General features: G+C 66.6%; 48 protein-coding genes, 1 tRNA gene and 2 pseudogenes. 25 read left to right on the plus strand and 26 right to left on the minus strand.

Annotated elements, in window-relative coordinates; genetic code table 11:
• A partial coding sequence (locus ACK4S9_RS17790; protein ID WP_409728498.1) for an IS3 family transposase occupies positions 1 to 88 on the plus strand: 88 nt, incomplete at its 5' end.
• 460 nt (positions 89 to 548) lie between these two features.
• On the opposite strand, the pseudogene ACK4S9_RS17795 reads toward ACK4S9_RS17790, so the two are convergent.
• Positions 549 to 662, minus strand: a pseudogene (locus ACK4S9_RS17795) (IS5/IS1182 family transposase); the annotation flags it as partial.
• 150 nt (positions 663 to 812) lie between these two features.
• Here ACK4S9_RS17795 and ACK4S9_RS17800 point away from each other — a divergent pair.
• Entirely contained in the window at positions 813 to 1,523 is a 711-nt protein-coding gene (locus ACK4S9_RS17800) for a carboxypeptidase-like regulatory domain-containing protein (protein ID WP_409728368.1), read from the plus strand.
• Between the two features lie 148 nt (positions 1,524 to 1,671).
• On the opposite strand, the pseudogene ACK4S9_RS17805 reads toward ACK4S9_RS17800, so the two are convergent.
• Positions 1,672 to 2,510, minus strand: a pseudogene (locus ACK4S9_RS17805) (IS5 family transposase); the annotation flags it as partial.
• A 111-nt stretch (positions 2,511 to 2,621) separates the two neighbouring features.
• Between ACK4S9_RS17805 and ACK4S9_RS17810 the strand changes: the two are divergent.
• The 7 genes from ACK4S9_RS17810 (at position 2,622) to ACK4S9_RS17840 (ending at position 10,238) form a co-directional block, all read left to right on the plus strand.
• Positions 2,622 to 2,732: transfer RNA gene (locus tag ACK4S9_RS17810), tRNA-OTHER, on the plus strand.
• 497 nt (positions 2,733 to 3,229) lie between these two features.
• Positions 3,230 to 3,964, plus strand: coding sequence for a hypothetical protein (locus ACK4S9_RS17815; protein WP_409728370.1), 735 nt, complete (start codon positions 3,230 to 3,232; stop codon positions 3,962 to 3,964).
• Positions 3,965 to 4,425: 461 nt separating this feature from the next.
• Complete coding sequence (locus ACK4S9_RS17820; RefSeq protein ID WP_409728372.1) at positions 4,426 to 5,001, plus strand: J domain-containing protein; 576 nt, start codon at positions 4,426 to 4,428, stop codon at positions 4,999 to 5,001.
• A gap of 243 nt (positions 5,002 to 5,244) precedes the next feature.
• The gene (locus tag ACK4S9_RS17825; RefSeq protein WP_409728374.1) at positions 5,245 to 6,858 is read left to right on the plus strand and encodes an ABC-F family ATP-binding cassette domain-containing protein; all 1,614 of its coding nucleotides are present in this window, start codon (positions 5,245 to 5,247) and stop codon (positions 6,856 to 6,858) included.
• 33 nt (positions 6,859 to 6,891) lie between these two features.
• Positions 6,892 to 7,911 carry a lipopolysaccharide heptosyltransferase II gene (gene waaF, locus ACK4S9_RS17830; protein WP_409728377.1) on the plus strand — a complete coding sequence of 340 codons (1,020 nt, stop codon included), beginning with the start codon at positions 6,892 to 6,894 and terminating at the stop codon, positions 7,909 to 7,911.
• A 24-nt stretch (positions 7,912 to 7,935) separates the two neighbouring features.
• Entirely contained in the window at positions 7,936 to 8,937 is a 1,002-nt protein-coding gene (rfaD, locus tag ACK4S9_RS17835) for an ADP-glyceromanno-heptose 6-epimerase (RefSeq protein WP_409728380.1), read from the plus strand.
• Positions 8,938 to 9,080: 143 nt separating this feature from the next.
• A complete protein-coding gene (locus ACK4S9_RS17840; protein ID WP_409728383.1) occupies positions 9,081 to 10,238 on the plus strand; it encodes a sensor histidine kinase in 1,158 nt (385 codons plus the stop codon).
• A gap of 4 nt (positions 10,239 to 10,242) precedes the next feature.
• On the opposite strand, the gene ACK4S9_RS17845 is transcribed toward ACK4S9_RS17840, so the two are convergent.
• On the minus strand, positions 10,243 to 10,656 hold the full coding sequence (locus ACK4S9_RS17845) for a putative quinol monooxygenase (RefSeq protein ID WP_409728386.1): 414 nt from the start codon (positions 10,654 to 10,656) through the stop codon (positions 10,243 to 10,245).
• A gap of 80 nt (positions 10,657 to 10,736) precedes the next feature.
• Positions 10,737 to 13,325, minus strand: coding sequence for an ATP-binding protein (locus tag ACK4S9_RS17850; protein ID WP_409728388.1), 2,589 nt, complete (start codon positions 13,323 to 13,325; stop codon positions 10,737 to 10,739).
• A 373-nt stretch (positions 13,326 to 13,698) separates the two neighbouring features.
• Between ACK4S9_RS17850 and ACK4S9_RS17855 the strand changes: the two genes are divergently transcribed.
• Both ACK4S9_RS17855 and ACK4S9_RS17860 read left to right on the plus strand, forming a co-directional pair.
• A complete protein-coding gene (locus tag ACK4S9_RS17855) occupies positions 13,699 to 14,178 on the plus strand; it encodes a chemotaxis protein CheW (protein WP_409728391.1) in 480 nt (159 codons plus the stop codon).
• A gap of 47 nt (positions 14,179 to 14,225) precedes the next feature.
• Positions 14,226 to 15,833, plus strand: coding sequence for a methyl-accepting chemotaxis protein (locus ACK4S9_RS17860; RefSeq protein ID WP_409728394.1), 1,608 nt, complete (start codon positions 14,226 to 14,228; stop codon positions 15,831 to 15,833).
• Positions 15,834 to 16,001: 168 nt separating this feature from the next.
• Here ACK4S9_RS17860 and ACK4S9_RS17865 read toward each other — a convergent pair whose 3' ends face one another.
• Entirely contained in the window at positions 16,002 to 17,024 is a 1,023-nt protein-coding gene (locus ACK4S9_RS17865) for a porin (protein WP_409728397.1), read from the minus strand.
• 337 nt (positions 17,025 to 17,361) lie between these two features.
• Between ACK4S9_RS17865 and ACK4S9_RS17870 the strand changes: the two genes are divergently transcribed.
• Positions 17,362 to 18,426, plus strand: a complete 1,065-nt coding sequence (locus ACK4S9_RS17870) for an aldose epimerase family protein (protein WP_409728399.1) — start codon at positions 17,362 to 17,364, stop codon at positions 18,424 to 18,426.
• A 7-nt stretch (positions 18,427 to 18,433) separates the two neighbouring features.
• Here ACK4S9_RS17870 and ACK4S9_RS17875 read toward each other — a convergent pair whose 3' ends face one another.
• Entirely contained in the window at positions 18,434 to 19,807 is a 1,374-nt protein-coding gene (locus ACK4S9_RS17875; protein WP_409728402.1) for a serine hydrolase domain-containing protein, read from the minus strand.
• 91 nt (positions 19,808 to 19,898) lie between these two features.
• Here ACK4S9_RS17875 and ACK4S9_RS17880 point away from each other — a divergent pair, with 91 nt between their 5' ends.
• The 3 genes from ACK4S9_RS17880 to ACK4S9_RS17890 all read left to right on the plus strand — a co-directional run bounded on the left by ACK4S9_RS17880 (position 19,899) and on the right by ACK4S9_RS17890 (position 24,534).
• Positions 19,899 to 20,906, plus strand: a complete 1,008-nt coding sequence (locus ACK4S9_RS17880; RefSeq protein WP_409728405.1) for a GlxA family transcriptional regulator — start codon at positions 19,899 to 19,901, stop codon at positions 20,904 to 20,906.
• A gap of 263 nt (positions 20,907 to 21,169) precedes the next feature.
• Positions 21,170 to 23,782 (plus strand): GAF domain-containing protein, encoded by a 2,613-nt coding sequence (locus tag ACK4S9_RS17885; RefSeq protein WP_409728408.1) that lies wholly within the window; start codon positions 21,170 to 21,172, stop codon positions 23,780 to 23,782.
• 62 nt (positions 23,783 to 23,844) lie between these two features.
• A complete protein-coding gene (locus tag ACK4S9_RS17890; RefSeq protein WP_409728411.1) occupies positions 23,845 to 24,534 on the plus strand; it encodes a fumarylacetoacetate hydrolase family protein in 690 nt (229 codons plus the stop codon).
• Between the two features lie 104 nt (positions 24,535 to 24,638).
• Here ACK4S9_RS17890 and ACK4S9_RS17895 read toward each other — a convergent pair whose 3' ends face one another.
• Positions 24,639 to 25,433, minus strand: a complete 795-nt coding sequence (locus ACK4S9_RS17895) for a hypothetical protein (RefSeq protein WP_409728414.1) — start codon at positions 25,431 to 25,433, stop codon at positions 24,639 to 24,641.
• A gap of 150 nt (positions 25,434 to 25,583) precedes the next feature.
• Here ACK4S9_RS17895 and ACK4S9_RS17900 point away from each other — a divergent pair, with 150 nt between their 5' ends.
• A complete protein-coding gene (locus ACK4S9_RS17900; RefSeq protein ID WP_409728417.1) occupies positions 25,584 to 26,441 on the plus strand; it encodes a hypothetical protein in 858 nt (285 codons plus the stop codon).
• A gap of 7 nt (positions 26,442 to 26,448) precedes the next feature.
• Here ACK4S9_RS17900 and ACK4S9_RS17905 read toward each other — a convergent pair whose 3' ends face one another.
• Entirely contained in the window at positions 26,449 to 27,504 is a 1,056-nt protein-coding gene (locus ACK4S9_RS17905) for an SDR family NAD(P)-dependent oxidoreductase (protein WP_409728420.1), read from the minus strand.
• An 86-nt stretch (positions 27,505 to 27,590) separates the two neighbouring features.
• Positions 27,591 to 28,628: an asparaginase gene (locus ACK4S9_RS17910; RefSeq protein WP_409728424.1), complete on the minus strand. Its 1,038-nt coding sequence runs from the start codon at positions 28,626 to 28,628 to the stop codon at positions 27,591 to 27,593.
• 398 nt (positions 28,629 to 29,026) lie between these two features.
• Between ACK4S9_RS17910 and ACK4S9_RS17915 the strand changes: the two genes are divergently transcribed.
• Positions 29,027 to 29,425: a hypothetical protein gene (locus ACK4S9_RS17915; RefSeq protein WP_409728427.1), complete on the plus strand. Its 399-nt coding sequence runs from the start codon at positions 29,027 to 29,029 to the stop codon at positions 29,423 to 29,425.
• Here ACK4S9_RS17915 and ACK4S9_RS17920 read toward each other — a convergent pair.
• The gene (locus ACK4S9_RS17920; protein ID WP_409728430.1) at positions 29,411 to 30,277 is read right to left on the minus strand and encodes a pirin family protein; all 867 of its coding nucleotides are present in this window, start codon (positions 30,275 to 30,277) and stop codon (positions 29,411 to 29,413) included. The genes ACK4S9_RS17915 and ACK4S9_RS17920 overlap by 15 nt on opposite strands.
• Before the next feature lie 123 nt (positions 30,278 to 30,400).
• Between ACK4S9_RS17920 and ACK4S9_RS17925 the strand changes: the two genes are divergently transcribed.
• From ACK4S9_RS17925 to ACK4S9_RS17945, 5 genes are all read left to right on the plus strand, one after another.
• Positions 30,401 to 31,924: a dipeptidase gene (locus ACK4S9_RS17925; protein ID WP_409728433.1), complete on the plus strand. Its 1,524-nt coding sequence runs from the start codon at positions 30,401 to 30,403 to the stop codon at positions 31,922 to 31,924.
• A gap of 406 nt (positions 31,925 to 32,330) precedes the next feature.
• Positions 32,331 to 33,455 (plus strand): galactose-1-phosphate uridylyltransferase, encoded by a 1,125-nt coding sequence (gene galT, locus ACK4S9_RS17930; RefSeq protein ID WP_409728436.1) that lies wholly within the window; start codon positions 32,331 to 32,333, stop codon positions 33,453 to 33,455.
• Positions 33,452 to 34,555: a M24 family metallopeptidase gene (locus tag ACK4S9_RS17935; protein WP_409728439.1), complete on the plus strand. Its 1,104-nt coding sequence runs from the start codon at positions 33,452 to 33,454 to the stop codon at positions 34,553 to 34,555. The genes galT and ACK4S9_RS17935 overlap by 4 nt, the downstream gene beginning before the upstream one ends.
• A complete protein-coding gene (galK, locus tag ACK4S9_RS17940) occupies positions 34,552 to 35,640 on the plus strand; it encodes a galactokinase (RefSeq protein WP_409728442.1) in 1,089 nt (362 codons plus the stop codon). The genes ACK4S9_RS17935 and galK overlap by 4 nt, the downstream gene beginning before the upstream one ends.
• A complete protein-coding gene (locus ACK4S9_RS17945) occupies positions 35,637 to 37,463 on the plus strand; it encodes a glycoside hydrolase family 2 protein (RefSeq protein WP_409728444.1) in 1,827 nt (608 codons plus the stop codon). The genes galK and ACK4S9_RS17945 overlap by 4 nt, the downstream gene beginning before the upstream one ends.
• 134 nt (positions 37,464 to 37,597) lie before the next feature.
• On the opposite strand, the gene ACK4S9_RS17950 is transcribed toward ACK4S9_RS17945, so the two are convergent.
• From ACK4S9_RS17950 to ACK4S9_RS17985, 8 genes are all read right to left on the minus strand, one after another.
• Entirely contained in the window at positions 37,598 to 38,248 is a 651-nt protein-coding gene (locus tag ACK4S9_RS17950) for a hypothetical protein (protein WP_409728446.1), read from the minus strand.
• Between the two features lie 161 nt (positions 38,249 to 38,409).
• A complete protein-coding gene (locus ACK4S9_RS17955; RefSeq protein WP_409728448.1) occupies positions 38,410 to 38,811 on the minus strand; it encodes a VanZ family protein in 402 nt (133 codons plus the stop codon).
• Between the two features lie 102 nt (positions 38,812 to 38,913).
• Positions 38,914 to 39,228, minus strand: a complete 315-nt coding sequence (locus tag ACK4S9_RS17960; RefSeq protein WP_409728451.1) for a hypothetical protein — start codon at positions 39,226 to 39,228, stop codon at positions 38,914 to 38,916.
• A 523-nt stretch (positions 39,229 to 39,751) separates the two neighbouring features.
• On the minus strand, positions 39,752 to 40,516 hold the full coding sequence (locus tag ACK4S9_RS17965; RefSeq protein ID WP_409728454.1) for an SDR family NAD(P)-dependent oxidoreductase: 765 nt from the start codon (positions 40,514 to 40,516) through the stop codon (positions 39,752 to 39,754).
• Between the two features lie 53 nt (positions 40,517 to 40,569).
• A complete protein-coding gene (locus ACK4S9_RS17970) occupies positions 40,570 to 41,169 on the minus strand; it encodes a type II CAAX prenyl endopeptidase Rce1 family protein (protein ID WP_409728457.1) in 600 nt (199 codons plus the stop codon).
• Positions 41,170 to 41,192: 23 nt separating this feature from the next.
• Complete coding sequence (locus ACK4S9_RS17975) at positions 41,193 to 41,702, minus strand: TPM domain-containing protein (protein ID WP_409728460.1); 510 nt, start codon at positions 41,700 to 41,702, stop codon at positions 41,193 to 41,195.
• Positions 41,702 to 42,553 carry a TPM domain-containing protein gene (locus tag ACK4S9_RS17980; protein ID WP_409728463.1) on the minus strand — a complete coding sequence of 284 codons (852 nt, stop codon included), beginning with the start codon at positions 42,551 to 42,553 and terminating at the stop codon, positions 41,702 to 41,704. Before ACK4S9_RS17980 ends, ACK4S9_RS17975 begins: the two co-directional genes overlap by 1 nt.
• Before the next feature lie 3 nt (positions 42,554 to 42,556).
• Positions 42,557 to 43,168 carry a LemA family protein gene (locus tag ACK4S9_RS17985; protein ID WP_027866839.1) on the minus strand — a complete coding sequence of 204 codons (612 nt, stop codon included), beginning with the start codon at positions 43,166 to 43,168 and terminating at the stop codon, positions 42,557 to 42,559.
• A 153-nt stretch (positions 43,169 to 43,321) separates the two neighbouring features.
• On the opposite strand from ACK4S9_RS17985, the gene pyrF reads away from it, so the two are divergent.
• On the plus strand, positions 43,322 to 44,143 hold the full coding sequence (pyrF, locus tag ACK4S9_RS17990) for an orotidine-5'-phosphate decarboxylase (RefSeq protein ID WP_409728466.1): 822 nt from the start codon (positions 43,322 to 43,324) through the stop codon (positions 44,141 to 44,143).
• 192 nt (positions 44,144 to 44,335) lie between these two features.
• On the opposite strand, the gene sbcB is transcribed toward pyrF, so the two are convergent.
• Positions 44,336 to 45,784, minus strand: coding sequence for an exodeoxyribonuclease I (gene sbcB, locus ACK4S9_RS17995; protein ID WP_409728470.1), 1,449 nt, complete (start codon positions 45,782 to 45,784; stop codon positions 44,336 to 44,338).
• 91 nt (positions 45,785 to 45,875) lie between these two features.
• Entirely contained in the window at positions 45,876 to 46,853 is a 978-nt protein-coding gene (locus ACK4S9_RS18000) for a GGDEF domain-containing protein (RefSeq protein WP_409728473.1), read from the minus strand.
• A 116-nt stretch (positions 46,854 to 46,969) separates the two neighbouring features.
• On the opposite strand from ACK4S9_RS18000, the gene ACK4S9_RS18005 reads away from it, so the two are divergent.
• Positions 46,970 to 47,776, plus strand: coding sequence for a helical backbone metal receptor (locus ACK4S9_RS18005; protein WP_409728476.1), 807 nt, complete (start codon positions 46,970 to 46,972; stop codon positions 47,774 to 47,776).
• A gap of 48 nt (positions 47,777 to 47,824) precedes the next feature.
• Here ACK4S9_RS18005 and ACK4S9_RS18010 read toward each other — a convergent pair whose 3' ends face one another.
• From ACK4S9_RS18010 to ACK4S9_RS18035, 6 genes are all read right to left on the minus strand, one after another.
• Positions 47,825 to 48,202: an HPF/RaiA family ribosome-associated protein gene (locus ACK4S9_RS18010; protein WP_409728479.1), complete on the minus strand. Its 378-nt coding sequence runs from the start codon at positions 48,200 to 48,202 to the stop codon at positions 47,825 to 47,827.
• 116 nt (positions 48,203 to 48,318) lie between these two features.
• Positions 48,319 to 49,194 (minus strand): alpha/beta hydrolase family esterase, encoded by an 876-nt coding sequence (locus tag ACK4S9_RS18015; protein ID WP_409728481.1) that lies wholly within the window; start codon positions 49,192 to 49,194, stop codon positions 48,319 to 48,321.
• A gap of 31 nt (positions 49,195 to 49,225) precedes the next feature.
• A complete protein-coding gene (locus ACK4S9_RS18020) occupies positions 49,226 to 50,497 on the minus strand; it encodes a HAMP domain-containing protein (protein ID WP_409728484.1) in 1,272 nt (423 codons plus the stop codon).
• On the minus strand, positions 50,490 to 51,191 hold the full coding sequence (locus tag ACK4S9_RS18025) for a response regulator transcription factor (RefSeq protein ID WP_409728487.1): 702 nt from the start codon (positions 51,189 to 51,191) through the stop codon (positions 50,490 to 50,492). Before ACK4S9_RS18025 ends, ACK4S9_RS18020 begins: the two co-directional genes overlap by 8 nt.
• On the minus strand, positions 51,188 to 52,438 hold the full coding sequence (locus ACK4S9_RS18030; protein WP_409728490.1) for an MFS transporter: 1,251 nt from the start codon (positions 52,436 to 52,438) through the stop codon (positions 51,188 to 51,190). Before ACK4S9_RS18030 ends, ACK4S9_RS18025 begins: the two co-directional genes overlap by 4 nt.
• 69 nt (positions 52,439 to 52,507) lie before the next feature.
• A complete protein-coding gene (locus ACK4S9_RS18035) occupies positions 52,508 to 53,533 on the minus strand; it encodes a CDP-6-deoxy-delta-3,4-glucoseen reductase (protein WP_409728493.1) in 1,026 nt (341 codons plus the stop codon).
• A gap of 147 nt (positions 53,534 to 53,680) precedes the next feature.
• Between ACK4S9_RS18035 and ACK4S9_RS18040 the strand changes: the two genes are divergently transcribed.
• The coding region (locus ACK4S9_RS18040; RefSeq protein ID WP_409728495.1) for an NAD-binding protein at positions 53,681 to 54,097 on the plus strand (417 nt) is incomplete at its 3' end.

Consider the following 54,097-nt stretch of genomic DNA (forward strand, 5'->3'; position numbering starts at 1 on the left):
CATAGAGAGGTTCTACAATCCACGCCGGCGTCATTCCACTATCGGCTACATCAGCCCGGTACAGTTTGAAAATCTAAAATGCGCCTAACGGAGGTGTCCGTATCGATGGGGGAAGGCCATTGTATGAGCTAGTGCTTGAGGTGCAAGCTGATTCATTTGACCCAGCTAGGGCCGATGCACATTGCTGGTAGACGGTTGTATGCTTATAGCCTGGGTATCTTTGACCCCATCGGATGTCGTTCGTGGAAGTCCGCTCTGGGTTGGTTTCACCCCTTGTGACAGTCTGCGATTTTCCTCCCAGCTGGCCTAGTATGCTGAGCTCAACGGCCGCCTTCGGCCGAGGCTGTGTAAAAACGCGTGATTCGCATGTTTTCAGGGGTCTGTTTACTATTCTCAACCTCGAGAAAACGGTGTAGCGGGCGTTCTGACAGGTCGGGAGTCGCCGGCATGCGGTCCGATCCGCGTTTTCCACAGCCTGCGCCAAAAGCGGACCTCTGACTCAGTCGAAATGGCTCAGCCAGCAAGGCGGCGCACCAGAATAGTAGCGCCTAACAAAAGCGTCCAACATACTGCCAATAGATGAGTGAGCAAGCGAGCGAAAGCAATACCTGACCGATGTCTGCTCGTCGCTCATACCGGATGCGCAACCTGCGAAATCGATGTGGCACTCCAAGGAGCGCGTGGTTGAGCATGTTCACCTCAATGATAGCAGCCAAAACTTAAGCCAAGGCTGCGGATCATGACCTATCCAGTCACATGGTGCAAATTGCTTTCATCAAACATATCGTGTAACACTCACAAGCCGGCGGGAGATGCTCGTCGCAAATGAAAACCATAATTTGGGAAAACGTACAATGTTTGCAAAAACAACAAAGAAATTTTTTTTGGCATTTCTTCTGGCAGGTTACTTTAGTGCGGCTTACGCTGCGGGATCAGGGAAAAACGAGCAGAGTATTGTCATCGACGGAACAATTACTAAGCTTAAAGCCCAGAAGTCCGGACAGCGAGTGCTAGTTGACTTAAAGGATTTGGCCCGAGAATTGAACTGGAAGGTACAGACATCGCAATCAGTTACGAGCATTCAGCGTCAAGAAAAAATTGCAGAAATCACCCCTGTGACAATTCCCGCGAAGATCAGTGGAGCGCTCGTCTATTACTTCAATCGAAACTTTGGATCAAAGCCCGACACAGGCTCGACAGTGCTTCTGGTGGAGCAGAGCGAAGAGTTCCAGCCTGAGGATGATGACTTCGTGCTTCCTTCCTCAAGTAGCATAGTATGGAAAAAGAAAGGTGCGGCTACCAGTGTAGACGTACCGGTGAAGTACGCGACAGCCGCTGATGGCAATGGGCGCTATGAGTTTTCCGCTGTCTCCCCTGGTACTTATACGCTTGTGATGAAGTCGGCACATTCTAAAGGAATGGGAATGCGAAATATAATGGGAAAATGGTACATCGTAACTCTCACCGTTAAAAATGGTGACGTCGTCGACAGGTCGCACGATTTTGGAATGTCCGACCATTGAGCAAATAATCTCTTACGATAGCAGGCGTTCTTACGCATCAGGATTAAACGGACGGGTGGAGCGCTTCTATCCGTGGCCCTTCTATATGCTCCTTGGTTCTGGAACCAGAATCTGCGTTCAAAGCTTTGTAGAGGTGTTTCAGGGGGGCGAAGTCACGCGCCATGACGCGTTCACCAAGCAGCTCGGAGCAACGCATTTAGTCTCGACAAGGCTGCGCCGATGATATCCGCTCCACTTTTTCCAGATCTTTCAGCCAAGCCTGCGGGTGGCCGCCAGAATGGTATTGCGCGCTTTGGCACCGGGACGCTGGTCCTTCCATGGCTTGGCGTTCTTGCGCGTCGGGATGAGTGCCCGTGTGCCACGTTGTGCAATCGCTTCGTGAAAGCCTTTTGTGTCGTAGGCACCGTCGCCACTGACGCTCGCGACAACTTCCTCGGCGGGTATCTGGTCGAGCAGGCACGGCAGCATCGGGGCATCGTCGGTGGTATTGTCGGTCACCTCTATCGCTCAGATTTCCGGTGTGGCCGCGTCAATGCCAAGGTGAATCTTGCGCCATTGGCTCTGGTAGTCGGCACCGTCCTTCTTCGTTTTCCACTCGCCTTCGCCCAGCATCTTGATGCCCGTACTGTCGACCAGCAAGTGCAGTCCCGTCGTCGTCGGCTGCGCCCCGATCGTCACCGAAAGATGCTTCTGGCGCCGGCTGACCGTGCTGAAGTTGGGCACTTGCCAGTCCTGTCCGGCCAGCGCGAGTAGGCTCTGCCTCATGCCCATTGCCTGGCGCAAGGGCAGAGTGAACAGGCCCTTCACAGTCAGGCAGAACTGAACCGCTGCCTCGCTGTACTTCGGATTGCGGCCCCGCCTGCCGCTTGCACTGCCGTGCCAACACATATCCTTGTCCAGCCAGATCAGCAGCGAGCCACGGACTTTCGATGCCGCGTCGTAGTCTTCTCACGTGGTCGTTCGGTACTTAGGTTTTGTATGGGCCATTATGGCGTCAGTTTACCCTGGGTGCCACCTTGGCCGCTGAAGGCCAATTTGTACAACAAAGCCGTTTGGGATAGGTTTTTGGGTTAACGTTGGGTCTTGGGGGGTAATTGAGGGGAGCTAGAATAACTTAAGTGTTTGATTTCATTCCCCTTGGCGTCCCCTGGTAACCGTCATCAATGAGTTCATAGCCTACCGGGGGTTCGAATCCCCCTCTCTCCGCCAGGAAACAAAAGAAAGGCCACCCATCGGGTGGCCTTTTTTTGTTGCCTGGGGGAGAGAAGCAAGGCGCCTGCGCGCCTTGCGTGGTCGCCAAGGCGGCAGGTTCGAAGCCTTGCGCGTACTTGCGCAAGGGCGGCCCGCGGAACGTGGGCGAATCCCTGCTTGCTCTGCCATGAACGGATCGAAGCCGGCCACCCTTGGGTAGCCATTTTTGGGTGTTTCGTGGCGTAGAGGAGCGAGCCTGCTGCTGGGCTCGCACGGGGCTCCGACGCGGCTATACGCATTCTGTGCGTTATGCGAGCTGTAGCACTCGTCAATTAAGTGGTGGCAGTTTCTACTGTGGTGGTTGGGGATTCACCACTAGTAAGTAATACTTCCATGCATTTCGGTTTCTTGCTTTTGTTCAATACTGTAGACTAGGTGTTACTCGGCTTCCTGTTGGCTCAACCATCCGGGAACAGTTCATCTATTCCCTTTCATATCCAATTCATTGAACTCCCATGCGCATCACCTTCAAGCTCATCGAAAAGGCGGTCGATCTGGCCACTCGCGTGTTTGTTACCGTCCGCGAGACGAATGCCAACGCTACCCCGGCTGATCAGTCGAACCTCATTTCCCTCATTGATGATGTGTCGCGGCGAATTGATTCTCTCGCGAGCGACATCGCAGGCCAAGTGAGCTATCAGCTCGAAAAGCAGCAGCTCGAGAAGTTGGCAGCGCAAACCAAGGTTGTCAAACTGGCGCTTGAGTTCGGGAACGAGTCGATGCTTGGTCCCGCCGTGGCCTCGATCTCCGAGCAGATCGAATATTCACGCTTGCGGCTGAGCGAGGGGAAGCATGAATGGTTTGCGCCATGGATGATTGCAGAATCCGTGCGCATCGAAGCGCTACGGATGATGGCACACAGCCAACGCGCACTGGATGTCGTCCAGCGAGAAACCCTGAACTTTCGGATCAGCATTCTCGACCATGCCGGCAAGTTAATCGTTAGCAGTGTGGATAACCCCTGGCTCGGGATCGCGGATTTCGTGGACGGCCGGAACGAAGACGTATTGCTCGGCCTGGGTGAAATCGAAGAATTCCAGGCATTTGAGGTAGAGCCTGAAGAAGACGCGTCACGGAAAGCCAAACCTCGCTCACCAGCGAAAACAACGGCTATTGCTGCTCCAGCAGAAGAGAAGGCGGCGCTCGCCCCGGCATCGGGCTGGCCTTTTCCGACGAGTTCACGCCCGTAATGGCATGGCATGCGTACCCGAGTTCGAAACCAGGTGCGCACATATTCAAGAAGGTCCCAAGCGGGACCTTTTTGCATATTGCGAGCACAAGCACGTTTGAGATTTCTTTGAAGGGACTTGGCCCTCGATCGACCTTGGAGCCTTGGGTTGGCCTGCATCAGCGTAGAGGGAGACAGGGTTCTTTCGGGTCGCGCTGGGCAAGCGTTGGGAAATTCGTAGCGTGCGCTGCGCAGTCGCTGCTGCAGAGTGTTGGTGTCGATCGAACGCGCGTCGTGCGGGGCCTGGCGCGGCATGCCGTTAGGTGGGTAGGGGCTGGATATACGGGCGGTCGGTGATTATTGGTGTATTTCATTTGGGCACTATTCATTTAAAATCTGAATGTGCGAGCGCTGGATATGTCACAAGGGCTCGAGAAACTTCCACAACAAGCATGGTTTTAGCCTGCTGTATCTGAACCGTCCATGAAATCCTTATCCCATATCGAGCAGCGCATCTTCGAAGTCGACGGCATCCGTGCCGAACTCACGGGCCCGGTGAACGGTCATCCGGATTACTGGACGAACCGCTTTAGCGGAGACAAGACTCTCAAGGAATTCAGGGACAGGTTCAGCAAGCGCTATCCCGGCGTGTCCATCAAAGTGTACGACGGGATTGGTCACGTCGCCAGCGGCAAGTACTTGCTTAAGAACCTGCGCGCTACCCATACGTTCGACTGGGTCCGGGAAAAGCTTGCCCTCTACAGCGATGCCATCAACTATCTGGCAGAGCAGGTCGAGGCGTTGGAGCATGCGGCTAACGCCGCGGCGACGACCCCACCCGAACCGGATCCGTACGAGGTCCTCGGTATTGCCCCTGGCTGCACGGATGGGGAAATCAAGATCGCTTATCAAAGGAAAATCTCGCGCTTCCACCCGGACAAGCTCAGCGGTCTGGACGAAGCTATCGTCGCGTTCGGCAACCAGCAGGCCCAGGCGATCAATCACGCGCGCGACCGCATCCTGCAAGAGCGCGATGGTGATGAGCGTGAAGCGGCCTGAACAGCGCGCACAGGATTCAAGCGAACAGCGCCGTATAACTGTCGCGCGTCGCAACTGATCTCAAGGGTGATTCGGGTGTCCAGGCGGCGCAGGTCTCTGCCGCTGCTGCCGGAACTGCTATCATTCCCGCACATTCATGTCGGAGTGTCGTCCAATGCGCCATTGATGCCGCCGTCTGCTTGACGGCCAGTTCTTCCCACCTTCCCGCAACAGCAGGGGAGTTCCGGCATCCATGGAGGTTCAATGACGCACCCTTACCTGGCGCTCGACAGCGCATCTTTCATTCTTCCCGACGGTCGCCCCCTGCTGTCCGGGCTCACCGAACAATTTGATATGCGCCACACCGGCCTGGTGGGCCGCAACGGCATCGGCAAGAGCGTGCTGGCGCAGCTGCTGGCGGGCATACTGGCGCCGTCGTCCGGGCGCTGCATCCGCGAGGGCAGGGTGCACTACATCTCGCAGCAGGTCGACCAGGAGCGCGAAGGCACGGTGGCCACATTGGCCGGCGTGCAGGACGTCCTCGACGCCCTGGCGCGCATCGACGCCGGCAGCATCGAGGAAGCCGACTTCGAACGGGTCGGCGAACGCTGGGACTTGCCGGCGCGCCTGCGCCACGCCCTCGACCAGGCCGGCCTGGGCCACCTCGACGCGAGCACGCCCGCCAACCGGATCAGCGGCGGCGAAGCGATGCGCGTGGCGCTGCTGGGCGCGATGTTGTCCGATGCGGACTTCCTCATCCTCGACGAGCCCACCAACCACCTCGACGGGCCGAGCCGCCGGCTTCTTGCGGCGCAGCTGCGCGCCTGGCGCCGCGGGCTCATCGTGGTCAGTCACGACCGTGCGCTGCTGGGCCAGATGGAACGCATCGTCGAGCTCTCCTCCCAGGGCCTGCGCAGCTACGGCGGCAACGTCGATTTCCATACCGAGGCCCGCGCCGCCGAACAGGAAAGCGCCCAGCGCGATCTGGAACACGCGCGCCAGGCATTGCTGCGCGGGGAGCGCGCCATGCGCGAGCAGCGCGAACGCCAGCAGCGCCGCCAGGCGAAAGGAGCCAGCGAGGGCAAGGCCGCCAACCAGGCCAGGATACTATTGGGGCGGCAGAAGGAGCGCAGCGAGAACAGCGCCGGCCGCCTGCTCCAGCAGCACGAGGGAGCGCGCCGGCAGCACCAGGAACGCGTGCGCGAAGCGGCGCAGGGCCTGCTCGACGAGGGCGCCGTGCGCCTGCACGCCACCCAGGTGGACGCCGCCGCCCAGCGCCGCGTGGTCGAGTTGGACGAGGTCGAGCTCCCGTTCGCCGTTCCGGCACTGCGCATGCTCAGCCTGGTCGTCACCGGCCAGCAGCGCATCGGCATCACCGGGCCGAACGGCAGCGGCAAATCGACCCTGCTGAAGGTGATCGCCAGCGAGCTGGCGCCACTCAAGGGGCGCGTCGTGCGCGACGATGCCTGCGCCTGGCTCGACCAGCGTCTGGGCACGCTCGACCCGGGCCGCAGCACGATCGCGCAGCTGCTGGACGTGAACCGGAGCACCGGCCAGGACCGGCTGCGCACTTACCTGGCTCAGATCGGCCTCGATGCCGGCAAGGTGGCCCAGCCGGCCGGCCAGCTGAGCGGCGGCGAGCGCCTGAAGGCCGCGCTGGCCTGCGCCCTGTATGCCGACCCGCCGGCCCGCCTGCTCCTGCTGGACGAGCCGGGCAACCATCTCGACCTGGCGTCCCTGGCGGCGCTGGAAGCGATGCTGCGCCAGTACGCCGGAGCGCTGCTGGTGGTTTCGCACGACGAGGTCTTCCTGGAGCGCATCGGCCTGACCCACAGGCTGGAGGCCAGCCCCGCCGGCTGGCGGCTGCGGTTGATATAATCGCGAATCACATTGCAGGAAGACGAAAGACCCATGTTGCGCACGCTTGTCATTTCCCCCAACTGGATCGGCGACGCCGTCATGGCGCAGCCGCTGCTGCGCCGCCTGCGCGAAAAGCATCCCGAGCGGCCGATCGACGTGCTGGCGCCGACCTGGGTCGCGCCGGTGTGGCGCGCGATGCGCGAGGTCGACGAGGTCATCGAATCGCCCTTCAAACATGGCTCGCTGCAGTGGAAGGAGCGCAAGGCCTTCGCGAAGATGCTGAAGGCGCGCGGCTATCTTGATTCCTACGTATTGCCGAACACGCTCAAGTTCGCCCTGATCCCGTGGCTGGCAGGGATCAAAAAGCGGGTCGGCTACAAGGGCGAGATGCGCTACGGCCTGGTCAACGTGATGCACCACGACGACAAGGCCGCGCCGCGCCCGATGGCGCAGTTCTACCAGGCGCTGGCCGACGAGCCGGTGCGCCACCTGCCGCGTCCGGAAAAATTGCCGGAGCCGGAAATGAGGGTCGAAGCAGGCGAGGCCGATGCCGCCATCGCGCGCTTGCAGCTGCCGCCGGGCACCTACGTGGCCTTCGCGCCCGGCGCCGAATTCGGCCCGGCCAAGCGCTGGCCGGCGCCGTACTTCGCCGAGTTGGCGCAAACGATCCGCGCCAACGTGCCGGACGCCCAGATCCTGCTGCTCGGCTCGCCGAAGGACCGCGCGGTCTGCGACGAGATCACCGCCATCGTGCCGCAGGCGCACAACCTGGCCGGCTCCACCTCGCTGAGCGAGGCGATCGCGCTGATCTCGGTTGCCGCCACGGTGGTCACCAACGACTCCGGCCTGATGCACATCGGCGCCGCGCTGCGCCGTCCGGTGGTGGCGATCTACGGCCCCACCGACCCGCGCCACACGCCGCCGCTGTCGCAATTGGCCAGGATCCTGTGGCTGCACATCGAATGCTCGCCCTGCCAGCAGCGCGAGTGCCCGCTGGGACACCAGAACTGCATGAAGCAGATCCTGCCCCGGGATGTGTGGCAACCGCTGCAGCCGATGCTCGCAACCTGAACGATTATTCAAACGAGGTAGAAAATGATACTGGTTACTGGCGCAGCAGGCTTCATCGGAGCCAACCTGGTCCACGCCCTGTCCAAGCGCAAGCCCTTCAGCGTGTTCGCGGTCGACAACATGGCGCGTCCGGAGAAATTCCTGAACATCGTCGACGCCGAAGTGGCCGACTATGCCGACAAGGAAGACTTCCTCGTGCGCCTGAAGGCCGGCGAATTCGACGGCAGGTTCTCCGCTGTGCTGCACCAGGGCGCCTGCTCCAACACCATGGAGACCGACGGCCGCTACATGATGAAGAATAACTACGAGTACACCATCGCGCTGTTCGAGTTCTGCCAGCGCGAGCGTATTCCCTTCATCTACGCCTCGTCGGCCGCGGTGTACGGCGGCGGCAGCGTGTTCCGGGAAGAGCGCCAGCACGAGCGCCCATTGAACGTCTACGGCTATTCGAAGTTCCTGTTCGACCAGTACATGCGCCGCTACTGGCAGCAGCACGGCATGAGCAAGGGCAGCCAGGTGGTCGGCCTGCGCTACTTCAACGTGTACGGCCCGCTGGAAGGGCACAAGGGCACGATGGCATCCGTCCCGTTCCACCAATACCACCAGTTCAAGAACGAGGGCAAGGTCAGGCTGTTCGGCGCCAACGAGGGCTATGAGGCCGGCACCCAGATGCGCGACTTCATCTACGTGGAAGACGTGGTCAAGGTCAACCTGTTCTTCCTCGATCATCCGGACAAGCGCGGAATCTTCAACCTCGGCACCGGCCGCGCCCAGCCCTTCAACGACCTGGCGGTGGCCACGGTGAATGCGCTCGCCAACGAGAGCCATGCGCCGCTCACGCTGGCGCAGATCGTGGACAAGGGCCTGCTCGAATACATCCCGTTCCCTGACAAGCTGAAGGGCAAGTACCAGAGCTTCACCCAGGCCGACATCGGTGCGCTGCGCGCCGCCGGCTACCTTGAGCCCTTCACCGACGTGGCGACGGGGGTCGCCAGGTACATGGACTACCTGAAGTCGGGACACTGAAAGATTCAGAAGCTTTTCTTATAAAACCCTCATCATCCATAAGATAAGCTGATGTAACGGGCGTGCGGCATTCACGCGCCGCCCGTAAAGACCGTCGTGTAGACTCGGGTCACGTTCTTATTTGACAACGCGACCGCTTCCCGATGAGCGCCAACCTGACCGGACACCTGTCCCCGGACGATCCCGCTTTGTCGCCCGTCACGCGGGCGATGGTGGCGCTGCGCCGCCCGATCGTCGACGCCTGGATGAGCGAGGTGCGCGCCGCGGTGCCCCAGGCGCGCGAACTGGCGCCGCCGATCGCCGAGAACACCCTGCCGGCCTATTTCGACACCCTGGCCGCGCTGCTCACCCCGGGCCACTCGGCGCGCCTGCTCACCGACCTCGGCGCGCTCGCCAGCGAGCATGGCGGCGAGCGCGCGCGCATGACGGGCTACGACGCCACCGCCGTCATCCATGAGATGCAAATCTTCCGCAACGTCCTGTTCCGCGAACTGGCGCGCCACGGCGTGACGCTCGACGAAGCGCAGCGCGCCACCGTGTTCGCCCATATCGACGCCACCATCCGCGAAAGCGCCAACGCCTTCACCGTGGTGCAGGCGGCCCTGCGCGAGCAGTACGTCGCGGCGATCGCGCACGACCTGCGCACGCCCCTGTCCACCGCCCAGATGGCGGCCGAGATGATCAACCACACCTCGCAGTACCCGAACGCGCGCCGCTTCGCCGACAAGATCGTGGCCAGCACCCAGCGCATCGACGGCATGACGCGCGAGCTGCTCGACCGCATCGCCTTCTGCAAGACCGGCAAGGTGAGCTTGCAGATCGACCGCGTCGACTTGGCGGCGCTGGTGCGCGAGGTGGCGCAGTCGGCCGAGGCCTTCCATCCCGTCGCGCTGGCGATCGATGCCGGGCCGGTCGAAGGCTGGTGGTGTGGCGACGCGATCCGGCGCGCCGTCGAGAACCTGGTCAACAATGCGATCAAGTACGGCGACCGCGAGGCGCCGATCCGGCTGACGGTGTCGACCGCGCCCCTGCGGGTGCAGGTGATGGTGCATAACCAGGGCCCGCCGATCGCGCTGGAAGACAGCGAGAGCATCTTCCAGCTGTACCGGCGCGCCGGCAAGCAGGGCCTGGCGGAGGGCAATGGCGAAGGCTGGGGCGTGGGCCTGCCTTATGTGCGGCGCGTGGCCGAAGCCCATGGGGGCAGCGTGATGATGTCCAGTTCCCTCGAAGACGGCACCGCCTTCGTCATCGACATCCCGCTTGACGCGCGGCCCTTCGCGGGCGCGCCCACCGCGGCTTGAAGCCTCAGGCGCTGCGTTTCGACATCGTGCTGTGCCCGCCCACCGGCTCGGTCTCGAAGCGCTCGCCGAAGCCGGCGATCAGCGGACGCCCCCTGGCGATCGCCGCCTGCACCGCGGGCAGCGACAGCGAGGCCTTGTGGCTGTCCTGGTCGATCCAGGTTTCGGTGACCCACAGCGCGTCGGCGTCGAGCTTGTCCTTGGCGACGCCGTAGCCGAGGCAGCCCGGCATGTTGGCGGTGCCTTCCAGCAGGATGGCGATGAGGGCGTCGCGCTGGCCCGGCTGGGCGCGTATTTTTCCGATCAATCCGTACATGGGGGCGGTTTCCTTGTTGTCTTTCCCGGCCTGGGCCCGGGTGGCGAGGGGCAGGGCGGCCAGGGCGACCAGGGTGGTGGCGGCGGTGCGGCGGGTGATGGTCATGGCGAGTCCCTGTGCGGTGGAAGCCAAGTATAGGCGCGCCGGCGACGGCGCCGCAAGCGCGGCCGTCCGCGGCCGGCGGCTCAGGCGCTGGACGGTTCGGTGGCCGCGCCGGCCAGGATCTTCTGCAGCGCCGCCAGGTCCACCGGTTTCACCAGGTGGTGGTCGAAGCCGGCTTGCGCGCTGTTGCGCCGGTCCTGGTCCTGGCCGTAGCCGGTCACCGCCACCAGGATCGCGCCGGCGGTGGCCGGATGCCGGCGCAGGCGGCGCGCCAGTTCGTAGCCGTCCATCTCCGGCAGCCCGATGTCGAGCAGGCACAGTTCCGGCGCGAAGCCGGCGGCCTGCGCGAGCGCCTCGAGCGAGTCGTGTTCCACCCGCACCTCGTGGCCCTGCGCGCCCACGTACATGGCCAGCATCTGGGCTGCGTCGACGTTGTCGTCCACCACCAGCACCCGCAGGCGCGCTCCCGGCGCCGCGGCGGCGGCGCGCTCCGCTTCGCCGCCGCCGCGCTCCTGGCAGCGCGGCAGGCGCACCGTGAAGCTGCTTCCCATGCCCTGGCCGCCGCTCGTCACGTGCACGCTGCCGCCGTGCAGTTCGACCAGGCTGCGCACCAGCGCCAGGCCGATCCCCAGGCCGCCGAGCGAACGGTCGGGAGTGCGCTCGCCCTGCACGAACATGTCGAAGGCGCGTTCCAGTTCCGTGGGCAGCATGCCGATGCCGTTGTCGCTCACCTCCACCAGCACGGCGTCACCGGCGCTGGTGACCGCCACCTTGATGCGCCCGCCGCGCCCGGTGAACTTGGCCGCGTTGTGCAGCAGGTTGCCCACCACCTGCACCAGGCGCTTGCGATCGCCCGGCACGAAGCAGGGCTGGGGCAGCAGCTCTACCTGCAGGCGGTGCTCCTTGCCGTGCACCAGGGCCTGCACCTGTTCGGCGGCGTCCAGCACCACGGCATTGATGTCGATGCGCTCCTTGTTCAGCACCACCAGCCCGCGCGTGACGCGCGAGACGTCCAGCAGGTCGTCCACCAGGCCGGCCATGTGGCGCGCCTGGCGCGCGATGATGGCGCTGATCTGCTTGACGCGCGCCGGGTCCAGGCTGTCCTGGCCGAGCAACTGGGCGCCCGAAGAGATCGGCGCCAGCGGGTTGCGCAGTTCGTGCGCCAGCATCGCCAGGAATTCGTTCTTGCGCTGGTCGGCCTGGCGCAGGGCTTCCTCGGCGCGCACGCGCTCGGTGACGTCCTGCATGCTGCCGCGCAGCGCCACCACCTGCCCGTCGGGTCCGTGCACGCTCTCGCAGCGGTAGTCGAGCCAGATGCGGTGGCCGTCGGCGTGGAAGGCCTGCAGCTGCAGCTTGCCGCTGCCGCCCAGGCGCGCCAGTTCGCCCGTGAGGCGCTGCACCCGCAGCCACGACGCTTCGCTCAGCACGGTGCCGCGCTGCTGCGCGAAAGGCGGCATCGGGCGCCCGAAGATATGCGGAACCGAATCCGATACCTCGATCTCCTCGCTGCCGAGCCTCCACTGCCAGGTGCCGAAGCGCGCCAGCATATGGGTCTCGCCCAGCGCCGAGTCCTTGGCGGCCAGCTGGCGCGAGCGCTCCGACAGCAGCGCCGCGGCATCGGACATCGCTGCCGCCACTGCCGCGGCCTCGCGCACGTGCACGTCCTCGAGCGGCGGCAGCGCTTCGCCCTTGCCGAGCGCCTGGGCCCGGCCGGTGAGCGCCTGCACCGAGCGCGCCAGGCGGCCGCCGATCAGCCAGGCCAGGCACAGGGCGATCGCGAACAGCAGTGCGGCGACGCCGGCCATCATGGCGAGCTGGTCCAGGAGTTCGGTGCGCAGGGACTCGCGCGGGATGCCGATCGCCACGCCCCAGCCGCTCAGGGACGAGCGCGAATACGTGGTCAGAAGCGGCTTGCCTTCGTGCGAGCGGGAGGCGATCGTGCCTTCCGGCCGGAGCCTGGAGGCCTCGCGCAGCAGCGGGTTGACCGGTTTGCCCACCGTGGTCTCGCGATTCATGTTGCGGTAGAAGATGATCCCGTTACGGTCGAACAGCGAGGCCACGGCGCCTTCGGGTACCGATTTCGGCGTCAGGATGCCGTCGAAATAGCCGGGGCCGAATCCGACGCTCAATACGTAGCGGACTTCATTTCCGAGCCATACCGGGACGTCCATGCTGACCGCGGGCCCCTTGCGTACCGCGCCCGTGAAGACGTCGGACACCGACCCCTGGCCGCTGGCGAACACCCGTTCCAGCTGCGCCGAGGCCTCGCGCGGCAGTGGCGCGCCGAAGTCGAGCGCGGTGTTGACCAACTGCTGTCCGCTGCGCTCGCGCAGCACCATGATCATGCCGCCGCCGCCGCCGCCGCCGCCCGACAAGCTCAGGGCCTGGCGCGCCTGGGCGTGTACGCGTGCCAGGTCGCCGTCCCGGAGCGCGTCGATGCTCGACAGCGTCTGGGCGATCGCCCGGGCCTGCAGCAGCTTGTTGTCGGCGCTGTGCACCAGCGCGCGCACCGTCTGCAACATGTTCTTCTCGATCTGGGCGCGCGCCTTCTGGTACTGGTGGACGAACAGGATCGAAGCACCGACGATGCCGGGCAGCAGGGTAGCCAGTACCAGCCAGAGCAGGTAGGCGCGCAGTGGCCTGCGGACGATCGGAGAGGTGGTGCCGGTCACGTTATATTCTGCACACTTGGTAACGTCTGATTCTACGTGACATTTCGTCTGAGCACCGACTAGTTTGCATCCTGGCAGGCCAGTGCCGATGCCCTTGCATCCATAGCGTCACTGTAGCGCGTCGACCCTTGGTTAATGCGCAAGCCGCGCCGGTCCGGGAAAAAAGGCGAACGCGCGTGCGATATGTGTTCTCAAAGATAAGAACTCAGCTGTACGGCCGGTCAAAGGCGTTGCAAGGACGCCATACATGCACCGTTTTGGCAAAAAAAAGGTCCGGTTTTGCCGTTTCGCCATCGAATCCGCACCGGATTGGACGTAATGTATTTGCGCGTAGGAAATATAACTTTACGCGAGAAAACAGAAAGTTACCAAGATGGATACCCACCAGACCAAGCAAGACAACGAAGTGCTTTCCTTCCGCCTGGCGAAGGAAGAGTACGCGATCAGCATCCTCAAGGTGCAGGAAATCCGCGGCTACGAAGAACCCACGCTGCTGCCCAGCGCACCGGCCTGCATCAAGGGCATCATGAACCTGCGCGGTTCGATCGTCCCGATCGTCGACATGCGCATCCTGTTCAATCTCGGCGAGCCGACCTACGACCAGTTCACCGTCGTCATCGTCCTGAACATCAAGAACCACGTGATCGGCATGGTGGTCGACAGCGTCTCGGACGTGGTCACCCTGACCGACGAGCAGATGCGTCCGGCGCCCGAGATGGGCGCTACCACCGACGGCGACTACATTACCGGCCTGGGCACGGTCGGCGAGCGCATGCTGATCATGCTCGACATCGACAGGCTGATGAGCTCCGAGCAGCTCGGCCTGATCACCAACGTACAGAAAGCCGCCTGAGCGGACACCACTCACCGGGCAGGACGCCCGGCCATAAGGAGAACCACATGAACCTCGCCAACCTGAAAATCGGCGTACGCCTCGGCCTCGGCTTCGGCGTGCTCTGCGTGCTGCTCGTATGCATGATCGTGACCAGCACGATCATGCTGGGCCGTATCAATGCCGGCACCAACGACATCGTCAACGACCGCATGCCGAAGATCGAAATCACCGGCCACCTGCTCGGCCAGGTCGACGTGATCGCCATCGCACTGCGCAACATGATGCTCAACGAAGAACGCACCGACCGTGCCAAGCAGCTCGAGGCGATCGCCGCAGCGCGCAAGGCGATCGACGCCGACCTGAGCGAACTCGACAAGACCTTGCACATCCCCCAGGCGCGTGCGCTGCTGGAGCGGATGAAGCAGCAGACCGCCAGCTACCTGCAGGGCCAGGAGCAACTGCTCAAACTCGTCAACGACGGCCTGGACGAGGAAGCGCGCCAGTTCCTGGCCGAACAGCTGCGTCCCCGGCTGGCGGGCCTGAAGAAGGACATCAACGAGCAGGCGGCATTGCAGAAATCACTCGCCAGGGACAAGGCCGAGGAGGCCCAGCGAACCTACGACGGCACCGTGCGCATGATGTGGGCGCTGGGCGCTTTCGCCCTGGCCCTGGCGGCCGCCGTGGCATGGTGGATCACCCGTTCGATCACCGGCCCGGTGCGGCGCGCGCTGGAAGTGGCGAACACCGTCGCCGCCGGCGACCTGAGCAGCCGTATCGAGGTGAGGACCCGCGACGAAGCCGGCCAGCTGCTGCAGGCGCTGAAGACCATGAACGAGAACCTGGCGCGCACCGTCGGCACCGTGCGCGGCGGCACCGATGCCATCACCGTGGCCGCCTCGGAAGTGGCGGCCGGCAGCCAGGATCTCTCCAGCCGTACCGAACAGCAGGCATCCTCGCTGGAAGAAACCGCGTCCTCGATGGAAGAACTGACCTCGACCGTCAAGCAGAACGCCGACAATGCGCGCCAGGCCAACGTGCTGGCGGAAGCGGCGTCGCAGGTGGCGCAGCGCGGCGGCGCCGTGATCGGCCAGGTGGTGGGCACCATGTCCGACATCGATGCCTCGGCCGGCAAGATCAGCGACATCATCGGCGTCATCGACGGCATCGCCTTCCAGACCAATATCCTGGCGCTGAACGCGGCGGTGGAAGCGGCACGCGCCGGCGAGCAGGGCCGCGGCTTCGCGGTGGTGGCGACCGAGGTGCGCAACCTGGCGCAGCGTTCGGCGGCGGCGGCCAAGGAAATCAAGGCCCTGATCAACGACTCGACCGGCAAGGTCGCGACCGGCGGCAAGCTGGTGGCCGAAGCCGGCGCCACGATGCAGGAGATCGTCGACAGCGTGCGCCGCGTGACCGACATCATGGGCGAGATCACCTCGGCCAGCCAGGAGCAGACCGCCGGCATCGAGCAGATCAACCAGGCCGTGGTGGAGATGGACCACGTGACCCAGCAGAACGCCGCGCTGGTGGAGGAAGCGGCCGCCGCGGCCGAAGCGATGAAGGAGCAGGCGGCCAAGCTGAACGAGGCGATGGCGGCCTTCCGCATCGGCGCCGAAGCGGCGGCGCCGGAAGCGGTGCGCGCCCCGCAGCGTGCCTTGAAGGCGCTGGCAGCCTGAGTTGTAGGGTGCACCGGGGCGCGTAGCCGGCTACGCCGTGCGCGCGTTCAACCAGTGCGTGCATGCTACGGAGCGTGCCGGGATACGTGGTTTGAACGCGCGGCCGGCAAAGCCTACAAAAAAAACGGCAAGCCGCGAGGCTTGCCGTTCTTGTTTGCGGACGCTCGTTTAGAACGAGTGACGCACGCCCACGTTGAACACCGACGGATCGGCGCCGAGCGCGGTGGCCGGCGGTGCGAAGCTGCCGCCTGCGGAGGCCAGGCCGAAGGCTGCGCGGCCGTTGTTGCGCACGCGGCCATACGAGCTGTACAGGTTGGTGCGCTTGGACAGGGTGTAGCTGTACGCGACCGAGAAGCCGTTGCCCTTGGCGCCAGTTTCCAGCTTCTGCTGGTGGCCCGACAGGTAGAACTTGTTCGGGCCCGAGGTGAACACGCCGCCCAGGGTGAGGAACTTGAACTCGTTGTTCGCGCCGGTCGGGTCCGCTTCCATGTAGGCCGCGCGCAGGTCGAAGGCGCCGAAGTTGTAGCCGGCGCCCAGCACGTATTCCTTGTCGTCGCCGGTGGCCAGGCGCTCGGTCTGCTGATAGCCCGCGCCCAGGTACAGCGGGCCGTTCTTGTATTCGACCGCGGCGCCGACCAGGTTGCCCGACGGGTCGTCGGTCTGGCGTTCGCCGGCGCTGTAGGCGGCCAGGAAGGTCAGGCCGCTCAGGTCGTTGCTCTTGTAGTTCACCGAGTTCGACAGGCGGCGGGTCAGGCGGCCGTTGCCGAAGCCGGTCAGGGTCGAACCGTAGAAGCCGTGGCCGAGCGGGTCGGCCGACTGGGCCACCGCGGCGATCGGGCCGTATTCGCGGCCGATGGTGACGGTACCGAAGGAACCCTGCAGACCGACGACGGCGCGGCGCTGGAAGGTGCCGGCGGCATCCTGGGCGCCGTTGTCGAGGGCGACGCCGGCTTCGATGTTGAAGAGCGCCTTCAAGCCATTGCCCAGGTCTTCAGTGCCACGGAAGCCGATGCGGCTGGTGGACTGGGTGCCCGAGCTGATCACGGTGCGGCTGTCTTCACCCGGTGCGTCGGTGTCTTCGATGCCGACCGAGGCGTCGGCGATGCCGTAGATCTGGACGCTCGTTTGCGCCTGGGCGGCTGCCAGCGGCAGGAGGGACAGCATGGCGATGGCCAGACTCTTCTTTTTCATTGATTTCTCCAGTGTGGATGAATGGTGTTTCCGAACGCCGTTGTGGTTGTCGATTTAAAAAATATAGACAGAAACGTACAGTTGCAAAAAGCTTACATTACCAGTGCAGTCGAAATGATGCCACGATTCATTAGCTCTTTGCTTATTCGGTTTTTGAGAAGCATGTGCGCGTGGCCAAAAAGCCGCACGACCCAGCGCAAACTAAGTGTTTCTACTTAAAGCGGTGTTGTAAATGCGTAACGAAACCGTCGATTCAGAGGGGCGGGCTACGTTGCGCGGACATGCCGGCACACCATGTTAGGATCGGCGCATCGACCCACCCAAGGACAAGAACAACGTGCGCACCGGTATCACGCAAGCGCCCTTCGGCACCCTGCCGAACGGCGAAGCCATCACCCAGTTCACGCTCACCAATGCCGGCGGCATGGTGGCCCGGATCATCGACTTCGGCGGCATCATCACCGAGCTGCACGCGCCCGACCGCGACGGCCGGCTGGCCGACGTCGTGCTGGGTTTCGACACGCTCGCACCCTATGTATCCGACAGCCCGTATTTCGGGGCCCTGATCGGGCGCTACGGCAACCGCATCGCGAAGGGCCGTTTCACGCTCGACGGCAGGGAGTATGCGCTGCCCGCGAACAACGGCAATAACCACCTGCACGGGGGCGTTCCCGGCTTCGACAGGGTTAAGTGGCAGGCCACGGTGGAAGGCGACAGACTGCGCCTGGCCTATACCAGCCGCGATGGAGAGCAGGGCTACCCGGGCACGCTGGAGGTCACCGTGGTCTACGAACTCCTCGATACGGACGAACTCGTCGTGCGCTTCCATGCCGTGACCGATGCCCCGACGCCCGTCAACCTGACCCAGCACAGCTATTTCAACCTCGCCGGCGGCGGCGACATCCTGGATCACGTCCTGAGCATCGATGCCGATGCGTTCGTCGCCATCGACGAGGAATCGATCCCGACCGGGGCACTGGCGCCGGTGGAGGGCACGCCTTTCGATTTCCGCAGCCCGCGCGCCATCGGTTCGCGCATCGTCGACGATGACGTCCAGCTGCGCAACGGCCAGGGCTATGACCACTGCTTCGCGCTGAACAAACCGCATGGCAAGTCGATGACGCGCGCCGCCCGCGTGCTCGAGCCGGACTCCGGCCGGGTGCTGGAGCTGTTCACCGAGGAGCCGGGCGTGCAGTTCTACAGCGGGAACTTCCTGGACGGCTCGCTCACCGGCAAGGGGCAGGCCTATGCCCACCGCAGCGGCTTCTGCCTGGAGCCGCAGCACTTCCCGGATTCGCCCAACCAGCCGCATTTCCCCAACGTGATCCTGCGTCCGGACGAGGTGTACCAGACCGAATCGCGCTTCCGCTTCTCTGTCGATTCGGGCGCCCGCCAGGCTTGATGGACCATCACTCCAGCGAGATGCCCAGGCGTTCGATCAGCCCGTTGCGGTCCTGGTGCAGCGCCACCAGGGCGTTCTCGTTCTCGAACAGGAAGCGGTAGCGCGCCTGCTTGCCATTCGCTTCACTGCTGCGTGCCAGCACCTCCACCGTACGCAGCGGACCGTAATCGCGGAACTCGGCGGCGATCTGGGTGACCCAGCGTTGGTTGTAGCGGCCGCGTTCGCTGGCCGACAGGCCGTCGGGGATGCGGCCGGCGAGCAGCTCCTCCATCGCCTTGCGTGCGCGGGCGGTGCCGGCCGGGTCGAGGTCGGCGATGGCAGGCAGCCGGGGCGTCGCCAGTGCCGGCACGTAGTGGGCGGCGACCAGGTCGGCGATCTTGCCCTGGCGTGCGGCGGCCGAATTGGCCAGCACGATGACGCTCAAGCGCTCGTCCGGATAACGTTGGAAGGCGGCCTTGAAACCTTGCCAGGCGCCGCCATGCTGGACCACGCGATGGCCGTTGTGGCTGCCCACGTACCAGCCCAGGCCATAAGGGCCGCTGCTGCCGTCGTTCAGGCGCGCGGGCGTCCAGCTGGCCTCTTTGGCGCGGGCGTCGAGGATGGCGTCGCCGTCGAGCGCCATGCTCCAGCGCGCCAGGTCGCGCGCGCTCAGCGCGATGGTGCCGTCCGCGGTCCGGTTCAGGCTGGGCGCGACCCAGCGCTGGTTCTGCAGCTTGCCGTCGATGCGCTCGTAGCCGGCGGCCCGTCCCGGCACGATGTCCGCTTCGCTGATCACCCCGGCCGTCTTCATGCCGAGCGGCGCGAAGATGCGCTCCTTCAGCTGCTCGCCGAAGAACGTGCCGCCGGCCCGCTTGGCGATGAAGCCGAGCAGGTGGTAGCCTGCATTGCTGTAGACGAAGCGCTCGCCGGGAGCGGACAGCAGCGGCATCGATGCTTCCAGCGCGACCAGTTCCTCGTCCGTGTAGTCCTTGCGCAGGTCGATCTTCGTGTACGGGTCGCCCAGGCCCGACGTGTGCGTGAGCAGGTGGCGGATCGTGATGCCTTCCCATGCTGTCGGGGTATTGTCCAGGTAGCGCGAGATCGGGTCGTCGAGTTTCAGCTTGCCGTCCTTCTCCAGTAGCAGGATCAGGGCGGCGGTGAAGGTCTTGCCCGTCGAGGCGACCTGAAACACGGTGTCGGGCGTGACCGGCACCCTGAGCTCCACGTTGGCCATGCCGTAGCCCTGTTCGCGGACGATCTTCCCGTCCTTGACCACCACGAGCGCCAGGCCTGGGACCTGGCGGCTCCGCATCATGCGCTCGATCGCATCGTCGATCGCATCGGCCCGGACGGTGCCGGCGCACAGGCCTGCCATGAGAACGAAGGGAATGGACATGCGCATGCTGGTTTTCTCCTGCGTGAATGGAAACGGCCCGCATTGTAAGGGCCGCGATGTTGACATTCATGCCAATCATCGCGGAATATCTGCCACGATGAGCATTCCACCCGACACGCATACCGGTATCTCCGCCGGCGCTTCCGGCATCGACATCTGGTTGCTGGTATTCCCGAACTTCATGCTGCTGGACGCGACCGGTCCGATCCAGGTCTTTTCCACCGCCAACGACGAAGCCCGGGATGCCGGACGTGCGCCGCCCTACCGGCTGCACCTGGTCGCCGACGGCGGCGGGCAGGTGGCGTCGTCGTCCGGCATCGCGGTCCTCGCCGAGCCGCTGCCGTCCGCGCTGCCGGCCGGCGGCACCCTCGTCGTCTCCGGCGGAAAGCTCGCCGACCTGCCGGCCGAGGGCAGCGCCCTGCTTGACTGGGTCAGGCGGGCCGACCGCGCGACGGCGCGTACCTGCGGCGTCTGCACCGGCGCCTTCGTGCTGGCCCGCGCGGGCCTGCTGGCAGGCCGGCGCGCCGCCACCCATTGGCAGGAAATGCCCGACCTGCGGATCCAGCATCCGGATGTGCAGGTCCAGGACGACGCCTTCACCGTCAGGGACGGCAAGTTCCACACCTCGGCCGGCATCAGCGCCGGCATGGACCTGGCGCTCGACCTGATCGAGGAAGACCTGGGCCGTGCCGCCGCGCTGGCGGTGGCGCGGCGGGTGGTGATGTTCCTGAAACGCCCGGGAGGCCAGCGCCAGTTCAGCTCCGGCATGCCGCCACCTGGCCAGGAGCAGGGCACCTGCGCCGTGCTGACCGCCTGGCTGCGTCCGCGCCTGCAGCATGACATCGAAGTCGGGGCCATGGCCGAGGCCTGCGCGCTGTCGGTCCGGACCCTGCACCGCCGGCTGCGCCAGGAAGCCGGCATCACGCCGGCCCAGCTGCTCGCGCGCCTGCGCCTGGACGCCGCCTGCCAGCTGCTGGAGCGGCCAGGCATGACGATCAAGCGGGCGGCGCGCGACAGCGGTTATGGCACGGAATACAACCTGCGCCGGGCCTTTTCCACGCAACTCGGGGTGCTGCCCAGCGAGTACCAATCGCGTTTTGCCTAGCCGAGCCTATCGCGCGCGGCTCATCTGGATAGCTCGTTATAATCGTCCGCTTACAAAAAGTTGGCGGCGATACAATAAACACGGCAACAGGTCTCCCACGCCTGCGACCGGACGCCGCGCGGAATCGAACCGGGGCTATCCTGATGAGTAACGAAAGCAGACACTCCCTTCTGCCGGAGGGCAGCGAGGCGCTGCCTGGCAAGGCGATCGAGCGTCCTCGGCCCATTTTCCCCTCTGTGAAACCCGACAATTGGCCGGAAGGCATGCAAGCCATCGCCGACCTGATCGTCGCATCGCAGTTTCCGATGGCGATCGCCTGGGGACCGGAGCTGAGGCTGTTCTATAACGACGCCTACGCCGGCGTGCTGGGCGACAGTCATCCCGGCGCCATGGGCCAGCCTTTGCCGCTGGTGCGTCCGGAGCTCTGGCCGCGCCTGCAGCCCTACGTCATGGAAGCCCTGTCGGGCCAACCGGCGCAGTTCGAGAATCTGCTGCTGGAGTTCCACCGCAACGGCAAGCTGGAGCGGCGCTACTTTTCGTCCTCGATCACGCCGGTACGCCACTGCGGCGAGATCATCGGCGTGTATTTCGTGCTGTCCGACTGCACCTCGCGCGTGCTTGCCGAGCAGCGCCATGCCTTCCACCTGAAGCTGAGCGACACGCTGCGCGGCCTGGTCGAGGCGGTGCACGTGATGCAGGCCGCCAGCCGGCTGACCGGCGAATACCTCGGCGTGGCGCGGGTCGGCTATGGCGAGATCGACACTTCCGGCCGCCTGGTCAGCGTGGACCGCGACTGGACCGACGGCAGCATCCCCAGCCTGGCGGGCGAGTCGCGCGAGCTCGACAGCTTCGGTCCGGCCATCATCGACCAGCTGCGCCGCGGGCGCACCCTGCGCCTGGACGACATCGCGCTCGACCCGCATGCGGCGCCGTACGCGGCCGGCTATGCCAGCATCGGCGCGCGCTCGATGGTGATCGTGCCGCTGATCGAAGAGGGGCGCCTGGCCGCCATCTTCTACCTGCACGAGCAGCGCCCGCGCCACTGGAGCGACCAGGAAACCGCGCTGGCCGAGGACGTGGCGCGCCATACGCGCGAGGTGGTGCGGCGCGCCCGCGTCGAGGAATCGCTGCGCGACGAGAAGCGCGTGCTCGAGATGGTCAACCGCACCGGCCAGGCGCTGGCCTCGACCCTCGACCTGGGCACGCTGCTGCAGGCGATCACCGACGCCGGCACCGAGCTGGCCGGGGCGCGCTTCGGCGCCTTCTTCTACAGCAGCGAGGACGAGCACGGGGAAAAGCTGCAGCTGTACACCCTGTCCGGCGCCCTGCGCGAGGACATGGAGCGCCTCGGCAAGCCGCGCACCACCGAGATCTTCCGTCCCACCTTCAAGGGCGAGGGCGCGATTCGCAGCGACGACATCACCTGCGATCCGCGCTACGCGCAGCTGGGCCCGGGCAGCGGCATGCCGCCCGGCCACCTGGCGGTACGCAGTTACCTGGCGGTGCCGGTGGTCTCGCGCGCCGGCCAGGTGCTGGGCGGCCTGTTCTTCGGCCACCCGGAACCGGGCATGTTCACCGAGCGCACCGAACGCATCGTCGCCGGCGTGGCGGGCCAGGCCGCCATCGCGATGGACAACGCGCGCCTGTACGAGGTGGCGCAGAAGTCGGCGCAGGAGCGCGATGCGCTGCTGCAGAGCGAGCGCGCGGCGCGCGTGCAGGCCGAGCGCCTGAGCCATACCAAGGACGAGTTCCTGGCGATGCTGGCGCACGAGCTGCGCAATCCGCTGGCGCCGATCAGCAGTTCGGCCAGCCTGCTGTCGATGCAGTTCAAGGACGAGCCGCGCATCCGCCAGACCAGCACCATCATCAGCCGCCAGGTGCGCCACATGAGCCGCCTGATCGACGACCTGCTGGACGTTTCGCGCGTCACCCGCGGCCTGGTCAAGCTCAAGCTGGGCGTGGTCGACTTCCGCGACATCGTCTCGGGCGCGCTCGACCAGGCCCGCCCGCTGCTCGACGAGAAGAGCCACCAAGTGGAGCTGGCCCTGCCGCCGGCGCCCGTGTACGTGCGCGGCGACCAGACCCGCCTGGTGCAGAGCGTCACCAACATCCTCAACAACGCGGCCAAGTACACCCAGAAGGGCGGACGCATCGCGCTGGCGCTCGAGAGCAGGGAAGGGCGCATGTGCCTGAGCGTCAGCGACAACGGTTCCGGCATGCCGCCCGAACTGCTGCCCAATGTGTTCGACCTGTTCACGCAGGGCGCGCGCACGCTGGCGCGCTCGCAGGGCGGCCTCGGGCTGGGCCTGACCCTGGTCAAGCGCCTGGTCGAACTGCACGGGGGCGAGGTCGGCGCGCACAGCGACGGCGTCGGCCTGGGCAGCCGCTTCACGCTCGCGCTGCCCTGTACGGAGGCGGCGCTCGACGCCGTCGCCGCCCCGGGGCCGCTGCAGGAAGAAGGGGCGCGGCTGGAGCGGCCGCTGCGCCTGGTCCTGGTGGACGACAACGCCGATGCGGCCGACAGCCTGTCGCAACTCCTGAGCGTGCAGGGCTACCATACGGCGGTCGAATACGACGCGCGCTCGGCCCTGCGCCGCGCGCGCGCCGAGCGTCCGGATGTGATGCTGGTCGACATCGGCCTGCCCGACATCGACGGCTACCACCTGGCGCAGCAACTGCGCGCGATGCCGGAAACGCGCGACACCGTGCTGGTGGCGATCACCGGCTACGGCCAGGCGCGCGACCGCGAGCGCGCCATCGAGGCCGGCTTCGCGAACCACCTGGTCAAGCCGGTGGACATGACGGCGCTGGTGCGCATCCTCGAATCGGTCAACGCCAGCGCGGCGCGCGCCGCGGCGCCGGCGGCCGCGGCCTGACGCGCTCCTGCAGCCGCAACTGCGAGGCCTTATCATGGGCATCCATCCCTGAAAGGACCAGCATGTCCAGTTATGTCATCAATGCCCCCGTGCAGCCCTCGCTGGCCGTGGCGGACAGCGCGCAACGCTTCCCGATCCGCCGCGTGTTCTGCGTCGGCCGCAACTACGGCGCCCATGCGCGCGAGATGGGGAGCGACCCGAACCGCGAGCCACCCTTCTTCTTCACCAAGCCGGCCGACGCCGTGGTGCCCGCCAGCGGCGCCGTGCCGTACCCGCCCGCCACCCGGGACCTGCACCACGAGGTCGAGCTGGTGGTGGCGCTGGGCGCGGGCGGCGCCGACGTCGACCCGGTTGACGCCATGTCGCTCGTGTGGGGATACGGCGTGGGCCTGGACCTGACGCGGCGCGACCTGCAGGCCCTCGCCAAGGACGCGGGCCGCCCCTGGGACATGGCGAAGGGCTTCGACGCCTCGGCGCCGTGCAGCCCCCTCGTTCCCGCGGCCCGGATCGGCCATCCGCGCGATGCGCGCATCTGGCTGGAAGTCAACGGCGCGTTGCGCCAGGAAGGGAAGCTGGACGAGATGATCTGGCCGATCGCGGACGTGATCGGCCACCTGTCGCGCCTGGTCACGCTGGCGCCCGGGGACCTGATCTATACCGGTACGCCGGCGGGCGTCGCGGCATTGAAGCCGGGCGACCGGGTGCGCGGCGGGGTGGACGGGGTCACGGAGTTCGAATTATCTATCGCGTAGGGTGGGCGGATTCTCCGCCCACGCGGTGATAGTCAGAGGCAAGATCATCGTGCACGAAAGCGGAGTCGATGGCGCTCACCGCGTGGGCAAGAAACTTGCCCACCCTACGAACCGCCGGCAGCGATCAGCGCTTCCATCTGCGCCAGCAGTCCTTCTCTCGCCGCATCGATCTGCGCGCCATTGGTCTTGTTCGACAGCGCCGCCCGCTCCTTGCGGCCCAGGAAGTAGGCGACCCGCTCGGCATTCGCCCCCGACGGATGCGGCAGCCCGTGCAGCACGCGTCCGGCGGGGATCACGCCTTCGCCGACCAGCCAGTCCAGCGTCTCGCCGACACTGGCGCCCATCGGGATGTACAGCGCGTCCGGCAACTGGCGCGCCTCCTGCGCGAACCAGCGCAGTACCTGTTCGCGCAGGAAGGCCTGGCGCAGCGGCGAGGGCGAGCCGCTGTAGTTCTTGCCGTCCACAAAAATCGGGTGGCGCAGGATCGCGCTTACCTGCACCAGTCCGGCATCTTCGCCGAACAGGGTGGCGCAGCTGGCGATGCCTAGCCAGCGCTGCACGCCGATCGCATCGAGCAGGGCCACGAAGTTGGGGCGGATCGCGCCGCTGAAGGCGCCTGCCAGCCGCGCCGCGCGCAGCACCGCGGCATCGTCGCTGCCTGCCGCTAGCTGGCGCTGCGCCTCGCGCATCGCGTTCTTCCACTGCGCAAAGCCGGGCGTGATGCCGGCGACCACGATGCGCGCCTGCGGGTGGATCGATTCGAAGGGAATGTAGTGGGCGCTGTAGCGGCCTTCGCGGCCCAGCAGGAAGGCGTCGGGGATCCGCGCGGGCGCGGTCACCTGCGCCAGGTCGAGCGTGCGGATGGTGTCGCGGAAGCGGGGAAAGAGCGGCTCTGGCATGGTGATGGGCGGTCGCTGAAAGCGCCATGGTAGCGCACGCCGGCGCGGCCGCGCGAACGCATGCGTTGCGCCGAAAACTGGTACGCTATCCCCATCAATAGACGGCCGCAGGAAACATAAAAACGCGCGGCCCGGGACGGGGAGGATGCCATGGCCGACGTGGCGCTGATCACGGTGCACGGGATGGGGGAAACCCCGCCCACCTATGCCGACGCTCTGATGGACCGGCTGCGCGGGCAGTTGGGCAGCCTGGCCGGGCAGGTGGTGATGCGCTCCGTGTACTACCAGAAGATCCTGCAGGACAACCAGAACGCCATCTGGGAGCTGACCCGGGAAGGCGCCACGGTGCGCTACCCGGACCTGCGCAAGTTCGTGCTGTTCGGCTTCGGCGACGCGGCCGGGCTCGAGAACCGCAAGGAGATTCCCGGTTCGGTCTACGAACTGGCGCAGGGCGAGATCGCACGCACGCTGCTGTCGGCGCACGCGCTGCGCCCCGGCATGCCGGTGGTGTTCGTGGCGCAGTCGCTCGGCTGCCAGGTCCTGTCGAGCTATATCTACGACGCCCAGAAGGCGGCCAGGGGCCAGCCCGTCGGCGCCGGCATCTGGCGCAACATCGATGCCTGGGCGGCCGCCAGCATCGGGCGCGCGCTCACCGCGAGCGAGAAGACCTTCCTGGGGGCGGGCACCTGCGCGGCCCTGGTCACCACCGGCTGCAACATCCCGGTCTTCATCGCCGCGCACAAGATCATGCACATCATCCCGATCGAGCGCCCGACCTCGCTGTTCAAGTGGATCAACTTCTACGATCCGGACGACGTGCTGGGCTGGCCGCTGCAGCCGCTGCCGGGCGGCTACCGCGAACTGGTGGAAGACCGTGTCGTCAACGCCAGCGGCGGCGTCGCCAGCCTGCTGCTGCGCAGCTGGAACCCGCTCGCGCACAACAGCTACTGGGACGACGCCACGGTGGTGACGGCCATCGCCGCCATGCTGCGCCGCCTGGCAGCCTGAGTGCGGCTCAGGGGAGGGAGCGGCCCTCCTTGCGGGCCGCATCCTCCTGCCGCATGCGGGCGCGCACCCCGCCGTCGATGCCGGTCGCGGCCGGATTTGGCCGGTGCACGGCGCCGCTGGTCGGCGGCGCCGGCGGCGACTTCTCGAACTGTTCGGCATGCGCGATGTTGGCCGAGATGCGCTCGGTCAGGTCGGGTGCGATCTTGTGCGACCACACGGCGCCGCGCGCCTTCCAACCGGCCGGCACTTCCTCGCTGGGATAAAGCGAAGCCCGCACGATGACGTCCACCACCTTGGCCGGATCGTCCATCGCCAGCATGCGCGGGCGGTGCCCGGAATAGTTGGCGGCGTTCGCGAAGAAAGGCGTATCGGCGGCCCAGGGCATCACCGTCGTGACCCGGATGCGCTCGCCTACGCCCGCCAGCCGCAATTCCTCGTTCAGGGCCCGCCCCAGGCCGAGCACGGCGGCCTTGGTCGCGGCATACGAAGCGTGGTAGGCCAGCGGCACCTCGCTTTCCACCGAGCCCATGTTGACCAGGGTGCCGGCGCCTTGCGCCTTGAACTGGCGCAGCGCGATGTGGCTGCCGTGGATCACGCCCTTGACGTTGACGTCGACGATGCGCGCATGGTCTTCCAGGGGAATGGCCTCGAAAGGGCCGATGGCGCCGACCGCGGCGTTGTTGATCCAGACGTCGATCCGCCCGAAGCGCGCTACCGTTTGCTCCGCCAGGCGCTGCATGTCCTCGACGCGCGCCACGTCGGTGGGCACCACCAGGGCGGAGCCGCCAGCGGCGTTGACGCGCGCCGCCACCTCGTTCAGCAGTTCGGTGCGGCGCGCTGCCAGCACCACGTTGGCGCGCAGGGCGCCCAGGCGTTCGGCCACGCCGCGCCCGAAGCCGCTGGAAGCGCCGGTGACCACGTAGGTCCTGCCGGCCACCGCGGCGCCTTCCGCAGGGGAGAGCGCCGTGGCACAGCCGCCCAGCAGCGCGGCGAGAAGCAGGAGCAGGCCGGCAAGGCAGGCGCGCAGCGCCACGCCGCGCGTGATGGTTCCCAACAAGTTCATGTCGCCTCCGGATTCGGTTCCGGAACATCCTACGATGGGGGCTCGCCTGCCGGGTGTACGTTTCGGATGGGAACCGGAAAGCGGACTCAGGAATCGGACGCGGCCTGCGGCGTCAGCGTGAACAGGGTGCGGATGTCGCCCGCCACCGTGCCGCGCGCATTGCGGATGGGCGGCTGGCGGAACCCTTCCAGCTGGGCGCACCGTTCGTCGTCGAGCAGGCCGAGCTGGTCGAGCACGCCGTACACCGCCGGGTGCAGGGCGCGGCTGTTGCCGTCCGCGATCTTGATCGCGATGCCCAGGCCGGCCGAGCGGATGCCGATCGCCTGCACCGCATCGGCGCCGATCTTCGCCACCCAGTCGCCGCCGCCCGCCGTCATCCAGGCCAGGTCGGTGCGCGCCGTGCCCGAGACCATGTCCGGCCGCGCCGTCATCGCGTCGAACAGCATGCCCATGGCGCCGCCCAGCTGCGGATCGGCAGGGCCTTGCGCGAGACGTGCATACAGGTGCGCCAGGCGCGACAGCGGCATCGCGTAGTTCGGCGCCGAGCAGCCGTCCAGTCCGACCGGCATCCAGTCGGCCGGCATTCCCACCACCTCGGCCAGCGTGTCCCGGATCGCCTGCTGCAGCGGATGGCTGCGCTCGACATAGCCGCGGGTGGGGGCGCCGTGCAGGCGGCACCAGGCCAGGAAGCCGCTGTGCTTGCCCGAGCAGTTGTGGTGCAGCGGCGTCCAGCTGCGCTCCTGGGGCACGGGCTGGCCGGTGAACTCGTAGAACAGCGGCGTGGCGCAGCCGCATTCCAGGTGGCCGGGGGCGAGGCCGATCTTGTCGAGGATGGATTCCACGCCGCGCAGGTGCATGTCCTCGCCCGAGTGGCTGGCGCACAGCAGGGCCAGTTCGTCGCGCGTCAATCCAAAGCGCGCGGGACCGTCCGACAGGATGAAGGGCAGGGCCTGGAAGGGCTTGAGCGCCGAGCGCGTGAAGGTGGGGTAGTGCGGATCGCCGCTCGCGTAGAGCAGGCGTCCCTGCACGTCGACGACCGCGATCGAACCGGCGTGGACGTTCTCGACGATATAGCCGGAATCGGGATAGCCGCGCGTGGTGGCGACGAGGGCGGTAGCTTGCATGCTTGTCTCGGTGAATGGGATTGAAAAGCGGCCGGAACCCTACTTTAAGGCATTGCGCGACATGCCGACGCACGCTCCGGCATATGCATGGAGATGCCGCGCTTCGCCCGTCAATCCAGGCGTTCCGGGACATCTGCACGGCGTGCAGACGTCGAAAAGCGGGGGCGATATGCATGCCCCGTCTGGTATCGGTTTTCCGCATTTCGTCACGCGTTTTCGGCGTTCCAGCGCTTCCGGCTTGAGCCTGCGCGGCGCGTCGCTACACTTCCCTCATCGCCAGACAAACCGAGACAGACGCTGGCGAAACTGAACGACGTGGACCGCGCGGCGCGAACCGAAATAGCCCTTGCCGCACAGGTCCGAACCCATTCATTTTTCGACCTGAAAGGAAGTACATCATGCGCACCAAACTGCTGCTGGCCGCCGCCGCCACCTTCTTCACCCTGACCGCCAGCGCGGCACCGCAAGGCACCGCCTCCGAGCGCGTCGACGTGGTCGGCGCCCAGCCGAAGCAGGCGCAGATGTCGGCCTTCGTGTTCGACGGAGTGCAGGGCGACTACCAGCTCGACGATGGCCGCACCCTGACCGTGACCGGCACGCGGGACGGCCAGGCGCGCAAGCTGTACGCCGACTTCGGCGACGGCGCCACCGAGCTCGTCCACGTCGGCAAGAACCGCTTCGTTGCGGTGGGCAAGGACCTGCGCCTGTCCTTCGACCGTCCGAACGAGCGCCGCGTGGTCGACACCGTCCGCGTCAGCAACCTGGCGGGCCGCTACGTCGCGCTAGCCCAGCGCTGAGCCGAAACGCCCGGCCTGGTAATCGCTGATGGCCTGCGCGATCTCCTCGCGCGTGGTCATCACGAAGGGGCCGTGCGCGACCACCGGCTCGCCGATCGGCTCCGCATGGCCGAACACCACCAGGGCGTCCTGGCTGGCGCGGAGCTCGACCGTGTCGCCGGTCTCGTCCAGCTCCACCAGGTGCATCGGGCTGATCATGTCGGCGTGCTGGCCCACCTGGACCACCCCGCGCGCGACGTAGAGGAACACGTTGCGCCCTTCCAGTGCGCCGAAGCGGATGCCGCCCCCTGCACGCATCTCCAGCGTGCTCATGAACACGCCCGTGAGCGAGCGGATCGGGCCGGTCCTGCCTTCCCATTCCCCGGCAATCAGATTCAGCGTCACCTTGCCCCCGTCGACCGGGAGGGCAGGGATGTCGGCGCGCTGCAATCCCGTATAGGCCGGTTCGCTCATCTTCAGGCGCGAGGGCAGGTTGACCCATAGTTGCAGGATCTCGATCGGGCCGCCCCGTTCGAGGAATTCGCGCGGCGACACCTCGGCATGCACGATGCCGCGCCCGGCCGTCATCCACTGCACGCCGCCGGCGTGGATCACGCTTTCGTGGCCGGCATTGTCGCGGTGGGCCAGCATGCCTTCGAGGATGAAGGTGACGGTCTCGAAGCCGCGGTGCGGGTGCGGGCCGAAGGGCAGGCCGCGGTTGTGCGGCGGGTAGGTCTGCGGGCCGTGGTGGTTGAGGAACAGGAAGGGATCGATCTGCTCCACGAGGCGGCCGGGCAGCGGACGTTGCGTGATGAGGTCGCCGATATCGTCGCGTGCCGCGGGATGGAGACGGTGGACACTGCGGGCAGTCATGGTGGGTCGCTCCTGTGATGCGTCGGCCCTGAGGATACCCCAAGCCATCACGCCGGCGCACACGCCTGTGCTAGACTTCTTGCACATTTGCAATCAACGATTGTGCACTGGAGACGGCCACCCATGATTCGAAAAACACTGCTGGCCAGCCTGCTGCTGGCTTCCTTCGCGCTGCCCGTGGCAGCGGCCCCGGCGGCCAACAAGGCCCCGAGCGAGGTCGCCGTCAAGACCGCCAAGTACGCGGCGAGCACCTATCGCAAGGACGTAATCGACACGCTGGCCAAGCTGGTGAGCTACAACACGGTGGCCGACAAGAACGTCCCGTCCGACAAGAACCCGGTTCACATCGCCTTCAAGGAAGCGCTGAAGGCCGAAGCCCAGCGCCTGGGCCTGGACTACGCCGACCATGGCTGGACCGTGATCGTCGGCCTGGGACAAGCGAGCGAACGCGTCGGCGTGATCACGCATGGCGACGTGCAGCCCGTGGACCCGAGCAAGTGGAAGAAGTCGCCCTTCGTGCTGGACCGTACCAGCGAGCCGGGCAAGCTGCTGGCGCGCGGCGCCGAGGATGACAAGGGCCCGATCGCCACCGCGCTGTACGCGATGAAGGCGATCAAGGACAAGGGCCTGCCGCTGTCCAAGCGCATCGAACTCTATGTGTACATGGGCGAGGAGTCCGACTGGCAGCCGCTGGTGGAATTCCTCAAGACCCACCAGCCGCCGCAGGTCAACATCACGCTCGACGCCGAATACCCGGCGGTAACGGCGGAAAAAGGCTCGGGCCTGGTCGCGGTGACGATCCCGAAGGCGGGCGCGGCCGCGCCGCCGCAGGGCGAAGCCTACGTGGCGCAATTTGGCGGCGGCTTTTTCATTACCCAGATCCCCGAGGATGCCAGCGCCGTGATCGCCAACGCGACGCCGGAGATCGAGCAGGCCATCCGTGCGCGCGGCGCCAGGCAGGAGGGCATGCAGTACGCCTTCAGCTGGGAAGGCAGCAGCTTGAGCGTCAAGGCCAAGGGCGTGTCGGCCCACTCGTCCAAGCCGGAAAACGGCGTCAACGCGGTCAGCATGCTGGCCGATGCGCTGGCCGTGCGCCCCTGGGCCGACACGGTCGCCGGCGCCGCGGTGAACTACCTGAACGAGATGGTCGGCACCGGCATCTATGGCGAGAAGTTCGGTGCGATCGCCTACCGCGACAGCTTCATGGGGCCGATGAGCTTCGCGCCGACCGTGATCAAGCAGAACGACGACGGCATCGAAGTGCAGATCAACCTGCGCCGCCCGCAGGGCAAGAGCAGCGAGCAGCTGACGGGCGAGGTCCATGCCGCGCTGGCGCAGTGGCAGGGGCGCCGGCTGCCGCTGGCCAACGTCAGGGTCCGCATCGGCGAGCCGTGGGTGCAGAAGAACGCGCCGCACCTGCCGACCCTGATGAGCGTGTTCTCGTACTTCACCGGCATGAAGGACCCGCAGCCGGTGGCGATCGGCGGCGGCACCAATTCGCGCCTGTTCCCGGGCGCGGTGAGCTTCGGCCCGGCGATGCCGGGCAAGGTCTACACCGGCCACTCCGAGCACGAATTCATCACCGAGAAGCAGCTGCTGCTCAACCTGCAGATGTACACGGCGGTGCTGGTCGAGCTGGCAAAGTAGGGCCGCGGCGACGCGCTCCAGTCCCCGGCTTGTCCGGGGATTTTTTTTGCCCGTTTCCAAGCGGTCCCGGCGTGCCGCGGGCCATCATGTTCACGTCGAGCTGCTAGGAGCGAGGCTCGCCCAAATGTGTAAATAATTCCAATCATTTTGTAGGAGTGTACTTACAAAGCGGCTTGCTGCTGCAGAGGCAAACTTGCCTTTCCCTCGAAGCGACAGGGCGGGCCGCAAGGGCGGCTTTTTCCTCTGCCGCCGCTCCCATTGATAGCCGGAAAATGCTGCCGTGCTAGAGGGAAAATGTGGCGAAAGCAGCATGTTAGGATCACCGTTGCAGACCGCGAGGACACCGGAGAACCCGGTGCCGGCTCGCGCTCCTTGCTTTACGAATGCCCGACATTTTTTGGATGCCATGCACAGCAAAGATCTCGAGAAGCCGGACGGACGCAAGCTCACCCTGTACAGCAACCATCCGATCCCGGAAGGGATTCATGCGCCCAGCCCCTTCGCGGACCCGCAGCATCCGAATCCCCACCTGCGCTGGCACCCGCTGCGCGGCGAATGGGTCACCTATGCGGCCTTCCGCCAGAACCGTACCTACCAGCCGCCGCCGCAGTACAATCCGCTGGCGCCGATGAGCGACCCGCAGCACCCGACCGAGATGCCGGCCGGCGACTACGAGATCGCGGTGTTCGACAACCGGTTTCCCTCGCTGGCGCTGGACTCGCACGAGCCTCCCGGCGTGACGGTGCCGACCGCGCCGGCCAACGGCCATTGCGAAGTGGTGGTATTCACGCAGGAGCCGCAGTCCTCGCTCGCCGCGCTGCCGCTGTCGCGCATCGAGCTGCTGCTGTCGGTCTGGGCCGACCGCACCACGCGCCTCAGGCGCTACCAGCAGATCCACTACGTGCTGCCTTTCGAAAACCGCGGCGCCGAAGTCGGCGTGACCCTGCACCATCCGCACGGCCAGATCTATGCCTATCCCTTCGTGCCCGCCGTGCCGGCGCGCATGCTGGCGCAGGAGCGCGAGTACTTCCTGCAGCACGGCGCCAGCCTGCTGTGCGACATGGCGCGCGACGAAGCGGCGGATGGCAAGCGCGTGCTGTACCACGACGACTTCGCGATCGCCTTCGTGCCGGCCTGCGCGCGCTATCCCTACGAAGTGTGGGTGATGCCGACCGCGCCCTGCCAGGACTTCGCCGCGCTCACGCCGCCGCAGCGCGAAAGCCTGGCGCGCGCGCTCAAGACCGTGCTGCTGAAGTTCGACACGTTGTGGCACCGCCCCTTCCCCTACCTGATGGCGTGGTACCAGGCGCCCACCGACGGGGCCGCGCATCCGGAGACCCAGCTGCATGCCCAGTTCTACCCGCCGTACCGCACGAAAGACCGCCTGAAGTACCTGGCCGGCACCGAACTGGCGGCCGGCATGTTCGCGATGGACGTGCTGCCCGAGACCACCGCCTACGAACTGCAGCAGGTCGAGGTGAGCCTGGAAGAGGGCGGCGAGACGTTCCACGCCGCGGAGGCGCACGCATGACCGCGGTCCCGCAGCGCGCCGCCGAGGTCGCGGACAAAGTGGCGCTGCTGCGCGCCCACCTGGCCGGCGCGGGCGCCGGGGCAATTCGCCTGCGCGGCGTCGACTGGTTCGCCTGGGTGACGGCGGGCGGCTCGAGCGCCGTGCTGCAGACCACCGACGACGGCGTGGCCGAGGTGCTGGTCACGCTCGAGGAAGCCTGCATCCTGACCGATGCCATCGAGGCCGAACGCCTGCGCGCCGAGGAACTGCCCGACGGCTTCACCTTCCACATCGAGCCCTGGACCGAGCCCGAGTTGCGCGAACGCTACGTGCAGAATGCCGCGGCCGGCCGGTCGATCCTGTCCGACCGTCCCGTGGGCGGCGAGCAGCCGCTGCCGCAGGCGCTGCGCCAGCGCCGCATGGTGCTCGGCCTCGAGGAGCGCGAGCGCTACCGCCTGCTCGGCCGCGAGGCCGCCGAGGCGATCAGCGAAACCCTGCGCCGCGCGCGGCCCGACTGGACCGAATACCAGCTGGCGGGCGCCGGCGCCGATGCCCTGTGGCGGCGCGGCATCCACCCGGCACTGGTGCTGGCCGCCGGCGCGCGGCGCCTGCCGGCCTGGCGCCATCCGACGCCGAGCGGCGAGCCGCTGGGCGCGCGCGCCATGCTGGTGTTCTGCGCGCGGCGCCACGGCCTGTACGCCAACCTGACCCGTTTCGTGAGCTTCGGACCGGCGCCGCTGGACGAGCAGCGCGCCCTGATGGAGGTCGAGGCCACGGGGCTGGCGGCCATCCAGCCCGGCAAGTCGCTCTCGGTCGTGTACCACGCGCTCGACGCCGCCTACAAGCACGCCGACCGCGAAGCGGCGATCCGCGAGCACCACCAGGGCGGCATCACCGGCTACCGGGCGCGCGAGATCCTCGCCGGCCCGAGCACCGCCACCCCGCTGGAAGAAGGCATGGCCTTCGCATTCAATCCGAGCTTCGCGGGCGCGAAGATCGAAGACACTTTCCTGCTCGGGCCCGACGGGCTCGAGAATCTCACGTTCGACCCCGGCTGGCCGGCGGCGGACGTACATGGCCGCAAGCGGCCCCTTTGGCTGGAGGCGCAAGCATCATCATGACGAACACCGACACCTTCTTCGGCGGCGCGCCGGAGGTGAATGCCTCGGCGCCCGGGCGCGTCAACCTGCTCGGCGAGCATACCGACTACAACGACGGCTTCATGCTGCCGGTGGCGACCCCGCAGCGCACGCTGGTGGCGATGAGCCGCAGCGGCGACGACCACTTCCATTTCTATTCGCCGACTTTCGACACCACGGTCACCTTCGCGCAGGACGGCAGCGCGCCGCAGGGCTACGGCAGCTACATCGAGGGCTGCATCCGGCTGGTGCAGGCCGAAGGCGTCGAGGTGCCGCCGCTGCGCGTCTACATCACCACCGACCTGCCGGTCGGCTCGGGCCTGTCCTCGTCGGCCGCGCTCGAGGTGGCGACCCTGCGCGCCTTGCGGGCGCTGCTCGGCTTCGAGCTCGACGACGTCAAGCTGGCCCGCATCGCCCAGCGCGCCGAGATCGAATTCGCGCACGTGAACTGCGGGATCATGGACCAGATGGCGTCCAGCCTGGCCGACGAGACCAGCATGCTGTTCATCGACGCGCGCACGCTGGAGCACCGCCTGGTCAAGATGCCGCCCGACACCGAGCTGATCGTGGTCGACTCGGGCGTGGCGCGCAAGCTCGCCGCCAGCAAGTACAACGAGCGGCGCGCCGAGTGCGAAGAGGCCTCGCGCAAGCTGGGCGTGCAGGCGCTGCGCGACGTGAGCGATCCGTCGTCCGTCGAAAGCCTGCCCTCGCCGATGCGCGAGCGTGCCCGCCACGTGGTGCAGGAAAACCTGCGCGTGCTGGAGGCGGCCGGCGGGGTGAGCGCCGAGCGCTTCGGCGAGCTGATGAACGCGTCGCATTTCAGCTTGCGCGACGACTACGAAGTATCGATTCCCGAGCTGGACGAGTTGTGCGAGCACCTGCGTGCCGCGCCCGGCGTGCTCGGGGCACGCCTGACAGGCGCCGGCTTCGGCGGCGCCTGCGTGGCGCTGTGCCGGGCAGGACAGGCACGGCAAGCGGCCGCCGCCGCGCTGGCGGCCTATAACAAGAACGGACGACAGGGCCGGATCCTGATTCCGGTTCCGACTGAACAGAAAGGACAACAATGAATCAGTTTGAATATCCCCGTCCCCAATTGGTGCGCGACAACTGGATCAACCTCAACGGGAAATGGCGCTTCACCTTCGACGACGAGGTGCGCTATGCCAAGCCGGAAGACGTCGCCGAGTGGACCCATGAAATCAACGTGCCCTTCGCGGTCGAGACCGAGCTGAGCGGTATTCAGGACACCGGGTTCCATCACGCGGTCTGGTACCAGCGCGAATTCGAACTGTCCCCCAACGACAAGCGCACCATCCTGCATTTCGGCGCGGTCGACTACGCCGCACGGGTGTGGGTCAACGGCCGCCTGGTGGCCGAGCACGAGGGCGGCCACACCCCCTTCCAGGCCGACATCACCGACGTCATGAATGCGGACGGCAAGCAGGTGGTGACCGTGTTCGTCGAAGACGATCCGGCCGACCTGGCCAAGCCGCGCGGCAAGCAGGACTGGCTGCTGGAACCGCACTCGATCTGGTATCCGCGCACCACCGGCATCTGGCAGACGGTCTGGGTCGAGCAGGTCGAGGATACCTACATCGCTTCGCTGCGCTGGACCCCGATTTTCGAAACCTACGAGATCGGCTGCGAGGTCTTCGCCACCGGCCACACCCACCAGGAGCTGTTCGTCGAGGTCAAGATCTGGCATGGCGAGCAACTGCTGGCGGACGACTACTACAAGCTGCTGCAGGGCGAGGCGAACCGCAAGATCGCGCTGTCCGACCCCGGCATCGACGATTCGCGCAACGAGATCCTGTGGAGCCCGGAGCGGCCCACCCTGCTCGACGCCGAGGTGACACTGCGCTGCGGCGACCGCGTGCTCGACCGCATCCGCTCCTACACGGCGCTGCGCTCGGTCTCGATCAACCGCGACCGCTTCATGCTCAACGGCCGTCCCTACCAGCTGCGCCTGGTGCTCGACCAGGGCTACTGGCCCGAGTCCTTCATGACGGCGCCGTCGGACCAGCACCTCAAGCGCGACGTCGAACTGGTCAAGCTGATGGGCTTCAACGGCGTGCGCAAGCACCAGAAGATCGAGGATCCGCGCTTCCTGTACTGGGCCGACAAGCTGGGCCTGCTGGTATGGGAAGAGATGCCCTCGGCCTACCGCTTCAGCTCGCGCGCGATCACGCGCATGGTGCGCGAATGGACCGAGGCGATCCAGCGCGACTACAGCCACCCCTGCATCATCGTGTGGGTGGCCTTCAACGAATCCTGGGGCGTGCCGAACCTGACCTTGACGCAGGCGCACCGCAACGCGGTCGAGGCGCTGTACCACCTGACGCGCACGCTCGACTCGACCCGGCCGGTGATCGGCAACGACGGCTGGGAAGCCTCGGCCACCGACATCCTCGGCATCCACGACTACGACTGCGATCCCGAGAAGCTGCAGGCGCGCTACGCGGTCACCGATCCGGTGCGCACCCTGTTCGACCAGCGGCGTCCGGGCGGCCGCATCCTGACCCTGGACGGCTTCCCGCACCGCGGCCAGCCGATCGTGCTGACCGAGTTCGGCGGCATCGCCTACGATCCGACGCAGGATCCGGACGCGGACAAGACGACCTGGGGTTATTCGCGGGCGCACACGGCCGAGAGCTATCTGTCGCTGTACCGCGAGCTCCTGAGGGTGGTCAACGAAACCTTCATGTTCAGCGGCTTCTGCTACACGCAGTTCACCGACACCTTCCAGGAAGCGAACGGCCTGCTCAATGCGGACCGCACGCCGAAACTGCCACTGGAGGTGATCAGCGCCGCCACCCGCAACGTGGCGCTGCAGCGCAAGGAGGTCGAGGCGGAAGGCGATGGGATTCCCGGCGGGACCGGCATGCCGTGATCGGTGAGCATGCGGGTGAGCAGGCAATGAAAGCGCGCACCGTCACGGGTGCGCGCTTTTTTTATGTAGCAATAATGGGCGGTGGGACGCTGCAGCAGGTGTGGCGCAATGCCGCAGCGATGGGAGCGGCCTTGCTAGCGCTGGATGACGCCGCTGGTGACGTTTACGCGGTCGCCGCTGCGGAAGTCGGGCGTGCTGGCATGGTTGATGACCTGGGTGCTGCCGTCGTCCATGCGCACCGTGACACGGTAGCTGTTCGCGCCGGTGGCGCCGGCCGCGCCGCTCGAACCGGTGCTGCCGGCCGTGCCCGAGCTGCCCGAGCTCGTGCTTTCGCTCGGTACGACCTCGATGGCGAGGACCGTGCTGTTGGGGCTGGCGCTGGCGGCCGTCGAGGTGCCGGACGAACCCATGCTGCCCGAGGTGCCGCTGCTGCCGGACTCCCAGCCCGAGGACCCGCTGCTGCCGCTGCTGCCCGAGGTGCCGGAGCTACCCGAGCTGCCCGAGGTGCCCGAGGTGCCGGTGCCCATGGTGCCCATGCTGCTCGAGCTGCCGCTGCTGCCGGTGGGGTTGCCGGAGGCGTCGGTGGCGCTGCCCGAGCCGTAGCTGCTGGAGCCGCCGGTGCCGGTCGCGCCGCTGGTGCCGCTCGAACCGCCCGAGGTGGTGCCGCTGCTGCCGCTCGTGCCACTGGATGCGTCGCCGCCGCCGCGCATGCCGGCGCACCCGGCCAGGCCCAGCGATACAGCCAGCAAGCCCGCCAGGAGCATGCTCTGGTGTTTTTGCTTCATGGTCAACTCCTTATGGTGGATGTTCAATCGGATGCGTGACGATGCCACGTGCCACTGGAGTGAGAGGGGGGAAGCGCGTCAGCGTTCCAGCTGACCCGGGTTGAGCCTGAGCTGTATCAAGCTGCCCACGAGGCTGGTGAATTTTTTTACGGCGCGGAATGTCAGGGCTGGCGCACGGTGACTTGCCGCGGCACGATCACGGCCAGCAGGGTGCTGGTCAGCACCGCGGCGCTCACGTCGACCACCCAGTCGCGCACGTCGCCGCTGCGGTAGGGCAGGAAGCTCTGCACCAGCTCGTCGCCGGCGCCCATCAGGGCGATCGCCACTACCGCCTTGGCGGCGCGCGCCGGCGGGCTTCCCGTGCTGCCGAAGAACCACAGCAGGCTCAGGAAGGCGTAGGTGAGGCCGTGCAGCACCACGCCAGGCGCGAATTCGCCCACTTCGGCGCGCGCCCCCGGAATCGATCCGGCAACGACGATGCCCGCGAACAGGACGAGGGCAGTCTTGATGCGGGCGGAGCGCAGGCGGGGATCGAGCAGCAGGTAGGACAGGAAAGCGGGCATGACGAGGAAACGCTGGCAAATGCCAACGATATCACAGCGCTTGTCTTTCCTGTCGCACCGACCAGCCGGGCAGTCCGGCGGCCGCGCCCTCGGGCTGCGTGCTCAGATCGTCAGCGCCGGGGCGCCGTTCGCATAGTGGGCGTCGAAACAGCTTTCGCAATCGGCGCAGAAAAGGTGTGCCATGCGGACGCTGTTCTGCCGCAGTACGAGCTTGAGGTGGGTGTGCCGGCACTTGGGACAGATCTCGCGCACGCTGCCGAAGGTCAGCAGGTTCAGCGGGGCGCTGTCGCCGTCGGGCTGGTCGATGACGGCCAGGGGATTCAGTTCGCTCAGCACCAGGTTGCCGTCGGTATGGTGGCGGCGGCAGGCGCTTGCTTCGGGCGGATGCGCGTAGTTCTCGGATACACGTAGATTCATAGGACAGGCTCCCATTATCGTGTTGTCTCCACAAACCTGCGAAGCGGGAAACGCAGGGCGGGAGCTTCATCATAGCGAAATCCCGCAGGGCTTCAAGCCCGGCCGGCTGATTTTTATGATGGTGTTGCCAATGTGAAGCAAAAAAATGCCCGCCAGGAACTGACGGGCACAACCCAAGATCGGGCCAAGAGACGTAAATCGGTTGGTGTGTTGCACTTGGTGCAGCACACCTGCTGCCATCACGCATATCGGTTGCGTGTATGGCAGGTGATTCAAAGTATATGGGGCGATTGTGACCACGCCATGACAGTGATCAAACGTGAACCGTTACGGTCGAACTGTTCCGGATCTCCGCGATCTCAACAATATCGTGCAGGACGCGCAAAAAAAAGCCCGCTCGAGGCGGGCTTAAAACTATTTTCTTGGAGGAGAATAGTGGAGACAGGTGAGATTATGCTGCGTCGCCAAATATACGTCCAATTTAGAATACGGATACCAGACATTGATATATTGAATATCTGTTTTACTCGCGCACCGGGACCGTATAGTTGAGCGCCATGCGGCCGCCGTCCGCATACAGGGTCTGGCCCGTCACGTAAGAAGCGTCGTCGCTGGCCAGGAAGGCGCAGATGGCGGCCACTTCCTCGGGCTCGCCGCAGCGTCCGAGCGGCGTGCGCGACAGGATCGTGTGGCGCGCTTCCGGGCTGCCGAGTACCGCTCGTTTCGCCAGTTCGGTCAGGATCGTGCCCGGGCCGATCGCATTCACGCGAATGCCGTGCTCGGCAAGGCCGATCGCGGCGACGCGCGTCAGTTGGTTGACCCCGCCTTTCGACACAACATACGGCACCTGGTTCGGAATGGTCAGTTCAGCATTGACGCTCGACATATTGATGATGCAACCGGTCTGGCGCTTGACCATGTCGCGCGCCGCCGCCTGGCTGCACAGGAACATCGATTTCAGGTTGATGCGCAGCACCCGGTCGAAGTCTTCTTCCGCCAGATCCAGGAAGTCCGCCGCATGGGTGACGCCGGCATTGTTGACGAGGATGTCGACCTGGCCGAACGCCTGCAGCGTCGCGGCGATCATCGCATCGACTTCGGCCTTCAGGCTGACGTTGGCCTGGTGGAAGCGGGCGGCGTCGCCGAGCCTGGCTGCGGCATCCCGGCCTTCGGGCCGGATATCGACGAGCATGACGCGCGCGCCTTCCTGCACCAGGCGGTTGGCGCAGGCCAGGCCGATGCCCTGGCTGGCGCCGGTGACGATCGCTGTTTTGTTGGCGAGTCTCATGAGCGGCTTTCGAGCTGTTGAAAACCGTCATTGTATCGGGCCTGGGCCGCGCGCTATGCGGCTGCGGCCGATACCATGAGCGCCCAGATGATCCCGTTTTGCGTGGCGTGGGCGCTGGCGGCGGCGACGTAGGCCGGCCGGATGCCTGCCGGGCGCAGGGCCGCATAGCCGCAGGCGAAGACGAGCCCCCCGAACACGGCCGTGATGCCGTGCACCAGGCCCCCACTCGCATAATGTCCGCAGCCCCACACGAGCCCGCTCAGCAGTATCTGGGCGGCTGGTCCTGCGCCGAGGCGCCGGGCGGCTTCCATCGGCAGCACTTGCCCGAGCACGGTTTCGATCACGGGGGCGAACACAAGGGCAAGGAAAAAGAACATCGCCGGGTCGAGCCTATCGAGATGGGCGGCGCCGGAATTGCCCCATTGCTCGGGCGGCAGGAGGTGAAGGACCACATTGCTGACGACGAAGCTGCAAAGAATACCGATCGGGCCCAGGCAGATGCCCGATCCCAGTGCGGCAAGCAGGGGGTGGCGCGCCACCGTGGCGCGCCAGCGCGCCATGTACGGCGCGACCGGTTCGTCAGGGGGAGGCTCGACGCCGCGCATGGTGTGCTCGCAGATGGCCCAGGTGATGGTGCCGGCCTGGTTCGTCAAGCTGGAGCGCGCCCGGCGAGCCGCTACAGCATCAGCGGCTTGTCCGGCAACTCGTTGGGGCGGCTGCCGTTGGCCGGGAAGTGCTGGCGCAGCAGTTCGTTGACCTGCCCGATGGCCGCCAGGGTCGCGTCGTGGAAGCGGCCCTGCCTGAAGCCCTCGGTCATGGTGCGGCACACCGCCTGCCAGGTGGCGCTGTCGATTTTCCGGTCGATGCCGCGGTCGGCCACGATGTCCACCTTGTGCTCGGCCAGGTTGATGTAGATGAGCACGCCGCAATTGTCCTCGGTGTCCCACACGCCGTAGTCGGCGAACAGGGCCAGCGCGCGCTGGCGGTTGCTCACGCCGTCCCAGGCGTCGTCGAAGGGCAGGGCCTTCTCGACGATCAGGCGCAGCTCGCCGCGGTGGGTCTGCTCGCCGGCGGTAATCGCCTCGCTGATCGCGCCGAGCGTCGTTTCCGGGAAGGCGCGCTGGGCTTCGCCGCTGCTGCTCGTCAGGTGGCGCCAGGCGCGCTTGATGCGTTGTCCAATACCCATTACCAATCTCCCGAGGCGCCGCCGCCGTCGAAGCTGCCTCCGCCGCCGGAAAATCCGCCGCCACCGAATCCGCCGCCGCCGAAACCGCCGCCGCGTCCCATGCCGCTCATGATGTTGCCGAGGATAATACCGGTCGCGACATTACCCAGGCCGCTGCTGCGGCGATGGCCCCAGTGATGCGGCGAGAGCCGGCTGCGGCGCGGACGGAAGAGTGAACGCAGCAGGAAAAAGCCGATCAGGAGAGGAAGGATGCCGAACAGCGAAAACCCGCCGCCATCGTATTCGACCTGGCGTTGCGGCATTTGTTGCTGTGCCGGCGCAGGGAAGCTCTCTTTGTTCAGGAGCGTCGCGATGGCGCCGACGCCCGCCACCAAGCCTTCGTAATAATGGTTCTGACGGAAGTGCGGTGCGATCACGTCCTGCAGGATGCGTTTCGACTGCGCATCGGTCAGCACCCCCTGTACGCCGCGCCCGGCCTCGATGCGCAGCCGGCGCAGCGAACTCGGGTTATCGCGCGCCACCATCAGGAGCACGCCGTCGTCGACGCCCTTGCGGCCCAGCTTCCAGGCGTCGGTGACGCGGATGCTGAACTGCTCGATCGCTTCGGGCTCGGTCGACTTGACCAGCAGCACGGCGATCTGGCTTCCGGTGCGCGCCTCGTAGTCGGCCAGTACGGCGCTCAAGCGCTCGCGCTGGCCGGCGTCGAGCATGCCCGCTTCGTCGACCACCCGTCCGCTCAAGGGCGGCACCGGCTTGAGCTGGGCGAAGGCCGCATCGGCCCAGCCCACTGCCAGCACGCAGGCCAGCAGCAGAGCCCACAGCGGGCGAAGGATACCGGCTCGGATCGGCATCGTTTACTTGCCGAAGTCGACCGTCGGCGCCGTCGAGATCGCTTTTTCGTTCTCGACCGTGAACGAGGGCTTGGTCTCGTAGCCGAACACCATCGCCGTCAGGTTGGTCGGGAACTTGCGCACGGTGACGTTATAGTCCTGCACCGAGGCGATGTAGCGCTGGCGTGCCACCGTGATGCGGTTCTCGGTGCCTTCCAGCTGCGACTGCAGGTCGCGGAAGCTGGTGTCGGCCTTCAGGTCCGGGTACTTCTCGGCCACCACCATCAGGCGCGACAGTGCGCCGGACAGTTCGCCCTGCACCTGTTGGAACTTGTTGAAGGCGGCAGGGTCGTTCAGGACTTCCGGCGTGATCTGGAAGCTGGTCGCGGCGGCGCGCGCGCGGGTGACGGCTTCGAGCGTTTCGCGCTCGTGCGAGGCATAGCCCTTGACGGTATTGACCAGGTTCGGGATCAGGTCGGCGCGGCGCTGGTACTGGTTCACCACTTCGCCCCAGGCCGCGATGGTTGCCTCGTCCTTGGTCTGGAACTCGTTGTAGCCGCAGCCGGACAGCAGCGTGCCGGTGAGAACGGCCACGGCAAGGGTACGGGTCCAGCGCGAGAAGAGGGTAGATGTCATGATCATTCCATGGCAGGTTGTCGAATGGTCAAATATACATGATGTAAAGATATTTTGGCGCATCTTCCGGGCTGAAACCCGCTTGCCTCGATCCGGCGCCAGGGCTGGCGGTACAATATTGGGTTCGCAATCACTGATAAACAAGAGGCCCGGATGACATTCATCGACAAACTTTCCGCAGCATGGACCCGCAACGATTCCCTGCTGTGCGTCGGGCTCGACCCGGACCTGGCGCGTTTCCCGGCGCAGCTGCAGGGCCAGCCGGACGGCATTGCCGCCTTCTGCAAGGCGATCATCGATGCGACCGCCGACCTGGCCTGCGCCTTCAAGCCGCAGATCGCCTACTTCGCGGCGCTCGGCGCCGAAGCTCAGCTGGAGGACATCTGCCGCTACCTGCGCGAGCGCTATCCGCACATCCCGCTGGTGCTGGACGCCAAGCGCGGCGACATCGGCGCCACCGCGCACCAGTACGCGCGCGAAGCCTTCGAGCGCTACGGCGCCGACGCGGTGACGGTCAGCCCCTACATGGGCTTCGATTCGGTCGAGCCTTACCTGGAGTGGCAGGACCGCGGCGTGATCGTGCTGTGCCGCACCTCGAACGCGGGCGGTTCGGACCTGCAGTTCCTGGACGTGGGCGGACGCCCGCTGTACCAGCACGTGGCCCAGCTGGTGGCCGAGAAGTGGAACCGCAACGGCCAGCTGGCGCTGGTGGTGGGTGCGACCTTCCCGGAAGAGATCGCGCAGGTGCGCAAGCTGGTGGGCGACATGCCGCTCCTGATCCCGGGCGTGGGCGCGCAGGGCGGGGACGTGGCAGCGACCGTGCAGGCCGGCCGTACCGCGAACGGCACCGGGATGATGATCAATTCCTCGCGCGCGATCCTGTATGCGGCGCCGCAGGCCGGGGAAGACTTCGCCGCGGCCGCGCGCCGGGTGGCGATGGAAACGCGCGACGCGATCAATGCGGCGCGGGGGTAAGGAAGCGCTGGTGGTTTGTTAAGGAAATGAGGTTCCCGCCTGCGCGGGAACGACGTTCTACAGCTGACATTCGAACTACGTCGGCGTAATTCCACCTTTACCCGTAAAACCGTCGTTCCCGCGAAGGCGGGAACCCAAGTTCATCGCGCTGCCACCGGCGGCTCAAATCGCGCAGCGCGAACCCAAACGACTTCAATACCTGCTCGGCGCGATCGTCTCCGCATAGTCGTACAAGGCGCCGAGGATCTCCTCCGCGCGCTCGTCCGCACTCTCGGACAGCGTATCGATCTCCATGAACAGCTGGTCGACCGTGCGCGCCCCGGCCGCGCCCTCGAACAGGCGCGCCGCGCGGTGCGCCTCCCACAGTTCGCGTTCGTCTTCCGACAGGGTGTCGGGGAAGTTGCGCGCGCGGTAGCGGAAGAACAGTTCGCCCAGGCGCTCGTCCTCGAACGAGGGCCGCATGCCGGCCAGCGCCGAGGGCTTCTCGTGGCGCAGCGACTCCAGCTTGCGGCGGTCGCCGTTCCCTACGAAGCCGCCGTACAGGTCTTCGTCCACGTCCACCGCGGCGCCCGGGGCCGGCTTCTTGAACACCTCGGCCCAGATCGCGCTCATGTTGCGCCCGCCCGCGGCCAGTGCCGCGTGCGCGCGCGCCTGTTCGACGTCGATGTTCCAGCGCGCCGCCATGGCGGGCTGCAGGGTCTTGAGGTTCCCGACCAGCATCGGCGACTTGTTCAGGTGCACGCTCTTGATCGGCAGGCGTGTCATCCCTTCGGGCATCTCGGCGCTGCGCGTGAACAGGCGGGTACGGATCGTCTCGACGTCCAGTTCGAACAGTTCGGACGGATCGTGGCGGCAGTCCCAGACCAGGATCTCGTTCTTGTTGGTCGGGTGCTGGGCCAGCGGCCAGACCAGGCCCAGGCAGCCGTGCTCGACCGGGAACATGCCGGACACGTGCAGGAAGGGCTGGCGCTGGCCCGGGTCGAGGTGCAGGCCCATCTCGGCGGCCACCCGCTCCTTGCGGCGCAGTTCCAGGCAGAAGTCGAACAGCTTGGGCTGCTTCGAGCGGATGAGCCGGGCGAGGGCGATGGTGGCGCGCACGTCCGACAGCGCGTCGTGGGCGGCGTCGTGGACCAGGCCGTTGGCTTTGGTCAGGTCTTCGAGGCGGAAGCTCGGCTTGCCGTCTTCCTTGCGCGGCCATTCGATGCCGTCCGGGCGCAGCGCATGGGTCATGCGCACCACGTCCAGCAAGTCCCAGCGGCCGCAGCCGTTCTGCCATTCGCGCGCGTAGGGGTCGATCAGGTTGCGCCAGAACAGGTGGCGCGTGACCTCGTCGTCGAAACGGATCGTGTTGTAGCCGACGCCGATCGTGCCGGGCTCGCTGAAGGCGGCCTCGATGGTCCGGGCGAATTCGTGCTCGGGCACGCCGTGCTCCAGGCAGTGCTGGGGCGTGATGCCGGTGATCAGACAGGATTGCGGGTCGGGCAGGAAGTCCGGCGCCGGCTGGCAGTACAGCATGATCGGATCGCCGATCTCGTTCAGCTCGGCATCGGTGCGGATGGCGGCGAACTGGGCCGGGCGGTCGCGGCGCGGGGTCGCGCCGAAGGTTTCGTAGTCGTGCCAGAGGAAGGTATGCGTGCTCATGTATTGCTTTGTTATTGTGGCCGGGAGGGCGGGCAGGCGCCATGGTGGCACAGAATCGGCACGGCGTCAGCCGTCCGGAGCAGATGAGTAACTAGACGCTGACGCGGTCGCGCCCGGCCTGCTTGGCGCGGTACAGCGCGGCGTCGGCCGCCGCCATCAGCGCATGCTCGTCGCCGCCGGGCGCCAGGCTGGCCACGCCGAAGGAGCCGGTGATGTGGGGCAGCGGCAGGCGCATGTCCGGGAAGACCATGGTCGTGCGCAGGCGTTCGGCGAGGCGCTCGGCCACCATCTCGGCCTGGGCGGTCGGGGTGTCGGGCAGCAATGCCATCAGTTCCTCGCCGCCATAGCGCACCGCGAAGTCCGAGGGACGCAGCGACTCGCGGATCACGCCGGCCGCGCTCGACAAGGCGGCGTCGCCCGCCATGTGGCCATGGGTGTCGTTGAAGCGCTTGAAGTGGTCGAGGTCGATCATGACGATCGACAGGGGGCTGCCGTCCTGGCGCGCGCGCATCGCCAGCTTGGGCAGCATTTCGTTCAGCCAGGCGCGGTTGTACAGGCCGGTCAGGCCGTCGTTGAGCGAGAGCTGGCGGTAGAACTCGCCCAGCCGCTGGCGCCGCTTGAGCTGGGCGTTGGCGGCCCGTATGCGGAAGGACAGCAGGCGCAGCAGGTTGCGCGCGAGCACGTTCGAGCGGTCGATCAGCTGCCACACCAGTTCCGCTTCGATGACCAGCAGCTCGCAGTCTTCCAGCGCCGTCATCGCCGCCAGGTTGACGGCGTCGTCCAGCACCGCTTGCTCGCCCACGCTTTCGCCGGGCAGCACCCGCGTCGTGACCAGGCCGGCGCCGCCGTCCTCGCTGCCACTGTGGGCGTCCGGCGCCACTTCCAGCGCCCCCGACAGCACGATGTACAGGCGGGCGCGCAGTCCATCCTCGACGCGATGGCCGGCCGCCACCCGGATCAGCGTGCAAGGGGCGAGCGCCGCCGCGACGACCGGGTCGTCGGCATCACGGAACAGTTGCAGGTCGCGCGTGGTATAGCGGGAAGCACCGAAGGTGCCGATCGGGTTCAAGGCTGGCTCGAGCAGGAAAAAGTAAGGTCGATGTCATTACCTTACAGCATGATAACTCATTGCAACTCTTGCGCATGGGCTGGCGTTCCAGAAACAACAGTGGTCAAATGACGGCCATGACGAATCCTGCCCACCTGGTCGACGCACTCGGCCACCAACATCATCCCGCGCCCGGGGCCCGCATCGTGTCGCTGGTGCCCTCGATTACCGAACTGCTGTGCGAGCTCGGCCTGGCCGGGCAACTGGTCGGCCGTACCGGTTTTTGCATCCATCCGCGCGAGACGGTGGAGGCGATCCCCAAGGTCGGCGGCACCAAGGACGTGAACATTGAGAAAATCCGCAAGCTGGCGCCGACCCACCTGGTGGTCAACATCGACGAGAACGAGAAGCCGACGGTGGACAAGCTGGCGGAATGCGTGCCGCACGTCGTCGTCACCCATCCGGTGGCGCCGGGCGACAACCTGGCGCTGGCGCGCCTGATGGGCGGCATCTTCGGCGCGGAAGCGGCGGCCGAACGCTGGTGCGCCGCCTTCGAGCAGGAATACGCAAGCCTGCGGGCCTTGCCGCCGGCGCCTGCGCGCACCGTGTTGTACTGCATCTGGCAGGACCCGTGGATGAGCGTATCGAAAGACACGTATATCGCCGCCATGCTGGCCGAACTGGGCTGGAAGGTGCCGCAACTGGGAGAGGAGCGCTACCCGCGCTTCGACTGGTCGGCGCAACTGGTGGCCGGACTCGACGCGGTGCTGCTGTCCACCGAGCCCTACCGCTTCACGGAGGCGCACGCGGACGCGCTCGAGAAGCAGCTGGGCATCCCGGTCTTCCTGGTCGATGGGGAGATGATGTCGTGGTACGGCAGCCGCGCGCTGGCCGGACTGCGCTACCTGCGCGAGCTGCGGGCCATGGTGGAAGGCGCGGCCTGATCCACGTATCGCACGCACGCCCAGGAGCCGGGCGTGCGCTCGTACCGCTTACGAGTCGGTCAGATGCTTGTCGGCGAGCGGATCGATTGCCGGCGCAGCGTGGCCGTGGCGGTCCTTGTCCTGCAGGCGGCCGAGGGCGCTGTCGAGGGCGCGCGCCAGCTTGCCGCCGGCGTTCTTGATCGACTGGCGCAGGTCTTCGGAGTGCTCGTGCACCACGATCGGCTGGTAGCCGCGCACGCGCGCTTCCATCATGCACGAGTTGCCGCCGTCGGCGCCTTTCTGCCTGTTTTCGTTGCTCAGGTGTACTTCGACGCTGGTGATGTGGTCGCCGAAGCGGTCGATCGAGCTGCGGACGACCGATTCCACGTGTTCATCCAGGCCCTGGTGGTTGGTGATGGTGCGGTCGGTATTGACATTGATTTGCATACGATGGCTCCTGTTGTCATAACGGCTTGATCTTACCCGCGGCCGGGTTTTGGCCGCGTCCTGTTGTGACAGGTGGGGCCGGTCCGGCAAGTTGCAAGGCCGACCATATTCGACGCTCAGCGGCGGTGCCGCGCGAAGAATTGCCACATGAGTTCGTTCGCGTCGACGTCGCGCGTGGTCTTGCCGATCGGCAGGCCGACATTGAAGGCATCGGCGCCGGGCCAGGTATGGCCGCCGTCCTTCACCGTCACCAGGGCGACGCGGGTGTCCGCGTTGCCCTGTTCGCGGTAGCCGACCTCGGTGCCGTCGCCGGCGTCGCCATTGAAGCTGCGCGCCTGTTCGGGGGCGTCTTCCAGGCCGTTGCGCCCGATCCAGTAGCGATGGCTTTCCAGGGCCGAAAGGTAGCCGGTCGCCTTGCCGTCGTAGGCCACGACCCGGTCGGCAGTGCCATGGATCAGCATCACGCCGACCTTGCCTGCTTTGGTGTGGTGCTGGACCACCGGTTCCGGCATCGGCCCGCCCACCGAGGCTACCGCCGCGAATACATGCGGCAGCTCGGCCGCCAGGCGCAGGGCGAAGAAGCCGCCGCGCGACAGCCCGGTCGCATACACGCGCGAGGCGTCGATGCGGTAATCCTTCTTGAGTTTTTCGAGCAGGGCCTCGGTGAAGCCGACGTCGTCGCTGCCGCCGAGGTAGGGCATGCCGAAGCCGACGTTCCAGTCCTCCTTGATGCCCTTGGGGTAGACCACGATGAAGCGGTGGCGGTCGGCGGCCCGGTTCATGCCGGTGTAGAGCATTTGCTCGGCCATGCTCATGCCGCCGCCATGGAAGTTGAACACGACCGGATAGGATTGCTGCGTGTCGCTCTGGTAGGAGGCAGGCGTGTAGACGATGTAGCGGCGTTTTTCTTCCTTGTGGATGAGGCTGCCGATCTGGGCGAAGGCGGTGCTGCAGGCGCTGGACAGGACCAGCAGGGCGATCAGGATTTTCATTGGGTGCTCCCTGGTGAATGGAGCACCCAGCCTACGGGGAGGGCGGTGAAATCGCGGTGAAATCCGCCGGCTTTTTCAGCGAGGGAATCGAGGGAAGGATCTCGACCCGGTAGTGCGCCTCACCCGGGTGGAAGGCGATCTCCCAGCCCATGCTGCGCGCCACCCGCGCCAGCAGGTTCTGCCCGTGCGCGAAGCCCTGCACCCGGCCGGCGTGGGCCGCATCGAGCGTGTTGGCGACGAGCAGACGCCCATCCGCATACGTGATGGCAAGCCGGGTGCGAGGCCCGCCATGGAACAGCGCATTGCCGATGCAGTTGTCGACCAGAAGCTGGGCGAGGTGCTGGTTGCCGCGTACCGGCAGCTGCTGCGGAAGCGTGAGCGCCAGGCATTCTTCGTCCCAGGCATCGGCGCCGGGCACGCGCAGCAGCGCCCCTTCGATGCAGTCGCGCAGGTCGAAGTCGTCCAGGCCCAGGTGTTCGGCGCGCGCCAGCGCGAACAGGACGTCGACGGTGGCGCGCAGTTCGTCCACGCCGGCCCGCAGTTGCCCGAGCTCGTGCGCGCCCAGCGGCCGCGTGCCGGCGAGCGCCAGCGTGTTGTTCATGACGGTGAGCGGGGTGCGCAGCTCGTGTCCGACGTCGCGCGTGAAATCGCGCTCGCGGCGCAGGGCCGCCTGCAGCGCGCTGAAACTGCTTTCCAGCCGCTCCGCGAGGATGCCGATCTCGTCCTGCCGATGGCGCGCGCTGAAGCTGGCCGCGCCGCCGGGGCGCACGGCCTGTGCCTCCTGCGCCAGCGTCTGCAGGGGCGCAACCTGGCGCCGCGCCAGCAGCCAGGCCAGCAGCAGGGCCAGCGCGATCAGCGCCGCGGCGACGAAGATCAGCACCCCGCCCACGTCCTGCACCACCTTCGACACCGCCAGCACCGGCGCGACGTCGGCCAGCAGGTAGATGCGCCTGGTGCCGCCGGCCCCGTCGGGCAGGTCGCGCACCTTCAGATGGTAGTGCTGGCCGGTGCGCGTGAACACCTCGGCGCGCAGGTCCCCGGGCGCGCTGGCCGCGCGCACCACCGCCGGCAGCGTGTCGCGGCTGGCGTGGATCGTGACCAGGTCGCTGGCGGGGCGGGGCAGGCTGCCGTGGCGCTCGGACTGCCGTTCGATGGCGGCCGCTTCGCGTTCCAGGAGACGCTCGACCAGCATGTCCTCGGTGACGTAGGCGATCACCACCGCCAGGCCGGTGTAGCACAGGCAGATCAGGACGGTGAAGCCGGCCAGGGCGGCGAACAGGCTGCGGCGGATCGACCTAGCCATGGTTCTCGTCTTCCAGTTCGAGCCGGTAGCCCAGTTGCAGGATGGTGGCGAGCATCCTGCGTCCGGACGCCCCTTCCAGGGCCTTGCGCAAGGTGTAGATGTGCGACTTGAGCGCATCGCTGCCGGGCGGATGCGCGCCCCACAGGTGCTGGACCAGGGCCGCGCGCGCGACCGGATGCGGGTGCTCCCTGCACAGCAATTGCAGGATGCTGAAGCCGGTCTGGGTCAGGACCAGGGGCCGGCCCTCGTAGAGGGCGCGCTTCTCGCGCGCCAGCAGGGTCAGCGGTCCCACGCGCATCTCCTGCCGCTGGTGCAGCGAACTCCGGCGCGCCAGCGCCTCGCAGCGCAGGGCCACCTCGCGCAGGTCGAAGGGCTTGGCCAGGTAGTCGTCGGCGCCGTCGCGAAAGCCCTGCGCCTTGTCCTCGAAGGCATCGCGCGCCGTCAGCATCAGGACCGGCAGGTTGCTCGGGGCATGCGCCTTGATCTCGCGGCAGACCTGCAGGCCGTCCATGTCGGGCAGGTTGAGGTCGAGCAGCACCACGTCGTAGGCGTGCTGCGTGGCCAGCCGGATGGCCAGGGCGCCGCTGCCGGCGTGGTCCGGCTGCCAGCCCAGGCCGTCGAGGAAATCGACCAGCTGGCGGGCGATGGTCGGGTGGTCTTCGACCACCAGCACGCTCAGCACCTCGCGCTTCACGCCCGCATCCTTTCTTTCTCATGGTGCGGGAAGCGGTCCATCCGCGACAGCACCGGGAACATGACTGCCCACAGGCCCGTCACGGCGAGCGTGGCGGCGCCGCCCAGCAGGATCGCGCGCACCAGGCCGAGCCAGCCCGCAGTGACGCCCGATTCGAATTCGCCCAGCTCGTTGGAGGCGCCGATGAACACCGAGTTCACGGCGCTGACGCGGCCGCGGATGTCGTCCGGGGTCTCGTACTGCACCAGGAGGTGGCGGATGTAGACGCTCACCATGTCGCCCGCGCCGAGGATGAACAGGGCCACCAGCGCAACGGGCAGGCTGCTGGTGGAGCCCATCACCAGGGTGGCGAGGCCGAACACGGCGACGCCGCCGAACATCCACAGGCCGACCCGGCGCGTGATGGGGAAGAAGGCCAGGGCGATCGAGCACAGCGCCGCCCCCAGTCCCGGAGCGCTGCGCAGCCAGCCGAGGGCGGTGGGGCCGGCATGCAGCACGTCGTGGGCATAGGCGGGCAGCAGGGCGGTGGCGCCGCCGAACAGCACTGCGAACAGGTCGAGCGAGATCGCGCCCAGCACGATCGGGCGCGACCACACGAAGCGCAGGCCTTCCATCAGCGAATGCCAGCTCACCGGCCCCTGGCTGCGCGCCTGTTGGGTCGCGCGGGTACGCGACATGCACAGCACCGCGATGCTCAAGAGGCTGGCAGCCACGATGTGCACGGTCATCGGGCCGAAGACGTACAGCAGGCCGCCGATGACCGGGCCGGCGATCACGGCCACGTGGAAGGTCGAGGAGCTCAGGGCCACGGCCTGGCTGAAGTCGCGATCCGGGACCAGGTTCTTCAGCACCGCCTGCGAGGCCGGCATCATGAAGGCGCGCGCGGAGCCGAACAGCACCAGGATCGCGAACACCGGCCAGACGATGGTGCTGGCGCTTGCCGTGAAGCCTACCAGGAGCAGGCTGCACAGCAGCTGCGTGGCCATGCACAGCAGGACGATGTTGCGGCGGTTGTAGCGGTCGGCCACGTGGCCGGCCCACAGGATCAGCACCAGGAAGGGCGCGAACTGCGCCAGGCCGATCAGGCCGAGGTCGAACAGGCTGCCGGTGATCTGGTAGACCTGCCAGCCGATGGCGACGCTCTGCATCTGCACCGCCAGGGTGCCGAGGAAGCGGCTGGAGAGGTAAAAGGCGAGGTTGCGGTTACGCAGGACGGCCAGGCCGCTGGACGGGGACAGCAGGGACATGGGGACTTTCGGGACAATGCATGGGCTCGTTAACCCTGCATTGTGCCCGAATTGCCGCCTTGCGCTTCCTTATTGCGCCAGGTCCGCTTCGGTGGTGAAGGCGTCGGCGAAGAACTCGTCTTCCGGCAGTCCGCATTGCGCCACGTAGTCGCGCCGCGCCGACTCCACCATGATGGGGGCGCCGCAAGCGTACACCTGGTGGCCCGAGAGGTCCGGGATGTCCTGCATCACGGCCGCGTGCACGTAGCCGGTGCGGCCCTGCCAGGCGTCTTCCGGCAGCGCATCCGAGATCACGGGGACGTAACGGAAATCCGGCAGCGTGGTTTCCCATGCGCGGCACAATTCGTCCATGTACAGGTCCTGGGGACGGCGGCCGCCCCAGTACAGCGTGACCTTGCGGGTCGACTTCAGGTGCATCAGGTGCTCGACCAGGGCCTTGACCGGCGCGAAGCCGGTGCCGGAAGCGAGCAGCACGATCGGCTTGTCGGATTCCTCGCGCAGGAAGAAGGTGCCGAGCGGGCCTTCGAAGCGCAGGATGTCGCGCTCCTTCATGGCGCCGAAGACGTGGTCGGTGAACAGGCCGCCTGCCAGGTGCCGGATGTGCAGCTCGAGCGGGCCGCTGAAGGACGGCGCGCAGGCGATGCTGTAGGCGCGGCGCTTGCCGTCCTTGAGCAGGAATTCGATGTACTGGCCGGCGCGGTAGGCCAGCGCCTCGTTGGCCGGCAATTGCAGCGTGACGATGGCGACGTCGGGCGCGGCCCGGCGGATCGAGGCGATCCGGGTCGGCATCTTGCGCACCGGGTACTCCGAGCTGCCGCCGACTTCGCGCGCTTCGATGACCAGGTCCTGCTGCGGCACCGCGCAGCAGAACAGCGACATGCCCTGGGTCTTCTCGATGTCGCTCAGGGCGCGCTGCTGGTGCGGCTTGTGGGTCAGCTCGCCATCGAGGACCTTGCCCTTGCAGGAACCGCAGGCGCCGTTCTTGCAGCCGTAGGGCAGGCCGATGCCGGCGCGGATGGCGGCGGAGAGGACGGTTTCGTCGGCTTCGCAGGTGAACTGGTGGCCGCTGGGCTGGACGGTGATCTGGAAAGTCATGCAGGGTCTGGAGTTGGTGGCCGCACATGGCAAGCCGTTGATTCGACATGTTTGATGCGCGGTATTCTACACCGGGGCCAGCGCGGCCGTGAAACGCCAGGACTGCGCTGTGCTAGAGTGGCAGGCTTCCCGATCCGCACACTCGCCATGACCCAGCCTGCCGCTTTCCTCCGTCCGCGCCTGCTCATCGTCGGCTGCGGCGACGTCGGCATGCGCCTGCTGCGCCTGCTCGGCGGGCGCTTCCGGGTGTTCGCCCTGACCAGCCAGCGCGAACGCTGCGCCGAACTGCGGGGCGCGGGCGCGGTGCCGATCGTCGCCGACCTCGACCGGCCCGCTACCCTGGGCCGCCTGCGCGGCCTGGCCGATTGGGTCGTCCACCTGGCGCCGCCGCAGCCGGACGGCGCGCTCGACCGCCGCACCCGCCACCTGGCGGCGGCACTGGGCAAGACGGCGCGCCTGGTCTACGTGAGCACCAGCGGCGTGTATGGCGACTGCGGGGGCGAACTGGTGCGCGAGACGCGTCCGGTGGCGCCGCGCAATGCGCGCGCGCGGCGGCGCGTCGAC

Origin of the sequence: Massilia sp. (assembly GCF_046293535.1) — a bacterium.
GTDB lineage: Bacteria > Pseudomonadota > Gammaproteobacteria > Burkholderiales > Burkholderiaceae_D > Telluria.

Excerpts from the sequence above, each read along its gene's own strand:
- ACK4S9_RS17950 (WP_409728446.1), bottom strand. The coding sequence starts at position 38,248 with ATGAAGCAAAAACACCAGAGCATGCTCCTGGCGGGCTTGCTGGCTGTA.
- ACK4S9_RS17955 (WP_409728448.1), bottom strand. The coding sequence starts at position 38,811 with ATGCCCGCTTTCCTGTCCTACCTGCTGCTCGATCCCCGCCTGCGCTCC.
- ACK4S9_RS17915 (WP_409728427.1), top strand. The coding sequence starts at position 29,027 with ATGCGCACCAAACTGCTGCTGGCCGCCGCCGCCACCTTCTTCACCCTG.
- ACK4S9_RS17920 (WP_409728430.1), bottom strand. The coding sequence starts at position 30,277 with ATGACTGCCCGCAGTGTCCACCGTCTCCATCCCGCGGCACGCGACGAT.
- ACK4S9_RS18010 (WP_409728479.1), bottom strand. The coding sequence starts at position 48,202 with ATGCAAATCAATGTCAATACCGACCGCACCATCACCAACCACCAGGGC.
- sbcB (WP_409728470.1), bottom strand. The coding sequence starts at position 45,784 with ATGAGCACGCATACCTTCCTCTGGCACGACTACGAAACCTTCGGCGCG.
- ACK4S9_RS17815 (WP_409728370.1), top strand. The coding sequence starts at position 3,230 with ATGCGCATCACCTTCAAGCTCATCGAAAAGGCGGTCGATCTGGCCACT.
- ACK4S9_RS17905 (WP_409728420.1), bottom strand. The coding sequence starts at position 27,504 with ATGAACTTGTTGGGAACCATCACGCGCGGCGTGGCGCTGCGCGCCTGC.
- ACK4S9_RS17910 (WP_409728424.1), bottom strand. The coding sequence starts at position 28,628 with ATGCAAGCTACCGCCCTCGTCGCCACCACGCGCGGCTATCCCGATTCC.
- ACK4S9_RS17975 (WP_409728460.1), bottom strand. The coding sequence starts at position 41,702 with ATGGGTATTGGACAACGCATCAAGCGCGCCTGGCGCCACCTGACGAGC.
- galT (WP_409728436.1), top strand. The coding sequence starts at position 32,331 with ATGCACAGCAAAGATCTCGAGAAGCCGGACGGACGCAAGCTCACCCTG.
- ACK4S9_RS17890 (WP_409728411.1), top strand. The coding sequence starts at position 23,845 with ATGTCCAGTTATGTCATCAATGCCCCCGTGCAGCCCTCGCTGGCCGTG.
- ACK4S9_RS17800 (WP_409728368.1), top strand. The coding sequence starts at position 813 with ATGCTCGTCGCAAATGAAAACCATAATTTGGGAAAACGTACAATGTTT.
- ACK4S9_RS17845 (WP_409728386.1), bottom strand. The coding sequence starts at position 10,656 with ATGACCATCACCCGCCGCACCGCCGCCACCACCCTGGTCGCCCTGGCC.
- ACK4S9_RS17855 (WP_409728391.1), top strand. The coding sequence starts at position 13,699 with ATGGATACCCACCAGACCAAGCAAGACAACGAAGTGCTTTCCTTCCGC.
- ACK4S9_RS17900 (WP_409728417.1), top strand. The coding sequence starts at position 25,584 with ATGGCCGACGTGGCGCTGATCACGGTGCACGGGATGGGGGAAACCCCG.
- ACK4S9_RS17960 (WP_409728451.1), bottom strand. The coding sequence starts at position 39,228 with ATGAATCTACGTGTATCCGAGAACTACGCGCATCCGCCCGAAGCAAGC.
- ACK4S9_RS17985 (WP_027866839.1), bottom strand. The coding sequence starts at position 43,168 with ATGACATCTACCCTCTTCTCGCGCTGGACCCGTACCCTTGCCGTGGCC.
- ACK4S9_RS17945 (WP_409728444.1), top strand. The coding sequence starts at position 35,637 with ATGAATCAGTTTGAATATCCCCGTCCCCAATTGGTGCGCGACAACTGG.
- ACK4S9_RS18005 (WP_409728476.1), top strand. The coding sequence starts at position 46,970 with ATGACGAATCCTGCCCACCTGGTCGACGCACTCGGCCACCAACATCAT.
- ACK4S9_RS17965 (WP_409728454.1), bottom strand. The coding sequence starts at position 40,516 with ATGAGACTCGCCAACAAAACAGCGATCGTCACCGGCGCCAGCCAGGGC.
- waaF (WP_409728377.1), top strand. The coding sequence starts at position 6,892 with ATGTTGCGCACGCTTGTCATTTCCCCCAACTGGATCGGCGACGCCGTC.
- ACK4S9_RS17925 (WP_409728433.1), top strand. The coding sequence starts at position 30,401 with ATGATTCGAAAAACACTGCTGGCCAGCCTGCTGCTGGCTTCCTTCGCG.
- ACK4S9_RS17875 (WP_409728402.1), bottom strand. The coding sequence starts at position 19,807 with ATGCGCATGTCCATTCCCTTCGTTCTCATGGCAGGCCTGTGCGCCGGC.
- ACK4S9_RS17820 (WP_409728372.1), top strand. The coding sequence starts at position 4,426 with ATGAAATCCTTATCCCATATCGAGCAGCGCATCTTCGAAGTCGACGGC.
- pyrF (WP_409728466.1), top strand. The coding sequence starts at position 43,322 with ATGACATTCATCGACAAACTTTCCGCAGCATGGACCCGCAACGATTCC.
- ACK4S9_RS17880 (WP_409728405.1), top strand. The coding sequence starts at position 19,899 with ATGAGCATTCCACCCGACACGCATACCGGTATCTCCGCCGGCGCTTCC.
- rfaD (WP_409728380.1), top strand. The coding sequence starts at position 7,936 with ATGATACTGGTTACTGGCGCAGCAGGCTTCATCGGAGCCAACCTGGTC.
- ACK4S9_RS18020 (WP_409728484.1), bottom strand. The coding sequence starts at position 50,497 with ATGGCTAGGTCGATCCGCCGCAGCCTGTTCGCCGCCCTGGCCGGCTTC.
- ACK4S9_RS18030 (WP_409728490.1), bottom strand. The coding sequence starts at position 52,438 with ATGTCCCTGCTGTCCCCGTCCAGCGGCCTGGCCGTCCTGCGTAACCGC.
- ACK4S9_RS17980 (WP_409728463.1), bottom strand. The coding sequence starts at position 42,553 with ATGCCGATCCGAGCCGGTATCCTTCGCCCGCTGTGGGCTCTGCTGCTG.
- ACK4S9_RS17825 (WP_409728374.1), top strand. The coding sequence starts at position 5,245 with ATGACGCACCCTTACCTGGCGCTCGACAGCGCATCTTTCATTCTTCCC.
- ACK4S9_RS18035 (WP_409728493.1), bottom strand. The coding sequence starts at position 53,533 with ATGACTTTCCAGATCACCGTCCAGCCCAGCGGCCACCAGTTCACCTGC.
- ACK4S9_RS17885 (WP_409728408.1), top strand. The coding sequence starts at position 21,170 with ATGCAAGCCATCGCCGACCTGATCGTCGCATCGCAGTTTCCGATGGCG.
- ACK4S9_RS18015 (WP_409728481.1), bottom strand. The coding sequence starts at position 49,194 with ATGAAAATCCTGATCGCCCTGCTGGTCCTGTCCAGCGCCTGCAGCACC.
- ACK4S9_RS17865 (WP_409728397.1), bottom strand. The coding sequence starts at position 17,024 with ATGAAAAAGAAGAGTCTGGCCATCGCCATGCTGTCCCTCCTGCCGCTG.
- ACK4S9_RS17935 (WP_409728439.1), top strand. The coding sequence starts at position 33,452 with ATGACCGCGGTCCCGCAGCGCGCCGCCGAGGTCGCGGACAAAGTGGCG.
- ACK4S9_RS17860 (WP_409728394.1), top strand. The coding sequence starts at position 14,226 with ATGAACCTCGCCAACCTGAAAATCGGCGTACGCCTCGGCCTCGGCTTC.
- galK (WP_409728442.1), top strand. The coding sequence starts at position 34,552 with ATGACGAACACCGACACCTTCTTCGGCGGCGCGCCGGAGGTGAATGCC.
- ACK4S9_RS17840 (WP_409728383.1), top strand. The coding sequence starts at position 9,081 with ATGAGCGCCAACCTGACCGGACACCTGTCCCCGGACGATCCCGCTTTG.
- ACK4S9_RS17895 (WP_409728414.1), bottom strand. The coding sequence starts at position 25,433 with ATGCCAGAGCCGCTCTTTCCCCGCTTCCGCGACACCATCCGCACGCTC.